This window comes from Kribbella koreensis (genome assembly GCF_039525325.1).
GTDB lineage: Bacteria > Actinomycetota > Actinomycetes > Propionibacteriales > Kribbellaceae > Kribbella > Kribbella koreensis.
In genome coordinates, this window is sequence record NZ_BAAAHK010000003.1 from 924,857 (window position 1) to 981,667 (window position 56,811).

Genomic DNA, 56,811 nt, shown 5'->3' on the forward strand with positions numbered 1-56,811 from the left:
CTCGGCGTTCTCGACGTCCGGCGTCAGGAACGTGCCGAAGACCAGCTCGTGCCCGTAGTCCATCGTCCACCTCTACCCTAAGTAGTTCGTGCCACGTAATATTGACTCGACGAACAAATTACTTCGTGCCACGAACAATCACAAGTGGAGCCGCCGTGAAACAGACGCAGGGCGCCGCCAGCGGCCTGGTCAGGCTGACGTTCCTGGTGCAGAACCTGTACGCCGAGATCGGCCGCGACTGTGATCTCACCGCAGCGCAGGCGCAGATGCTGTGTTCGCTGGCGGACCGTTCGATCGGGATGGCCGAACTGTCCGGCCTGCTCTGCCTCGAGCGCTCCAGCCTGACCGGGCTGGTCGACCGCGCCCAGCAACGCGGCCTGGTCGCCCGGGAGAGCGACCCCCACGACCGCCGCGCCGTCAAGGTCACCCTGACCCCAGAAGGCTCCAAAGCCCTGCACCGCTTCAACGACGAGCTCACCGAGCGGCTGGACAAGCTACTGGCCGACCTGCCCACCGCCGAGCGCGACCGGTTCGCCAAGACACTCAATCGCGTCATTGCCGAAGCACCTGCCGTCCTCGGACACTAACCCGCGACACTGGAAGCATGATCCTCACCAGTGCGCTCCAGGCGATCGGCAACACCCCAGTCGTCCGGCTGCAGCGGATAGTGCCGGCCGGCTCGGCACAGGTGCTGGTAAAGCTGGAGGGCGGCAACCCGACCGGCAGCTACAAGGACCGGATGGCCCTGGCGATGATCGAGGGCGCCGAGCGCAGCGGTCGGCTGCAGCCCGGTCAGCGCGTAGTGGAGTTCACCGGCGGTAGTACCGGCTCTTCGCTCGCCTTCATCTGTGCGGTGAAGGGCTACCCGCTGTCGGTCGTCTCCTCGGACGCCTTCTCGCCCGAGAAGCTCCGGACCATGCAGGCGTTCGGTGCGGATCTAGTAGTCGTCCCTAGTGACCAGGGCCGGATCACACCCGACCTGTTCGTCCGGATGCGCCACGAGGTCGACCGGATCGTTGCAAGCGACAACGCCTTCTGGACGGACCAGTTCAACAACGAGGACGCCCTGGACGGCTACGCGATCCTCGGGCAGGAGATCCTCGACCAGACGGCCGGCACCGAGCTGCACACCTTCTGCGCCGCCGTAGGCACCGGCGGCATGATGGTCGGCGTAGGACGGACCCTCCGCCCACACCTCAACCGCATCGTCGCCCTGGAGCCGGCCAGCTCTCCCATGCTCACCAAGGGCTTCGGCGGTGCACACCGCGTGGAGGGCACTGCGACCGGCACCATCCCACCTCTGCTCGCCGAAGGCGCCTACGACGAGGCAAGAGCAGTAGAGGAGTCCGAGGCCCGCGAACTGGTCAAGTCGCTGTCCAGGCAAGAGGGAGTCTTCGCCGGTACCTCATCCGCACTCAACGTCGTCGGTGCGATCCAGCTGGCGTCCGAGCTCTCCCCGGACCAGACCGTCGTGACAGTAGCCGCCGACACCGGCCTCAAGTACCTAGCCGGCGACCTCTACCTCTGAGAACGCCACTTCCAGCTCCAACTGACTACCTGCCCGGTACTCCGTATCGAACCCCTCTGCACCAAGCACACTCCGAGCAGCGTCAGCAGCACGGTCGACATCAGCCTGCTCAGCCGCTGTACCCCCATAGCCCTCCGCAGCCCGTACTGCGGCCGCAACCCCCAGCAACCGCGCAGCCAACGCCTTGTCGTCGACACACGCCGCAAGACCCTCCAGGCTCCAGCACATCCCCCGCCGAGACTCGTGCTCCAGCGAGATCCGGAACGCCTCCGCATGCAACTCCCGAGCACGCTCCAACGCACCCCGCAGCTCCAGCGCATACCCGAGCTCCACCAGCAGTATCGACAGGTACAGCACCGGCTCATCCTGCTTGCGCACCGCATCGAGCATCGCCTGCAACCGCCGCTCGGCAACCTCCAAGTCACCCGACCGCCGGGCCGAGAATGCCAGCACGAGCTCCGCCAGAACCTGTGTCGACCGATGCCCCTGCTCGGTCGCCAACCGCAACGCCCGCTCGCCATAGGCCGTCGCCTCGGCATACGACCCCTGCCGCACCGCAGTCCACCCGAGCCACCCCAACTCTCCAGCCACCTCCGGCCAGAGATCGAGCGACTCAGCCATCTCGAGCCCCTCCGAGTGCAGCCGCGCAGCGAGCTCGAAGTCGCCATTCAGCTCCGCCAGAGCCCCCAGCCAACCAGTGGCCTGCAGCAACCCCCACTGATCACCCACTAGCCGGAACAGCCGAGCACTCTCGACCGCATCGCTCTCCAACGCACGAAGGTCGGCCCGCACATGCGCATGCTTCGCCCGAGCCACCAATACGGCCGCGACGCCCCACTGGTCCCCCGCAGCCTCAAAGTCGCCCAGCGCATGCTCCAGCATCGCCAGACACGCAGCAAGGTCACCGGAATCGCTTGCAGTAAAGGCGATCCACCACTCCGCCCGCGGATCGGCGCCGCGAACCCGCTCCCGCACAGCAGCCGCACCAACATCACCCTGGGCATACATGAACCCAGCAAGCCAAGCAGTCGCCGTGGCAGACGACGGCAGAGCCTCCAGCGACCGCCGAGCCTCAGCGAACCGCCCCCGCAGGAACCAGTACCAAGCAAGCGCATCAGCCAGCCGCTCAGCCATCAACAACTCCCCAGCGCCCACAGCGCCGTCGAAGGCGCTCCGCAGGTTGCCGGCCTCGTCATCAAGCCGCCGCAGCCACTTACTCTGCGATGGCCCAGTCAAGAACCCACGAGCTGTCTCAGCGAACTCCGTGTAGTACAACCGATGCCGCTGCCGAACCGCCTCCAGCTCACCAGCCGCATGCAGCTTGTCCACGCAGTACGCCGCCACCGACTCCAGCAGCCGGTATCGCGGCCCGTCCGCCCCATGCACCGACACAACCAACGACCGGTCGACCAACCGCATCAGTACGTCCAGTACGTCGATGCCGTCCTCAGTGCACACCTGCTCGGCCGCATCCGCAGTACACCCGTCCGTCTGTACTGCGAGCCGCCGAAGGACCGTTTGCTCCGGCTCGGACAGCAGGTCCCAACTCCAGTCGATCATCGCCATCAACGTCTGCTGCCGAGGCGCGGCACCCCGATGCCCAGTGGCAAGCAACCGGAACCGGTCATCCAGCCGAGCCACCAGCCCCTGCACTCCAAGCGCCCGCACCCGCGTAGCGGCCAGCTCCAACGCCAACGGGATCCCGTCGAGCCGTCGGCAGAGCACGGAGACCGCAGCAGCCGACTCCTCGTCCAAGGAGAACCCACGATCCGCCGCGGCAGCCCTGGCCACGAACAACTGCACAGCAGACGACTCCTGCAGGTCCGGCAACCCAGCACTCAGCGCAGGCACCTCCAAAGGAGGCACACTCCACACAGCCTCGCCCATGAGCCCCAGCGGCTCCCGACTGGTCGCCAGCACCTTCAACCCCGGCGCAGCAGCCAGCAACTCGTCAACTAGCCCCGCAGCCGCCTCCACCACATGCTCACAGTTGTCCAGGACCAACAGCAGTTCCAACGACTCCAGCGCCGCAACCAATCCCCCGGCGCCAGCCGAGTCCCGCAGATCCAGAGCAGCCTGTACTGCATCCGCCAACGACCCACCAACGTCCAGTGCATCGGCAGCGACGGCCGCCAACTCCACGAGCACAACCCCATCAGGGAAAGCGAGCCCATCGGCCGTGGCCAGCGCCAGCCTGGTCTTGCCCACTCCCCCAGGCCCGGTCAGCGTGACGAGCCGATCGGAGTACAGGCGGCTCCGGATGTCGGTGATCGCCTCACCCCGGCCGACCAATGAGGTCATGGCCGCCGGCAGGTTGCTGCGCCGCCGGGCCTGAGGCAGCTCCTGGGTCAGGATCGACTGGTGTAACTCCGCGAGCTCAGGAGTCGGGTCTAGGCCAAGCTCGTCAGCCAGTAGCGTCCGCAGTTGCTCGTAGCTCTCCAGCGCCTCACTCTGCCGCCCAGCCCGATACAGGGCCTTCAGATGAACCGCCCGGAGCCGCTCCCGCAGTGGGTGCTCCGACAGGACATCCGCCACCTCACCGATGAGCGCGTTGTGATCACCACGCACCAGCCGCGCTTCGAAGTAGTCCTCGGTAGCAGTGAGCCGCTGCTCGCTCAGCCGAGCCACAGCGGTCTCCACGAACGCCTCGTCCGCAAAGTCCGCGTACGCCGGTCCCCGCCACAGCGCCAGCGCCTCCTCGAGTCGCCCGTGTTCCAGATGCGCCGCGAAGCCCAGTGAGTCGTACGAGCCGCTGTCGACCTTCAGTGAGTAGCCAGCCGGTCCGGAGACGACCAGTGCTCGGCTCCCCGGCTCAGCGTCGTCGAACGCGCGCCGGAGCTGGGACACCTTCGCCGAGAGCGTCCCTGCCGGGTTGCCGGGCAGGTCCTCGCCCCAGAGGTCGTCGATCAACCTGTCCGCCGGTACCGGCCGCCCCTCGTGCACGAGCAGGTCAGCCAACAGTGCACGCACCTTCAGCCCCGGGACGGTCACCGGCTCACCACTGTCCGTCCAGGCCGTCACCGGTCCGAGCACCCCGAAACGCATGAGCCGCACTCTAGCTTTCCGGCGGTTTCCGGGGGCACCGATAAAGACCGGAAAGAAACCGTAAACCCTCTCGGGCAGAGTCTTCCTCAACAGCAACGGACAGCACGGAGGAGGTGAGCAGGGATGAACCTACGACTCGCGGTGATCATCGGCAGCACCCGCCGCGGGCGGTTCGGCCCGACAGTGGCCGGCTGGTTCGCCCAGCAAGCGGCCAAGCGCGCCGACCTCGACGTAGACGTCGTAGACCTGGCCACTGCGAACCTCCCCCAGACACTGCCCGACACCGACGAGCCCACGCCCGCCACGGTCGCAGTACTGGCTCCCCGGCTCGCAGCTGCGGATGCGTTCGCAGTGGTGACGCCGGAGTACAACAGCAGCTTCCCGGCACCGCTGAAGACCGCACTCGACTGGTACTACGAGGAGTGGCACGCCAAGCCGGTGGCCATCGTGGCGTACGGCCGCGAGACCGGGGGCCTGTACGCCGCTGCGCAACTGCGGCAGGTCTTCACCGAGCTGCAGGCGGTAGCGATCCGCAACACCATCACCCTGCCCTGCTACTGGGAACAGTTCGCCGCAGACGGCAGCTGGCCCCGCCCCGGCTCCGGCTATGACGCCACCGCCAAGAACACACTCGACCAGCTCGTCTGGTGGGCACACGCACTCCGGGCCGCCCGCATCCGGCAGCCCTACCAACCCTGAAACCAAGCAACAGCAAAGAAAGGCAAGACCATGAGGAAGCTGATCGAGTCCACCTTCGTGACCCTGAACGGTTCCATCGACAACCCGCAGCACTGGAGCCCGCCGTACTGGGACGACGAGCACTCCGGCTACTCCCTGAAGCTGATGGAGAACACCGAGGCGCTGCTGCTCGGCCGGGCCACCTACGAGAGCTTCGCCGAGGCCTGGTCGCAGCGCAGTGGCGACCCGTACACGGACAACTTCAACGCGATGCCGAAGTACGTCGCCTCCCGCACGCTGACCGAGACCAAGTGGAACGCGAAGCTGCTGGAGGGGGATGCCGCGGAGGCGGTACGCAAGCTGAAGAAGGAGGACGGCGGCGACCTGCTCAAGTTCGGCACCGGCTCGTTCTCCCAGACGCTGCTGGAGCACAAGCTCGTCGACGAATACCACTTCTGGATCTTTCCGGTACTGGCCGACGGCGAGCAGCTCTTCGCGGAGTCGAAAATCGGCATCAACCACCTCGAACTGCTCGGTACGACCACCTTCAAGTCCGGCATCGTCGTCCACAAGCTGGCGCCGAAAGCCTGACGTACCGCCGGACGCCCGGACCCCGCTCGGGGGTCCGGGCGTTTCGTCGTCCAGGGATCGGGCACCGAAGTGGCTGACTCAGAAGGGACTGAGAACCGATGGGAACCGTCATCACCATCATCGTGATCGTCCTGGTCGTACTCGTCGCTGCGGCGGCCCTGTACACGTACCAGCGACGACGCACCGAGCAGCTCCAAGAACGCTTCGGTCCGGAGTACGAACGCACGCTTGAGCAGTCGGGCGACCGCAAGGAGGCGCTGCGCGATCTGCGGGGCCGGGAGCAGCGGCGGGCCAAGCTCGACGTGCACCCGCTCAGCGGCGAGTCCGCCGAGCAGTACCGCGCAGAGTGGAGTGGACTCCAGCAGGGCTTCGTTGACGCGCCTGGGGACGCTGTAGCGCAAGCAGACCGGCTGGTACTGCGCATGATGCGCGAGGCCGGCTACCCGGTCGACGACTTCGACCAGCGTGCGGACGACATCTCCGTGGACCACCCGGAGGTCGCGCAGAACTACCGCCAGGCCCACAGCGTCGCTGTCGCCCAGACCCAGGGTCCGGTCGACACGGAAGACCTGCGCCAGGCAGTAACCGCCTACCGCCGCCTAGTAGTCGTTCTGCTCGAGAACCCCGCCGACCTGAACGGCCACACCAATACCAAGGAGCAGCACTCATGACCAACGATCCCCTGGACCCCGCAGCCACTCCGTACCCGAGCGCCGGCGCCCGTACTACGGACACCGCCCCGCCCGTCGACGTAGACCCCCGCAGCACGGCAGCAGACCGGCAGGACGACTACGACTCCGGTACTACGGACGCCGAGCGCCCGGACTACTCCGTAGACCAGATCGGCGACGACCAAGCGCCCGTGGACACCACTCGTGCCGCTGACGAGGCCGCCTACCCCACGGATGCAGACGCGACGCCGACCACCAGGAACGTCGCCGCCCACGCCACACCCACCGCCGACGGTGTTGCCGCCGACGAGCCCTTGGTCCCGACCACGGAAGGCGTGGACTTCAAGGCCCGCTGGGATGTCATCCAGCAAGGCTTCGTCGACGACCCGCGGACAGCGGTGACGGATGCCGACAAGCTGGTCGGCGACGTCCTCGACCGGCTCTCCAAGACCTTCGACGAGCAGCACCGCACACTCGAAGGCCAGTGGTCGAACGGCGAGCCCGACACCGAGGCCCTGCGCTCCGCCCTCCAGCGCTACCGCGCCTTCTTCGAGCGCCTGCTGACCATCTGACCCGCTTGCAGGTTGATGCAAAAGTAGAACCCTCTGCCCTGCTCACGTCGTCCAATAGACGTGTCAGGGCGGAGGCAGCAGATGATGTCGTGGGAAGAGGCGCAGTCGTTCGATCGACTGGCTGCCGAGTACGACCGGCTGGGTGAGCTCGACGACGGGGCAGTCGGCGAATGGCTTCCATCTATTCTCCCGGCCGACCCGTCCGACCAGCGGGCCGGCCGGGCGCTCGACCTGGGCCGCGGCGCCGGCACGCTCGCAGTACTGCTAGCTGATCACTTCGAGCAGGTCGATGCCGTGGACCTGGCCGGTGTCCTCGACATAGAAGGCAGCTACGACTTCATCGTCAGCTCGGCCGCTATGCACCACGTACGCGACCTACCTGCAGCACTGGCCCACATCAAGAGCCTGCTGACCCCCAGCGGGCAGGCAGTGCTGATAGACGTCGTCTCCCCGCGAGCAGCCAACCCAGGCGGGTGGCTGCTCGGCGGCGACCTCCGCCGGCTAGCCCGCGACCTGGTACGCGGTGATCGGTACTTGAGTCGCCAGCATTTCGAGGAGGTCTACTCACCCGTCTTCCCCGGCGCGGCCTTCACCCAGATCGGCCATGCCCACGCCATGTGCTGGCGCAGCGCGGCACCCATCTCAACCGACCAGGGCGCCGCGCAACGTAGTACAGGCTAGGGAGCGATGTTCTGGTTGAGGTGGAACAGGTTGTTCGGGTCGTACTTGCGCTTCACCTCCACCAGCCGGTCGTAGTTGCCCTTGTAGTTGTCAGCGATCCGGGCCTGGTCGTCATCGGCCATGAAGTTGATGTAGCCGCCGGACTCGGAGTGTGGCGAGACAGCGTCGTAGTAGTTGCGCACCCACTCGACACCTGCGTCGTTCTGCGTCGGGTCTGGCCACATGCCCGCGATCACTGTCGCGAAGTTGGCCTCCCTGTAGGCAAAGGCCGTCGCATCCGCCGGCACCCGATGGCAGGCACCATCGATCGGGTAGATGTGCACAGTGGAGTTCACTGCCGGTAGACCGGGCGCGTGCTGCAGGTGAGCCTGGATAGCGTCGTCTGTGAGCTCAGTGACGAAGTTGGCCTTCCAGTAGTGCTGCAGACCCGGCGGTACGAGCGCATCGAACGCACTGTTCAGCGCTGGGTATGGCATCGGTCCAACGTGCTCCGCCACGACAGGGGCGAACTGGCGGAACTTGTTGACCTCCTGCTCCCCCTGAGCCGGATCGCCTGCCCAGCAAGCCACTATGAGCGTGAACGCGTCACCGTGGCGGTCCTCCGGGATAAAGGGCAGCGGTGGCGCCAACTGGAACGCGGGGAAGCCGCCCAGTTGCTCCGGAGCGTCCTTGATGAGGTCCCTGAACCCTGCGAGCACTGCTGCTCCGTCGGACATCTCGAACAGCATCGGACCGCCGTAGATGGTGTCCACCCGCGCCAGCCGGAACTCCAGCGCGGTCACGACGCCGAAGTTGCCTCCACCACCGCGCAGCGCCCAGAAGAGGTCCTCATGCTCCTTCTCACTGGCCGTCAGGAACCGGCCGTCCGCAGTGACCACGTCCGCGGAGATCAGGTTGTCGCAGGACAGCCCGAGACCGCGCGCCAGGTACCCGATCCCGCCACCCAGCGTCAGCCCTCCGACGCCGGTGGTCGAGATGATGCCGCCCGTGGTGGCCAGCCCGAAGGCGTGGGTCGCCGCGTTGAAGTCACCCCAGGTCGCGCCGCCGCCGGCGCGCGCAGTACGGGTGACCGGGTCGACCCGGACGTTACGCATGGGACTCAGGTCGGCCACTACGCCGTCATCGACGGTACCGAAGCCAGGCACGCTGTGTGAGCCGCCGCGAACCGCCAGGTCCAACTCGTTGGCCGCCGCAAAGCCGACGGCCGCCATCACGTCACCCGCGTTCTCGCACCGGACGATCACCCGCGGGTGTTTGTCGATCATCCAGTTGTGGACCTTGCGCGCCTCGTCGTACCCCTCGTCCGCGTCGGTGATGACGGGTCCCCTGGTGCGCTCCTTCAAGTCTTCGATCGTGTACTCGCCCATGACTCCTCCACAGTCCGGCGGGCTTTCCCACGTTTCGGCCGGCGCGCGTCACCGCAACGCCGACCAGACCGGCGAGCCACCTGCGAACGCAGCGCGAGAAAGTTCCACCCCAGAGAGCAGCTGGTCCACGGACGGCTGCCGGACCTCCCCTGACAACCCCGTTCCCCCCGACGCTCCCCCTCGCGTCACTCTTAGTCAACCCCCGCCGAACCTTCGCGCTGATTTCCTTCGTCCGCCGATGTCAAAGGCCGCGGGCCGGCTCCGACCAAAGGCCGTCAGCAGGCCAAGTCCCCGGGGAGCGGATCATGCGCAAGATCATGTACTACGTCCACCAGTCGCTCGACGGCTTCATCGAGGGCCCGAACGGCGAGTTCGACTGGCCGGTACTCGGACCGGAGCTGGGCGCCTACTCGATGAGCCTCGCGCACCGCGCCGACACCTTCCTGTACGGCCGCACGGTCTGGGAAATGATGGCGTCGTACTGGCCGCACGCCCTGTCGATCACCCCGGACGAGCAGCATGCGATCGAGTTCGCTCCGGTCTGGGCGAAGACGCCGAAGCTCGTCCTGTCGAGGACCCTGAAGAGCGCTCCCTACGACGCCGAGGTGATCCACGACGTCGAGCAGCTGCGCGCGATCAAGGACCTGCCCGGCAAGGACATCCTGCTGACCGGCAGCGCGAGCGTCGCGGCGGCGTTGACCGAACGTGGACTGCTGGACGAGTACCACGTGATCGTCCACCCGGTCGTCCTAGGCGGCGGCAAACCCGTCTACCACCCGGTCGCCGAGCGCCTGAACCTCCAACTCACCGACACCCGCACCTTCGACAACCGCACAGTCCTCCTCCGCCACGACCTCACCTGACACCGCTCTCCGGACTAGCGCCGACGGCGTACCGCGTGCTCAGCTGGCGGTGAGCGCTCTCCTGGCGAAGAGTTCCTGAGCCGCGGTGTGCACTCCATCGGCTGCGAGGGCCTCGTCCGGACGGTTGCCGTAGGCGAGAAGCTCGCCGCCCCAGCGCATACCGAGGTAGTCGGCGCACAGGCGAAGTGTGCCCAGCAACGGCTCGACCTGCCTCGGGTCATCCGAGGTGTGCGCCGTGACCGCCCACAGCGTCTTCCCCCGCATCCGCTCGCGGAAGTCCACCCCCGGCACCCGCAGCCACGCAGTCCAGTAGTCGAGGTAGAGCTTCACGCTGGTAGACACCGTGTACCAGTACAGCGGACTCGCGATCACCAGATCCGTCGCCGCCAGAGTCGCGTACAGCAACTCACGCTCGGTCCCGGTCGGCTCCGGATAGACCCCGGCGCCCTCATGCCGCAGATCCTGGAACGGCGCCAGCGGCAGCTCCGCCAGCCGCACCCACCTCTGCTCGACCTCAGGCGCCAGCCCACCCGCGGCCAGTCGCGCCAGCGCCTCGGTGTTCCCACCCGGCCGAGTACTCCCCAGCAGGAACAGAAAACTCTCCGCCATCATCAACTCCATGCTCGTGCATTTATTGCATGAGCCTACAACCTGCGAGCGCACTACGTCGAGCATCTTGGGGAGGGCTGCACTATGGGGAACATGAAGCTGCCGTGGCTGGGTGTCGTCGCTCTGGGGCTAGTTGCGGCGGCGGGGTGCTCGTCGACGACTAACGCAGACCCCACGCCGCCCACCAACTCCACACCGAGCACGCCCACGTCCGGACCGAGCAAGCCCAGCTCAAGCGTGCCGACGAGTAGCACACCGTCCACTGCCCCGGACCCCGTCTCGCTCCAGGCACTGATGGCCAAGAAGTACGACGGCCGGGACCTCCGCCTCGGCCGGGTCATCGCCCGCACAGACGCCTACACCCGGTACTTCGTCACGTACGCGAGCAGCAAGCTCAGGATCTCCGGCATCCTCAACGTGCCGACTGCTCCCGGCCGCCACCCCGCACTGGTCCTCAACCACGGCTACATCGACCCCGCCGTCTACACCAACGGCCGCGGGCTCATGCGCGAGCAGGACTACCTGGCCCGCCGCGGGTACGTCGTACTGCACACCGACTACCGCAACCACGCGCAGTCGTCCAAGAACCCGCAGTCCGAGGTCAACCTCCGCATCGGCTACACCGAGGACGTCATCAACGCAGTACTCGCTCTGAAGGCTTCCCCGTACGTCGACCCGCAGCGCGTTGCGTTGTTCGGCCGGTCGATGGGCGGCGGCATCACGTACAACGTACTGGTCGCCCAACCCGGCCTGGTCAAGGCAGCCGTCGTCTACGCCGCAGTCAGCTCCAACGCCGTCGAGAACTTCGACCGCTGGACCCGCCCGGAGGCCGCGACCGCTGCCGCGATCATCCGCGCGCACGGTGACCCCGCGAAGAACCCGACCTTCTGGCGCAACCTGTCAGCCGTCAACTTCTTCAACCGCATCACGGAGCCGCTCCTGCTCCAGCAAGGCCTCGCCGACTCCACCTGCCCACCCGTCTGGGCCCAGCAAACCCTTACTGCGCTGAAGAAAGCCGGCAAGCAAGCCACCCTCTACACCTACCCCGGCGAGGAACACGCCTTCGCCGCCGCCTGGCCGACCTCGATGGCCCGCTCCGTCGCCTTCCTCAAGCAACAAGGGGTGTAGGCCCCGTGACCCGAGTACTAGGCGTCGACGCCTGCAAAGCCGGCTGGGTCGGCGTACTACGTACCGACGGCCAGACCACCGCCCTGGTCGCCTCCACCATCGCAGAACTCGTCAAACAGGCCGAGCAACCCCAGCCACCTGCACCCAACGCCACTCAACCGCTCGCCACCGCCGCTGGCCGCCAGCCGCCGGAGCCGATTGCTGTCATCGCCATCGACATGCCGATCGGGCTGCCCGACACCGCACCGCGCCAAGCGGATCTGCTCGCGCGGGCCGCGATCGGCCGGCTCTCCTCCTCCGTCTTCACCACACCGGTCCGAGCCGCCCTCCAAGCCCCGACCCACGGCGAAGCGGTCCTGATCAACCGCGAACTCACCGGCCAAGGCTTGTCGATCCAGGCGTACGGCCTGCGAGCCAAACTGTTCGAGGTCGACGAATGGATCCGCCGAGCCACCACCCGAGTCGTCGAGGTCCACCCCGAGGTTAGTTTCGCTTACCTAGCAGGCGCCCCGCTGACCGTCCGCAAATCCACCTGGTCCGGCGCCGAACGCCGCCGCGCCCTCCTCGCCGACGCCGGCATCCAACTATCCGGCGACCTCGGGCTGGCCGGCCATGCAGTAGGCGTAGACGACGTACTGGACGCAGGCGCCGCCGCCTGGTCCGCCCTCCGAGTAGCCGAGGGCAACGCCATCTCCCTCCCCAACCCACCACAGACCTTCACCGACGGCTGGCCGGCCGCAATCTGGGTCTAGGGCCCGGACGCCCACGCCACCAATCGGCCAATCTGGAGCCCTCAGCCGGCGGAGCGCCCGCCCAGCACTGACTCGATTGATGGCGTGACGATCCGGGGTGCCAGAAACCCTTCAGTACAAGGCAACTGGGGAGGGAAATGTCCCATATCAGGAGTACAACCCTCCCCAGTCCCAACGAGTGCTGGAGGGTGGGCTAGGCCGACTTCGTGGCCGCGACGGCGTACATCGTGAGGGACATGTGGAAAGCGCCCCGATCCGCCGCCTCCTCGAGCCCGCGATGAAACGCCTCCGCCTCCGCAGCGGTGATCACCCCAGCGGCCACCGACGTCTTCCCCATCATCGACAGAAACCCTTGTTTCGCGCCGCTCTGCGGCTCGATCCACGTCGCAGCGGTCTCACCGGCGACCGTCAGCCCCGCATCGGCGAGCAGCCCGCGGAGCGTGCGACCGGAGTACGGGTTGGCGGACTCGGTGTGGAAGAAGTCGATCATCCGGCCGAGCACCTCAGGATCGGCGGGATGCACGATCGCCGTCGCCCAGTCCGTGTCGATCAGGCAGATCCGCCCGCCAGGGCGTAGTACGCGCGCCATCTCCCTAGCCGCGGCCGGCGCGTCATCGACATGCTGCAGAACGCGTTCGCACCGAACCACGTCGAACGACGCACCATCGAAGGGCAGCGCCGAGGCAATGCCATCGACGAGCTCGAGCGAAGGATGCCGTTCCCGCGCGACCGTACGAAGACCACGATTCGGCTCCACCCCCACCGCCCGGCCGCTCGGCCCGACCCGGTCCAGAAGCTCGGCAAGGTCCTCACCAGTCCCCGACCCGACGTCCAGCGCCGCCTCGCCGACCGCCGGCGCCAACGCGTCGAGCGCCCAAGCCTTCAAGGTCCGTACCGACGGCTTGGCGGCCATCAGGTCGAGAACCATCGCCAGCAGCCCACCGTCCTCGCGATCGGCGTCCCGCAACTTGAATCCGACGCGGGACTCGTCCAGCTCCTGCTCGCTCATCTCACTCCCCCTGTAGTGGATGATCAAGCCTAGCGCTGGACGAGTCCAATCCGTTTGCCCTTCAGGGCAAGGCAGGAAGGTCCCATTCGTCGTTGCGCAGTTGGAGAATCGCCCACCCCACCGCGGCGAACCCGACTGCCTGCAACCCCCAGCCGACCAGGTCGAGCGGGTGGTTCGGAATGATGACCGCGGCAACGAAGTGGATCGGCTGCGACACGATCACCGCGACCGCCGCCCACCGCGCCACCACCTGCGACCGCCACAGCGCGACACCGAGCAGGATGGTGCCGAGCACGTGCCCGAGTACGAAGAACACCCCGGCGATCGCGCTCGTCGGATGCGCTGCCTCCGCGATCCGGGTGATCGTGCCGGCATCCAGACCGGCATGCGCGCCCGACCAGAGCAGCTGGTCCTCGCCGACCAGCCAGCCAAGCGCCAGGTAGCCGGGGATCAGCAGCGCCAGCGCCACCAGGGTCAGCCTGGGCGCCCGCCGCCGCGTCAACCGGCCCGCGGCGTACGCGGCCGGCACCAGCGTCAGTACGGCGAGGAACCCGAACCACAGCACCGCCGACCCACGTCCCGGCTCCGCGATGACCTTCGCTGCCATCGCCTTGGTGTCGTCGGTCGTGTAGTAGGGCAGTACGAACCGCAGTACTGCGACCGCGGCCGGCCCGAGCGGCAGTACGATCGCCGCCGCCCACCGGCTGACGCCACGGGTGTCCGCGGCCGTCGTAGTACGGGCTGCCGTGGTAGTCATCGCACGCCCGCCAGCTCCTTGGAGGGCACCAGCAGGAGCGCGATGCCGGCCACTGTCAGTACAACGATGATCCCTGCAGCAGCCACTGCCGCCGCGGGGACGTCACCGGCGAAGAACGCCGGTACTGCGCTCAGTGCCGACAGCACCCGCAGAACGATCAGCGGCACCACCGCCCGCCGTGCCCCACGCCAGGCGAACACCACCAGCACCAGGCTGACCAGCCCCAACGCAGACCCGATCAACGCGATCGACATCGGCGGGTGCTCCCCATCCGTCAGCAACGGCCCCGCGAGGTCCCCTACCGACAGCAGCCCGAGCAGTACCAGCCCAGTCCGAAACATCCGAGACATCTCCAACCTCCCCTGTACGCCGACCCCAGTGGGCCGCTCCCCACCACAGTCGGGCTGGAGCTACTCCCGACGCCCGGGCCCGGCGTCACCACCCCGCAGGAGATCGCCCGACCACCCCAGGACCCCATTCCCGAGACACCGGGACACCCCAACGCGCACACTGATCCCCATGACGGGAGTTGTTGCCCCTACCGCGCCGCAGACCGGCGATGCCCGCGTACCCGAGCGTCGGCGGGCGCTGGCGGCCGTACTGGGCGGCCTGGGCGTCAGCGAAGTACTGGCTGGGGTCGTGCTGGCGGTAGTGGTCCGCTGGTCCTTCGATACCGCGCTGGACAGCTTCCTGGTGACCAACGGGCTGATGGGGCTCACCTTCGCGACCTGTGGTGCCGTGATCGCCTGGCACCGCCCGGCGAACCCGATCGGCTGGCTCTTCATCGCCGACGGCATCGGTCACGCGACCACGGCTGTCGGCGCACCCCTGTCGCAGCTCCTGCACGACAGGGCGACCCCCATTGAGGTACAGCGCGTAGTAGCGACCATCATCTCCTGGTCCTGGCCATGGTCGATCGCCCTGTTCCTCCCACTGGCCCTGCTCCTGTTCCCCAACGGCCACCTACTCTCACCCCGCTGGCGTCCAGTTGCTATCGGCATCGTCGTCACCGCGCCCTTCTTCGCCGTCGAGATGGGCACCGGCCCCGGCGCCCTCTTCGAAGGCGGCCCCAACAGCTACCTCCAGCTGCCCTCGTACGACGCCCTGCAACCGCTCTGGACAGCCACCGAGATTCGTGGCCTGATCGCGTACGCCCTGGCGATCGCCAGCCTCGTCATCCGCTACCGCCGCGCCGACGACACCGGCCGCCGGCAACTGCTCTGGTTGCTGCTGGCAACCGTCGTCATGCTCCTCGTGATGGCCCCCTGGGCTCTCATCACCGGTACGCCGGTCTTCGTCCTACTAGCCATCCCCCTCATCCCGGTCGCCGTAGCCGTCGCCATCGTGCGCCACCAGCTACTAGACATCCGCCTAGTCGTCTCCCGCGCCCTCACCTGGGCCCTGCTCTCCGTACTCGCCGTCGGCGCATATGCCGCCCTGGTGGCCATCACCGACTCCTTCGTCTCCACCCGCTTCGGCCGCTCAGCGGTCGTCACGGTCCTCATCGCCCTCCTGATCGCCCCTGTCCTCCCCCGCCTGCAACGCCTGGTCGACCGTGCCATGTACGGCGACCGCCGCGACCCGGCCCGCGTCGCATCGCTCGTAGGCGAGGAGTTGTCCTCCGGTGTAGCCGGCGGTATGCCGGGCGTCGTCGAGGCCGTCCGCTCCGCGTTAAGGCTCCCGTACGTCGCAGTCTCGGCCAACGGCTCGCTACTCGCCTCCGCCGGAGTCGCGGGAACCGTAGTACCGGTGGACCTCTCCTACGGCGGTACTACGGTCGGCTCGCTCCTAGTCGGCCTCCGGTCAGGCGAATCCGGCCTGTCCCAGACCGACCGCAACGTGCTGACCCTGGTCGCCGTACCGCTCGCAGTCGCCGTCCACGCGACCCGCCTGTCCACAGAGCTGCAGACCTCACGCGAGCGACTAGTGGCAGCCCGCGAGGAGGAACGCCGACGGCTCAGACGAGACCTGCATGACGGACTCGGCCCAACCCTGACCGGCGTGGCCTTCACCGCAGATGCAGCCGCCAACCTCGTCTCCACCGACGCAGAGCGCGCATCGGAGCTATTGAGTACGTTGCGGACGGATACGCGAGCCGCGATCGCCGACGTACGCCGCCTGGTCGACGACCTCCGCCCACCCGCACTGGACGAACTCGGATTGGTAGGAGCCTTGCGACAGCGAGCAGACGCCCTGTCTTGGCGCGCAGACGGCGCATCGGTCTCAGTACAGGTATCGGCCGACGGCCTGCCCCCATTGCCGGCAGCGCTCGAGGTAGCGGCGTACCGCATCGCCACCGAAGCCCTGACCAACGTGGTACGCCACTCGCGCGCGACAACCGCAGTACTAACCCTGCGCTGCGACTCGGCCCTAGAAGTCCTGGTGACCGACGACGGCCCACCCAACGGCGCCTGGCGCCCAGGCGTAGGCCTCCAGGCCATGCGGGAACGAGCAGCCGAACTAGGCGGCGCCTTCGAAGCCGGCCCCTCCCCCAGCGGCGGCCGAGTCCACGCCACCTTCCCCATGGCCACGCCATGACCGATGTCCGCGTGGTACTCGCAGATGACCACCCAGTAGTACGTGCAGGCCTGGCGGCACTCCTGTCATCCCTACCTGGCATTGAAGTAGTCGGCGTAGCTGCCACCGGCCGCGAAGCCATCCGCGAGGTAGTGACCACGCACCCCGACGTAGCCGTCCTAGACCTGCAAATGCCCGACCTGGACGGCTTCGCCGCAACCCGCGAACTGGCCCGCACCGCCCCCGACGTAGCTGTACTAGTCCTCACCATGTTCGAAGACGATGACTCAGTCTTCGCCGCCATGCGCGCCGGCGCCCGCGGCTACCTGGTCAAAGGCGCCGAACAAGAAGAAATAGCCCGAGCCATCCGCGCAGTAGCAGCCGGCGAAGCCATCTTCGGCCCCGGCGTAGCCCGCCGAGTCCTCTCCTTCTTCTCCGCCCCACCCGCCCCCGCCGCCGACCCCTTCCCCGACCTGACCACCCGAGAACGAGAAATCCTCAACCTCCTGGCCTCCGGCCTCTCCAACTCCGCCATCGGCACCCACCTCGGCCTAGCATCCAAAACGGTCGCCAACAACGTCTCCACCATCTTCACCAAACTCTCAGTAGCCGACCGAGCCACCGCCATAATCCAAGCCCGCAACGCCGGCCTCGGCGACCTCTAACTACTCGATGGCGCGGAGATAGCGCTCTCCGATGAGTTTGAGGTGCTCTACAAGGGCTTGTGGAGCGGTGACCTGGAAGTCCAGACCCAGCATTCCGATGTACACGGCAACGACTTCCAGGCTCTCCGCCCCGGTGATCAGGACGCACGTGTTGTCGTCCACCGGCTCGACGATTCCGACCGCGGCGTGGATGCGTGACAGCACTTCGTCGGCGGAGGCGAAGACGGTGATCCGGGCGTGTACCTTCCAGCCGGTGGACGCGACGTCACGTAGTACGAAATCCATATAGTCGTCTTCTGGCATCGGGCGGGCCTTGTACTTCCGTCCCGTCGCCATCCGCAGGTCCATCCAGTCGACGCGATAGGTGTGCCACTCGCCGGTCTCGTCGCGCGCGACCAAATACCAGTACCGCTGCCAACTCACCAACCGATACGGCTCCACCAGAATCGGCAGCGAAGGAGCGCCCTCCGGTACCAGGTAGTCGAACCGCAAGTAGTGCTCATCGCGAATCGCCGCCGCGATCGTCGTCACCACCACCGGATCGACCTCCGGATCCGGCACGTTGGACCCGGTGTTGTCCGGCCCCTTCGACAGCGTCGTATGGATCGCGTTCACCTGCCGCCGCAGCCGATGCGGCAACACCTGCTCGAGCTTCGCCAGCGCCCGCGCCGAGCTCTCCTCCATCCCCGCCACCCCAGCGCCCGTCCGCAACCCGACGGCGACGGCGACCGCTTCCTCGTCGTCCAGCAGCAACGGCGGCAACTTCGCCCCGACGCCGAGCTGGTAGTACCCAGCAGCGCCCCGCGTCGCATCCACCGGATACCCGAGCTCGCGCAACCGATCGATGTCGTTCCGGATGGTCCGCGTACTGACCCCCAACCGCTCCGCCAGCTCCGACCCGGGCCAGGCCGGCCGCGACTGCATCAGGGCCAGCAACGACAGCAATCTCGAAGAGGTTTCCCGCATGCCTCAAAATGATAGTTCAATTGGGAATCTGACGTTCCTATATGGCTTCTACGGTAAAGCCATGAACAACAACGGCAGCACCTCCGCAGACATCCGCTCCTTCCGCGTCGAGATCGCCCAGGCCGACCTGGACGACCTGAACACCCGCCTCGCCAACACCCGCCTCCCCGAGCCGGCCCCCGGTGACGACTGGGAGCTCGGTACTCCGAATAGCTACCTCCGCGAGATGGTCGACCACTGGCAGACCGGGTTCGACTGGCGGGCGCAGGAGGCCCGGATGAACGAGTACCCGCACTACCTGACCGACATCGACGGCCAGACGGTCCACTTCATCCACGTACCGTCCGCCGAGGCCGACGCCACCCCGCTGCTGCTGATCCACTCGTACCCGGGTTCCTTCATCGACTTCCTCGACATGATCGGCCCGCTCACCGACCCGGTGGCCCACGGCGGCCAGGCCTCCGACGCCTTCTCGGTCGTCATCCCGTCGATCCCCGGCTTCGGATTCAGTACTCCCCTGGTCGACCGCGGCTGGACGATGGCCCGCGTCGCCCGCACCTTCGACACCCTGATGCGCCGCCTCGGCTACTCGGAGTACGGCTCCCACGGCAGCGACGCCGGCGCCATGATCTCCCGCGAACTAGGCCTCCTGAACCCCGACGGCTTCCTGGGCCTGCACGTCCTCCAACTCTTCTCCTTCCCCTCCGGCGACCCCGCCGAGTTCGAGAAGTTCACCCCCGAGGACTACGCCGCCCTCGAACACCTCCAGTGGTTCCAGTCCGTCGGCGGCTACAACGCCATCAACTCCACCCGCCCCCAAACCGTTGCCGTAGGCATCTCCGACTCCCCCGTCGGCCAACTCGCCTGGAACGAGCTCTTCAACTCCTTCGGCAACGGCACCAGCCTCGTCACCCAGGACCAGATCCTCACCGAGGTCTCCCTCTACTGGTTCACCAACACCAGCGCCACCGCCGGCCGCTACCACTACGAAGAAGCCCACTCAGGCGCCGAGCCCACCATCAACACCGCCCCCACCGGGGTCGCCGTCTTCGCCGACGACTTCAAAACAATCCGCCCCCTGGCAGACCGCGACAACTCCAACATCATCCACTGGACCAACTTCAAAGAAGGCGGCCACTACGCCTCCCTAGAACGCCCCACCGACCTAACCACCGACCTCCGCACCTTCTTCGCATCCCTCCGCACCAACTAGCCACCCCAAACCGGCCGGCCCCGCATCCCGCGGAGGTCCGGCCGGTTGGCATGTCCACGAACCCCACCGCCGAGGCTCGACCAACACGAAGTGCTCCGCGAGAGCATGGCTGACAACTGGTACGCCTGTGGATAACTCCATCGCCCTCGGCCGGCCGCCGCCTATTCTGTTGGGACGCTCGCCCCGGAAGGACGACCATGAACGCCGAAACGCCATACCTGCTACCCGACGGCGAGTCCGCCTGGGTGATCGAGACCTCCGTTGCCGCAACCCACCTCGGCGACATGCTGAGCCGCTTCCGCGCAGGCGAGAGTGAGCCGATGATCTTCGGCGACGCCGGCCAGCCGGAAGGCGTCGTCATCTCGTGGGACGACTGGCGACGGCTGATGGCCCTGGCCGCCGATGAGGAAGGCTTCGACCATATCTATCAGACAGCCCGAGAGCGACTCGCCGACAAGAACGCAGGTCCGTCCATTCCCTTCGAAGACGTCGCTGCCGAACTCGGCATTGATCTCAACGAGGACGCGGACCAGGCGGACAAGCCGAAGTCGTGAGTACGCAGTACCGGCTGATCATCCGGCCGGAACTCAGACAGCATCTCTTCGCCCTGCAGCAGGCCGCGAGGAGCCAGCCGGGCGGCCTGCGCGACCGTGAGTTCCGCGCCGCCATCGACGGCCTCAAAGCATTGGCCGACGGACGCGAAGAAGACTTCAACGGCCGTCGCCTCGGCTACTCACCTCAGCACCACGACCTCCGCGACTGCGCAGAACTCAAGGTGCCAGTCATCTCCGAGTCCCGTGGCGACCGCGAACTGGGCCCGTCCCACCGCCTGATCTACCGCGAATTCGAAGCCGAGGACGGGGGTCTCCCCTACCGTGAAGCAGTTTGCTTCGCCCCACGTCGAGACGACCGCCCCTTCACCACCGCCGCGGCGATCCTCAACCGCAAACTGGGCGTCCGAGTCCAAGAGTTCAGCTCCATCCCCGACCGCCGCCCAACCACTGGCCCGCATACCCGACAAGAGCCGGCAGGTCCTGTCCGCCAACCGCTTCCGCCGGACCTCCGCAAAGCCCTGGCGGCAGCCTCCGACGTGGCTCCCGCCCGAGGCGCCGCCACCGCGCAACCCCTGACGCCGCGCCCACCGACTACCCACCGCCGCGACGACCCGCCCACTCGCGAGCGCTAGCCGGACCTCGCGGAATTCAAGCTCACGCCTTCTCAGGCGCCTCGCCTCGGAAGTCCGCAGCCGGGAATCGCTCCGCCGAGTTCTCGAGCTTCTTCATGGCGGCCTCCGCCAGGTCTATGTCCAGAACATCAGCCAGGCGAACGAGGTAAGCCAGTACATCAGCCATCTCCTCGCCAGCTCGCCGCCGCAGCGGGTCGGTCCCGGCAAGCTGCACAGCCTCGTCCGCCGGCAGCCACTGGAACAGCTCGGCGAGCTCACCCACCTCACCGACCAAGGCCAGGATCAGCGACTTCGGGTCGTGGAACTTCGCCCAGTCGCGTTCGTCGGTGAAGGCCCGCATCCGGTCGCGCAACTCAATCAAATCTGACACGCCGCGAGCATGACACGCCTCCCGCCGTGTACTCCCACTGGATAGAGTCGGTGGCGCGGCCCGACAGGCTTCCGCCGAGCGTCAGCGTTCACAGGACACGCCTCCACCCGCACGACATCGCTTCGTGCTGCCTGGAGACCTTCACCCGTGACGCTGTTTCGCCACTCTGCCCTCGGTATCGCCGACCTGACGACGGACGGAACCCTGGCCACGAGGATCGCCGAACAGATGAAGTTCCACACCGGCCGACGCGCCGCTCCGGCAGAACTCCGATCCTGGGAGCGCAGTCTCCCGGTCCTCGCGCAAGACCTCATCGACGCAGGGCTGGGCAATATCGAGGTACTCGTCGAGCACCACCTCCCGCTGACCTCGAAGCGAGCAGACGTCGTACTCGCGGGACGCCACCCGACGACCGGCAACTCGTCGTACGTGGTCATCGAGTTGAAGCAATGGAGCAAGGCCGCCGCCTGGCAAGACGACCGCGAGCTGGTCCTCATCGATGGCTACCCCAACTCGCCTCGGCTCCACCCCGTCGCACAGGTTCGCGGGTACTGCGATTACCTCGCCGACTTCACCAGATCCCTCGACGGCCAGACAGATGCCGTCGCCGGCGCGGCCTACCTCCACAACGCGACCGCCGAATCCGCGGTACACGATCTGTACGAATATCCCCAGGACCAACGCGGCCGACTCTTCATCGGCGCGCGCCGCTCCGAGTTCACCGACTTCCTCCGCGATCGCCTCGACCCCTCCGTCCCCGGCAGCCCGTACGCCGACCAGCTGATCGGCTCAGCCGTCGCTCCATCGAAGCAACTGCTCGCGGTCGCCGCCGACGAAGTACAGCGTCGCGAGCAGTTCGTACTCCTGGCAGAGCAGAAGCTCGCCCACTCGATGGTCCTCCACGAGGTCGAACGCATTCGGCGAGCCGACCAGAAGTCGATCATCATCGTCACCGGCGGACCCGGCAGCGGCAAGAGCGTGATCGCGCTGTCGCTGTTCGGCGAACTCTCCCGCCGCGGCCGAACCGTCCTGCACGCCACCGGCTCGCGCTCGTTCACCCAGACCCTTCGCAAGGTCGCCGGCGCACGGCAGCCACGTGTACAGAAGATGTTCAAGTACTTCAACCAGTTCATGGATGCCGAAGCCAACGAACTCGACGTCCTCATCCTCGACGAAGCCCATCGCATCCGCGAGACCTCGGTCGACAGATACACGCCCGCCCAGTTCCGCACCGGACGCCCCCAGATCGAAGAACTCGTGGCGGCTGCCCGCGTGCCCGTCTTCTTCCTGGACGAGAACCAGGTCGTCAAGCCCGGCGAACTCGGAACGGTCGCAGACATCCAGCGGTACGCCGCCTCGGTCGGCCTCCCGCCTCCGATGCATATCAGCCTCGACGGCCAGTTCCGCTGCGGCGGCAGCGAGGAGTACGTCCAGTGGGTCATGCATCTTCTCGAACTCACCGACGGCGGCCCGATCCCATGGACGGGAGACCCATCATTCGAGGTACAGGTTGCTGACACTCCAGAAGCGCTGGAAGCAACCCTCAAAGCCAAGGCGGCCGAGGGCTATGGCGCCCGCATCGCAGCCGGCTATTGCTGGCCGTGGAGCGATCCAAGACCCGACAAAACCCTCGTCTCCGACGTCCAGATCGGTGACTGGTCGCGCCCCTGGAACGTCAAGGGCGACCGCAAAGTAGGCGAAGCGCCGCCCGCCGCCCTCTGGGCCTCCGAGCCGAACGGTTTCGGCCAGGTCGGCTGCGTCTACACCGCGCAAGGCTTCGAGTACGACTGGAGCGGCGTCATCCTCGGCCCCGACCTCGTCTGGCGCAACGGCCGCTTCACGACAATCCGTGACGCCAACAAAGACCCGGCCTTCCGGAACCGCAAAACCACCGACGACCCCACCTTCGACCGCCTGGTCCGCAACACCTACAAGGTCCTCCTCACCCGAGGAATGGTCGGCACCATCCTCTACTCCCCCGACCCAGAAACCCGAGACGCCCTCCACCAACTAACAACCGGCGATCTTCACTCCGCCTGACCACACCAAGAAGCAGCGGCCCGACAGGCTTCCACCCAGGACATGCCTCCACCCGCAGCGATCTCATCGCTGAAGGGGCATGTCCAATGTCTGGCTGGATCATCAACGTCGAAGGCACGCGACCCCACAACTGGGACATCGCCAAAGAACACTCCGTCTGGGCGACCACCAGGAACCACGCCATCGCGGCCGGCGACGACGTCTTCTTCTGGAAGACCGGAGGTGGAGGTCTGATCGCTCACGCGATCGCCGCAGAGGACGCGAGGCCCGTCACGGAACCAGAAGGTGTCCCATGGCCCGACCATGCCGATCGGCACTACGTCAGCCGCTTCGACCTCGAGCGAATCTCCGAACCGCCGACGGCGGCCACACAGTCGTGGTCGGAAATGCAGGTTGTTGCTGAGTTCACCGGTCTGGCCAATCGCGGCGTCACCCGCCTCGACAATACCCAAGGCATCGACCGCCTACGCAACCTCGTCCTCGGGGTCGGAATGTCACACATCCCACCCGCTTTGGCGACCCAGGTCGAGGCTGAGCGCGAAGCCCTCGCTTCGGACGTCGACGCACGCCGCTTCATGCAACGATCAGTCGCCGTACGCCGTGGCCAACCGCAGTTCCGCGCAGAGCTGATCAGGCTCTACGACGGCCGCTGCTGCATCAGCGGCTGCGAGGCCACGCCAGCTCTCGAGGCCGCCCACATCACGCCGTACAGGGGCGACCACACCAACACCCCAGGCAACGGCCTCCTCCTACGCGCCGACCTACACACCCTCTTCGACCTCTTCGAACTAACCGTCGACGCCTCGTCCCACCGCGTCCAGCTCTCAACCGCCCTCAAGAACAGCCAGTACCGCGAGTTCGACCAGGTCCGAATCACCCCACCGAACAAACGAACCGCCGCACCCGCCCCCGACGCCCTCAAATCCCACAACACCAACTTCAACCGAGCCCACGGATCCACCCGCTAGCTCACCTTCCAGCCAAGTAAAGCCTGACCACATGACGGCACTCCCAATCCTGCGGTGGTAGCCGTGCTACTCAGGTGGTTCTTTCCACCAACGATCTTGAAGGACTGAGCGCTTACCATTCCGTTCCAACCTCATATGGCGCGCCTCCGGCATAGACGTTCATCGATGCGGCTGACACTCCGAACCGCTCGAGCAGTTTGCCTATCTCCGTACGGATATCGCGGTAGCTGTCCAGCCCAAAGACGCCAGAGCTCAATGCTCGACGTCGACCTTGTGGAATCGTAGGTCGGCGTTGAGCTGGCGCCGAAGATTCCCGTTCGGCCAGGAACCAACTCGACCCGCGCGCCCGATCCCTGGGCGAAATCCACACCTTCAGATATCTTGCCGACAGGGCGCCACCTTCAGATCGGGAGCCGTCAGCAGCACTGACCTCGACGCCGTAGGTGGGCTCATCTGGTCGAACGGAGTACGTTGACCGCAATCATGGGCAGGTCCGCTGCGAACTGCTGCTGTGGGGAGCAGATGCTGTCGGCCATCTGCCACGCTGTTAGATCGCAACGCCAGGAGGCACACATGGCACGTCTTCGCTCACTCGAGCCCGGAACGCAGGCGGTTAGGGTTCATCCGACGGAGGTCGATTGCTTCTACCAAGCACTCACCGACCAGTCCGGCCAGAAATATCTACATCTCACTACGTTCGGTTCCGATGAGAGACAATCGACTCCGAAGAGCAGCCAGTCGCTGCAACTAGATGAGGCGGCCGCCCGGCAACTGATCCAGATCATGCGAGACACTTTCGGCCTCTAGACAATCCACAAGCCGCCGCACCCCACAAGCCGTTGTGGGTCGTACCAGCCTGTAAGGCGCTTGTGGGCTGCATCGTCTGATTCGGCTACGAAGATGGGTCGTCTATGTGGATGTGGTGGCCGGCGTGCTGGGCGTGTTTGTGGATGGCGGATAGGTCGGTTGCTAGGGAGTGTTGGTGGTGTTGCCAGTGGGTGTCTAGGGACGCTGGAGTGGCGGTGCCAGGGGCGGCGAGCGAGGTTAGGGATCACCAGGTGCCGGGACGGCAGGCGATGACAGCGGCGGGGCTGTTGAGGGGCGGTGTATTTCGTCTGTGGCTTCGCCTATTGAGCGGAGTTTTGTGTTGGGTGGGGTTTCGCTTTCTCCTATGCCCGCGTGGACGTAGGTCAGGCAAGCCGTTGGAGTGTGCAGGGCAGTGATGACTGCTTGGTGGTTGCTATGGAGGTCAGGTATGAGGTCGGCGGCGTTGGCTGGCGGCTGCGCGGTAGCGCCTGGCGAGCACGAGTGGGCGGGCGGTTCTGGCCTGGGTTTGGGATAGCGTCCGGGGCGTGGAACTCAATCGGTTTTTGCGTTATGAGGAACTCGCGGAGGCACTCGCTGAGCTGGCTCGGCAGTATCCCGAACTGGTGACTGTGGAGTCGTACGGGACTTCGTTCGAGGGGCGGGCGTTGCTGTTGGCAACGGTTACTGATGTGAGTACGGGGGCGCATGACAGTAAGCCTGCGCATTGGGTGGATGCGAATATTCATGCCACGGAGGTGACCTCTGGGGTGGCGGCGCTGAGTTTGTTGCAGCATCTTGTGACGGCGGGTGAGCGGGCGGATGAGGTTGCGGTTGAGGCGTTGAGGACTCGGACGTTTTATGTGGCGCCGCGGGTTAATCCTGATGGGGTCGAGGCTGCGTTGGCGGACTCCCCCACTTATCGGCGTAGCAGTATGCGGCCTTGGCCTTATCGGGATGCGCATCAGTGGCCGGGGCTGGTTGAGCATGATGTTGATGGGGATGGGCGTGTTCTGACGATGCGCATCGCCGATGCCAATGGTGGGTGGGTCGCGCATGAGGATGATGCGCGGGTGATGGTGCCGGTGCCGGCGGATGGCGTCGTACCGGCTGGGGTTCAGCGCTACAGGTTGCTTGCTGAGGGCACCATTCGGGACTTTGATGGGTTTACTGTTCCCACGCCGCGGCCGCCGCAGGGGCTGGATATGAATCGCAACTTTCCGGCGGGATGGGGCACCGGGGTGTTGGGGTCCGGGGATCATCCGTTGAGTGAGCCGGAGATTGACTCGCTGATCCGGGCGATCGTCGCGCGGCCTAATATCTGTGGGTACAACGCGTATCACACGTCGGGTGGGGTGTTGCTCCGGCCGTCCAGTACCCAGGCTGATTCGGCACTCCCGTCGACGGATGTGTGGACGTGGAAGGAGTTGGGGCGCCGAGGTACGGAGCTCACTGGATATCCGGTGCACTCGGTGTTCGAGGACTTCACTTGGGACAAGACCGAGACTATGAGCGGTGCGTCTGATGACTGGGCGTACGAGCATCTTGGCGTGTTCTCTTGGACGACCGAGTTCTGGGATGCTGTGCACGCGGCTACTGGGAAGCGCAGCTCGACTGATATTTGGTACGTCGGGTTGTCGCCTGCTGAGGAGTTGGCGATCGCTAAGTGGAGTGATGCGCACGGCGAGTACTACCTGCCTTGGCGGCCTTTCGAACATCCGCAGCTCGGGCCGGTTGAGATCGGTGGTGCGGACTGGTTCCGGCTGCTGTCCAATCCGCCAAGGGCGTTGTTGGCGGCTGAGGTTGCTCCGCATGCGGACTTTGCCGTGCACCAGGCGTTGGCTGCGCCTTGCATCGAGATCTTGCGCGCCGAGGCGACCTCGCTTGGCGACGATCTGTGGCGCGTAGACGTCGGCATCGCTAACACTGGTTGGCTGCCTACACAGATCAGTGCGCGTGCTGCTCGGGAGAAGCTGGTACTTCCGTTGACGGCTGAGTTGAGGCTGCCCGACGGCGCGTCGATCGAACGCGGTCCGAACCGGGTCACGTTGGGACAGCTCAGCGGGCGCAGCGCGTTGCGGCTCGACGGCGGGGCGCGAAACGACGGCACGGCCGATCGCGTGCTGACGTCGTGGATCGTCCGTGCCGCTTCGATCGAGGGTCTGGTCGCGATCGCGAGTCATCCACGGGCGGGAACCAAGCAACGCGCCGTGATCACCGCGCAGTGAACGGGAGGGCGGCGCTCTAATCGCCGGGGTGCTAGCGGGAGCAGCGTGCTCTGATCGCCGCGCAGTGCGGACGAGCTGGCGGGTCCAGCGGTTGCGGTACTAGGCCTCGAGTACGGCGAGGTCGCGTACTGCGTAGCGGTGGTGTTCGGCTTCTTCTTTCAGTACCACCTTCAGGCAGCGGCGTACGACGTACTCGGTGTCGGGGTACGGGTCGGCCGGCTTGCGGGTGCAGACTCGGTCGAGCTCTGAGTCGGTGAGGGCGTCGACGGCCTGGCGCATCTTGGCCATGCGGGCTCGGCGTGGGGCTAGTACCTCGTCGAGGGTTGGGGTGGCGTCGAGGGTTAGGCCGAGCTTGGCCGATTCGTCGGCGGGCATTCCGCCGGCGGGGAAGCCAAGGGGGTGGTACGGGGAGGCTTCCTCTAGTACGCAGTTGCCTAGCCAGGCGTCTGCAGCGAAGAGTAGGTGGCGGTGGGTTTCTACGAAGGACCATTCGCCGGCTACCTGCTCGTGGAGCTTTTCCTCCGGTAGGAGTTTGGCTCGGGTGAGGGTTGCCTCCCACATGGTCTCGATGGCGTCCCAGGCGGTTCTGTAGTCGTCGGGGGTTTGGGCCTCGCGGGCTAGAGCGCGGGTTGGGTGTAGGCGGTCGAGTTCGGATTCGACGTAGGCGGTGACGTCGACGTCGTTGACGAGTAGGCGCTTGAAGTCGCCGCCTAGGGAGATGTCGGCGCCGTAGCAGTCGACGATCTTCAGGTTGGTGACCTCGCAGTCGCGGATTTCGAGGCCCGCCAGGTCGCTCAGGTGGATGCGGGCGCCACGGAACTGGTCGGTCTCGACATACTCAGCAGCCATCGCAGCAGTCTGTCGCAAGCGTCCGGTCGGCGCCAGGTTGGCCGGCGTCAGCGGTACGGCGTACCGGGGACTCAGAAGATCGAGTGATCGAACTGAGTGGATTCTTCTGTTGGAAATCTGGGGCTGGGCGAGGGAGGTTGGGGAGATGGAATTCACTCAGCTTGGGCGTACGGGGTTGTCGGTCAGTCGGATCGTGTTGGGGACGATGAACTTTGGGCCCCATACGAGCGTGGAGGACTCGCACGCGATCATGAGTGCGGCTCATGAGGCCGGGATCAACTTCTTCGACACTGCCAACGGGTATGGGCGGGCGATCTACCCGGGGCGGACGGAGGAGATTGTTGGTGAATGGTTCGCTAAGGATCCCGCCAACAGGCACAAGACGGTGCTGGCCACGAAGGTCTATGGGGACATGGGCGATGGGTGGCCTAACGAGGGGAAGCTGTCTGCGCTGAACATTCGGCGGGCGCTGGATGCTTCGCTGAAGCGGTTGCAGACGGACTACATCGATCTGTACCAGTTCCACCACGTCGACCGGGCCACTCCGTGGGAGGAGATTTGGCAGGCGATGGAGGTGGCGGTGCAGCAGGGGAAGATCCTGTACGCCGGTAGCAGCAACTTCGCCGGATGGCATATCGCTCAGGCACAGGCTGAGGCTGCTAAGCGCAACTACACCGGGCTGGTCAGCGAGCAGTCGATCTACAACCTGATCGTGCGGGATGTGGAGCGCGAGGTGCTGCCGGCGGCGCAGGAGTTCGGGCTGGGCGTGATTCCGTGGTCGCCGTTGCAGGGTGGGTTGCTGGGCGGCGTACTGAAGAAGGACGTCGACGGCGTACGCCGACTTGAAGGGCGCGCGAAGGAGGCCGTGGAGAAGATGCGGCCGCAGATCGAACAGTACGAGGCGTTCGCGGACGAACTCGGCCATGCCCCAGGCGACATCGCCTTGGCCTGGCTCCTCCACCAGCCCGCTGTAACCGGCCCGATCGTCGGCCCGCGCACGATGGACCAGCTCGAGTCGGCCATCCGCGCCGTAGACCTCAAACTCGACGACAAGGCCCTAGCCCAACTCGACGAAATCTTCCCGGGCTACAAGACCGCCCCCGAGGACTACGCCTGGTAGACAGCCGCTTCATAGACCAGCACGCAGCCAGAGTCATTCATCTCCCGTACGGCGCCAAGCGTCGTACGGGAGATGTGGTTCTGGGCGTATGGTCGATCGCCTAGACAATGCGGCGTGTGAGCGATCCGGGGTGATGTCTCGATGAGGATTCGCGACGAGGTTCTTCAGGTTCTTGGCGGGCATCCTGATGGCATGACCGATGCGCAGCTCGCGGAAGCACTCGGCAAGCTGCACCAGCAGATCAACAGTCGTTGCCGCCAACTGGCAGCCGGGGGCGTGATTGTGAGGGACTCGGCCAGCGGCACGATCGTCAACCGACTTGTTCAACCTGAAGGAAATGCGCAGAGCCCGACGAATCCACCTGCTCCGGTGGTACGGGAGGTTGTCGTCTCAACCGGTCGTACGTGGCCCGACGAGGCTGCGGTCCAAGGCGCATTGGTCGGCTGGCTCGCCCGGGAGGGCTGGCGCATCACGCGAGTCGCCGACACCGAGACCATGGAGCGGGGTACGGACGTCATCGCGGATCGCGACGGCGTACGCCTGCAGGTCGAGGTGAAGGGGTATCCCGGTACGACGTACGCCCGTGGCCCCAAGGCCGGGCAGCCCAAGCCGACGCCCCCGACGCTGCAGGCCTCGCATTGGCTCGCAAATGCATTGCTCAAGGCGATGCGGATGAGAGGCGCTGATGATGGTGCACGCGTCGTCATCGCATTGCCCGACTACCCCCGCTACCGCTCCATTCTGACGGAGATCGATCGGATCCTCGCGGGTGCTGGAATCGAAGCCTGGCTGCTGGATGAGCGCGGCGAACCCGTCAGCCAATACGGGCCGCTGGCCTAGGGAACGAACACTCAGATGTTGCTGGTGGGGAGCATGCCGATTAGGGCGTCTGCGGCTAGGGAGGCTGCTGAGCCGGTGGGGATGGCTACTGAGACTTGCCAGGAGTCGGCTGAGTTGGGGGTTAGGGGGACGGTGATGTGGTCGCCTCGTTTGGCGGCTATGCGTTCTGGGACCAGGGCTACGCCTAGGTTGTGGCTGACTAGGGCTAGCAGGGTGTGGACGTCGTTTACTTCGATGGTTACGGGGTGGCTTACGCCGGCTGCGGAGAAGGCGTGGTCGGCGATGGCTCGGGCGCCCCAGCTGGGGTCGAAGTCTACGAAGGATTCGCCGGCTAGGTCTTGGAGGCTGACCGTGGGGGCGGAGGCTAGGCGGTGTTCGGCTGAGCAGACCATGACCATGTCTTCGGTGGAGAGGGGGCGGAGGTCCAGGCCGTCGATGGGGTGTCCGGCGGTGGCTACGAAGGCTACGTCCAGGCGGCCTGAGGCTAGTTCTTCGAGCATGGGGGTGGAGCCGCCTTGGCGGACTTCGATTTCGACTGCTGGGTAGGCGGAGCGGAACTTGGCCAGGAGGGCGGGGACGTCTACTACGCCCAGGCATTGCTCTAGTCCGACAGTTAGGTGGCCGCGGAGTAGACCCTGTACTGCGGCTACCGCGTCCTTTGCTGCCTCGGCGGCTGCCAGGGTGCGGCGGCCTTCGCAGAGGAGGGCCCGGCCGGCCTCGGTGAGTTCGACGCTGCGGGTGTTGCGGACGAAGAGGGAGGCGTGGAGTTCCCGTTCGAGGGCGCGGATCGAGGCGGACAGGCCGGACTGCGAGATCGACATCGCCTCCGCGGCCCGCGTGAAGTGCTTCTGCTCGGCGACGGCGACGAAGTGCTCGAGATGCCTCAGCTCCATGACTCAGAAGTATAGGTGATTGGTTCCGGTGGATTCTTCGGCGGCAGATGTCACTGTGCGCGATGAGAGTGGGTTGTCCACAGGTTTCAGATCGTTCCGGGGCAGCGGGCAAACGTCCATATCTTCCCTGGCATGAACGACTTGACAGCAGACCAGCTCCGTACTTCGGAGGCCGACCGACTCACGAATCTTCTGGACTCCGCGCAGGGGCATCTGCTGGGCGGAACTCCGGACAAGGCGATCGCGATCTGGAAGGAGATGATCGCCGAAGGGGGCAATTTCGCCGACTGGGGTCGTCTTGAGTACGCCGACTACTTGTTCCGGCGAGATGAGGACGAAAAGGCTCAAGCCGAACTGGTTGGACTCACCGGAGGGCGGAGGGTGCTCGGAGCCCCTTGGTCTCTCGCCGGGGAGCTGCTGGAAGAGCGGGGTGAGCTGCAAGCCGCATTGTTCTTCTTCTCCACTGCGGTCAGTGCTCTCACAGCTGAGCAACGGAGCGCAGGCGCGCCGCTTTGGGCTCGCCAGCTCACGGCCAGCCTGCGCCGGGTGAAGTGGGCGTTGGAGATCCGCCTTGATGACCAGGATCTGGTGGCTGAGGCCGGTCCGGTGGAGCTGGAGGACAAATCGATCGACCTGCCGTACCTTCTGGGCAATCCACGGGTGATTAGCGGCCGCCTCCATTTCTGGGCGCGCGACCAGCTCGGGCACGCGGACTGTCTCTGGCCGCATAGCATCCCGGCGGACAGTGCCGACGAGTACTACCAGGACGTTGAGCGGGTACTTCGTGCGCATCCGAGCGGCCGGGTGCTTACTGTGCCGCGTTCGATCAGCACGGTCGACGACGAGCCGGACCCGGGAGTTCGCGACGCCAGATCGATGGCAGAGGTACTGGCGCTCGTGAACCAGATCGACGAGGGCACGGTGATCGAGTGGCCACCGGGGCGCAATCAGGTCTGCTGGTGTGGGTCGGGGAAGAAGTACAAGGTGTGTTGCGGCGGGCCATATGCCACCGCTGGTTTATGAGCCCAGACGACGGTGTGCCGAGCGGTCGGAGCGATGTCGCAGGACTTCGTTGCGGTAGACGAGCCTTGCGTGGCGGCTGTGACCAGCGGGCAACCGATGAGCCCGCATTGGGGGTTGGCGGGAGCTGGCGTTGGGGGTAGCAGGAGCTGGCCTTGCGGGTGGCGGGAGCTGGCGTTGCGAGTTGGCGGGAGCTGAGGTTGCGGGGCGCCAGGAGCTGGCGTTGTGAACGAGCGGGCGGGAGCGTGGCGCGAACGCAGGGTTTGCACGCAAGACGAAGCCAAGAGGGTTGTCCGGCTTAGCAGTCGGTCGGCCGAATAGGCGCGCACGGCAACCAGATGCCGTCACCAAGTGGGCGACGAAGGAGGCCACACTCGGAGAGGTGGGTGGGGGCTAGGGCCGTGTGAGCACGGACGGCTTGGCGCATGTTGGCCATGCGCGGCGTAGGTGTGGGCGTAGGCCCGGGCGTGGGCCTGCGGCGTGGGCGTGGGCGAGTTGCTAGGAATCTCCTGTTGAGGACGGTAGTTGGGTTGGTGCGCGAGGGCGGCCGATCTGGTCGGTAGGGTGGGGGTATGGCTGATGAGTACCGCGTTGAGGTTGAGTTGGATGACGCTGAGCATGGGTTGTCGCTCTTGGAGCGGTTGCGGGCGGTGGATCTTGATCATGCGGCGGAGAAGCGGCTGGGTGGGCAGGTGACTGTTACCCGGGATGGGTCTCGGTTGCTGATTTATGCGAACACCGAGGCGGATGCTCGTGAGGCTGAGAAGACTGTGCGGGAGCTTGTTGCCGACGATCGGTTGAGTGCGGACTACACGTTGACCCGCTGGAGTCACGCGAAGCAGGAGTGGGTGGACCCGAGTACGCCGGCCGATGACGCGGATGCGCCTGAGCCGAGTTATGAGGGTGTTGAGACGCCTGATCCTCGGTATGTGGTGATGCAGGCCTACAAGCCGGAGTTCTTGCGGGATCTTGGGCTCTGAGAAGCCGGAGTTCTAACCAGCCGTCGGTCTCTGAGCGACGGCTGAGCAGTCTGCTGAGAGGTTAGGGCAGGTTGGGCGGGACGCAGGCCGTTTGATCAGGAGTTGCTGGGCGGCGGTGGTGTGGGGGCTGCCTTGGTTGGGGTGGCTAAGGCTCCCGGGAACTGCGTCGAACGAGTTGCCTAGGCGGTAGGTGTTTCGGCTAGGCCGTAGCGGGCTTCGGCTACGACTGTGGGTAGCGCAGCCGCTGAGGCTGAGGTGAGGACTTGGGAAGACCGCGCTTTGGCGGTGTCGTCTCCGCGGCGGACCCGGCGGAATTCAAGGCCAGCGCGGGTCGCGGGGGCGATCGTCGCGGCGGCCTCGACGGTTCAGTAGGCGGAAGCACGCCAGGTCCGTCGGTTCCTCGTTGAGGAGATAGCCGCGATCGCGGGCGGAATACCTGGGAGCCGACGAGCCAGCGTACGCAGGTATGAATCATGCCACTGGGGTTGGCTGGATACTGCACGTCCTCCCAGAGGCGCTCGACCAACTCGTCGATCGAGACCAGCGCGCGGGCGGACCTGTCGAAGGGCAAGTTTTGCCGGTCGGAGCAGGTCCTTCGCGGTTCGATGGGTGTCCTGTTGACCGCAGGTGCGCCGGCTGCCGAGCGCAACGGTTCGGTGACGGGTTGGAACAGATGGGGGTCGAGGAGCCTGCGGTGGTACTAGCCTCGGCGGGCGGTGGTGGCGTGCGGCGGGTCTTCGGCTGATGGCGCTGTCGCTCTGCGACTCTGGGAAAGCCGACGGAAAGGGGAATCGTGTCTCGACGGCGTGGTCTCGTTGCTGGTGTCGTCCTGCTCGCCGTTACGGTGACCGGATGCGCGGATGTGGCGGCTGATTCGGGTTCCTCCGGTACGCCGAGCGCTACCGCCACGTCCCCGAGCCCGTCGAGCAGTACGAGCGCCTCGAGTACGCCCAGCACCTCAAGCACACCTGGTACTTCGAGCACGCCCGGAGCATCGAACACGCCCGGTACGCCGACCACGCCAAGCACCCCACCGACCGTCAAACCCACGACGAAGCCGACGGTGAAGCCGAAGCCGCGCCCCATTTCGGCGTACGCGAAACAGGTTGAGGCCAAGCTCGACGCGCTCGGATACCCCGTCGGCGATGTCGACGGCGACATCACGAAGCGGGCCAAGCAGGCGTTGTGCGCCTGGCGCGAGACCAACGGCATGCCGGTCAGCCGTGGCGGGCTGACGGGAGCGGACGTCCGGTCGGTGCTGACGGCAACGAAGCGGCCGGCGGCGACCAAGGAGCCCGGGATCTACGTCAACAAGACGTGCCTGGTGCTGTACCAGATCGTCGGCAAGGAGATCCGCCGGATCGTCTGGGTGTCGACCGGCGGACCGGGGTACGAGACGCCGAACCGGACCGGCAAGGTGTGGCGCAAGTGGGCGGGCGCCCACGAGAGCAGCCTGTACGACGACGCGTTCATGTACGACTCGCTGTACTTCCTCAAGGACCGGCCGGGGATCGCGCTGCACGGGAGCCGGGTCAACACGCTGATCAAGACGTACCCGGCGAGCCACCGCTGCGTCCGGGTGATGCGGCCGCAGATCCACCACATCTTCGAGGAGACCCCGATCGGGACCAAGGTCCAAGTCTACGGGGAGTACTGACCGCGACACCCACTTGATTTCCCGGCAATTGTCCGGGGGTTCCGCTATAACTTGTCGCATGCATGAAGACCTGCTCGACGAGGTGACATCGGACTGGAAGGCCAGTGGTGTCCTGCCGGAGTTGATCGGCTTGCTCCGTGACGTGTGGCGGACCAATCTCGATCGGCACGAACCGGCGCTGGGCGATGACGCGGTCACGCTTGGGATGGGGTCGGCGCGGAACTTCGCGAATCGGACCGTGCAGGAGTTCGCGCAACGGGTTGATGTGCGGGCGGATCTTCAGGGGAACTCGTTGCGGGTTGTGCATCTGGGGCGGATTCTGCGGGCGTCGAAGTTGCCGGGGAAGTCTGTGCGGGCGGATCCGTACTCGATCGATTGGGACTCGTCCGCGACCAGGCATGAGGGGCCGGCGGCCAACAGTCAACAGCTGGAGCTGTTCGAGGGCTTCGAGCTGCCGGAGGAGGAGTTGGCGGCGAACTCGGCTGCTGGGTCGCCGCGGTATTTGCATCTGGCGTGGGCTGGTGATGCCGAGACGGGCGATGTTGCTGTGCATGTGGGGTTTCCGCGGGACACGAAGGATGGCGCGGGGCCTTGGTTCGCGGTGAAGCTCGTGTACCGGGATCTGCCTGGTGACCAGCTGCCGATCGTGCCGGTGACAGGGTACGACGCGGATCGGTTCGATCAACGGCCGGTACCTCCGATTGCTGTCCGTCTCCGCGGTACTGACCAGCAGGCGGCCGCCAACGATGGCGCGTGAGCAAGACACGGACCCGCAGAACAGCCGGTCCGCAAACGCTGCCGCACGCCTCGATGCGGGTGTTGAGGAGTCCGCGGGGGTGGTGGTTGACGTCGGCTCGGGCACAAAGGGGGCCGCCGGAGATCTTGTGCGGCTTGATGTCGGGGCTCGGGAGCGCCGGGCGGCGGGAGTCGCGGTGCGGTTTGATCCGTTGCGGTTGGCGTTGGCGCGGCGGCTTCGGGGGGTGCGGCGGGGTGAGTTGGCGGATTTGATTCGGGTGACGCCGGCGGCGGTTAGTCAGTTCGAGCGGGGGCAGACTCGGCCGACCTTGCCGTTGGTGGCTGCTATGGCGTTGGCGCTGGGTGTGCCGGGTGAGTTTTTTACGCTGGGGAGGTCGTTGCAGCCAGGGTCGGCTTCGAGTCCGCACTTCAGGAGTTTGCGGACTACGAGTCAGTTGCAGCGGGATCAGGCGTTGGCGTTTGCTGAGTTGGCTGCGGACGTACTGACTGCGCTTGAGCAACATGTCGAGTTGCCGCATCTGCTCTTGCCTGATCTGCGGGCGCCGGAGGCTCCGGATCTTGCGGACATCGCCAAGCTGGCGGCTGAGGCGCGGGCGCATTTCAACCTCGCGGCTGGGCCGGTTCCGCATGTGGTGAGGATGCTTGAGGCGGCCGGGGTTCTGGTGTTGCGGTTGCCGGAGATTTCGCAGTCGGTTGATGCGTTCTCGGCTCATCTGCCTACTCGGCCGGTGGTGTTGCTGAACCCGGCCAAGGGGGATGCGGCGCGGGCGCGGTTCGATTCGGCGCATGAGTTGGCTCATCTGGTGATGCATTTCGATGCGGCGCCGGGGTCGCGGATTGTGGAGAAGGAGGCCGACTCGTTTGCGGCGGAGTTCCTGATGCCTGCGGACGAGATCGTTGAGGAACTCCCCCGTCGGCTTGACTGGGAGAGGTTGCATCACCTCAAGCAACGGTGGGGCGTTTCGCTGAAGGCACTCGTCTATCGGGCGCACCACCTCGAAGTACTGACTCCGAATGCCTATCGGCGTGGCATGCAGCAGCTCAACGAGTGGGGGTATCCGGAGCCAGGTCAGTTGACTGCGATCGAGGCGCCGACGCTCCTTCAGCTCACCTTTGAGTTGCTGGAGAAGTCCGGGTATGGGTCGGATGAGCTGGCCGATGAGTTGCATCTGCCCGCGCCGGTGCTGATGGAGATTCTGAAGGCTGGGAGTGATCCTCGACCACAGTTGAGGCTTGCTCAGGCCGGCCAAGGGCGGTGATCGGGGACCAGGGAGTCGACGGAGGCGGCCAGGCGGAGGGCGGCCAGGTCGTTGAAGCGGGGGGCGGCGATTTGCAGGCCGATCGGCAGGCCGGTGCTTGAGAAGCCGCAGTTGACGGTGGCGGCGGGGTGGGTGGACATGTTGTACGGGACGGTGAAGGCGATGTGTTCGAAGGGCTTCAGGGGGTCGTCTGTCGGGTAGGCGAGCTCGGCTGGGAAGGCCGTGATCGGCGCGACCGGCGAGAGGATGAAGTCGTACGTGGCGAAGGCGGCGTCGACGGCGACGGCCATGGCGTGCATCTGGGAGTAGCCGTGGAAGACGTCGAAGGCGGTCAGTTCGGTGGCGGTCGAGACCCAGCGACGGATCTCCGGCAGTACCTTGGTGCGGCGGTCTTCGGGGAGAGCGTTGATGTCGTACGCCGAACGCACCCGCCAAAAGTGGTCGAGGCCGTCGAGCATGGCGCGGGTGATGATCGGTGGGATCGGTTCGACGATAGCGCCGGCCTTCTCGAGCAGGGTTGCTGCGGCGGAGACGGCTGCCGTGATCTCGGGGTCTACTGACAGGCCGAGGCCAGCGTCGAGCAGCAGGCCGATGCGGAGGCCTTGCGGGTCCAGGGCCGGGTTGTCGCTGTTGCCGTGGCTGGTGCTGTCGGGCAAGGGTGGGAGGGAGGTGTAGTCGCGGCGGTCGGGGCCGGAGATGACGGTGAGGGCTAGCGCGGCGTCGGCAGCAGTACGGGCTAGTGGGCCGATTGCTCTGCCTGGGTAGGGGTTGCCGACCGCTACTCGGCCGTGGGTGGGCTTGAGGCCTACTACTCCACACCAGCCGGCGGGGAGGCGGATGGAGCCTCCGATGTCGGTACCTAGGTGGATCGGGCCGTACCCGGCGGCCGCTGCTGCGCCTGCTCCGGCGCTGGAGCCTCCCGGCGTACGGGCGGGGTCCCAGGGGTTGCGGGACAGGTGGTGGAAGGTGGAGACGCCGGAGGAGAGCATGCCGTACTCCGGCATGGTGGTCTTGCTGAAGATAACGGCGCCCGACGCGCGCAGGCGGGCGGCGGCTGGGGCATCATCGGTTGCTGGGGTCAGGTCTGCGGCGGCTGTTCCTTGCGGGACTGGGGTGCCGCGGGTGGCGATGTTTTCCTTGACTGTCACCGGTACGCCGTCCAGGGGGCCGGCTGGTTCGCCGGTCCGCCACCTGTACTCCGAATCGCGGGCTGCCGCGCGGGCCGCCGTCGGGTCTGGCGCATAGAGGGCGCAGAGCCTGGGTTCCAGGGAGTCGACTCGGGCGAGTACGTCCTCCAACACCTCGACGGGTGACAGAGAGCCTTCCTGGTAACGGGAAACGAGCTCGACGGCGGTCAGATCGGCGAGGCGCTCAGTCATCTTTGCTCCAGTCGAGGTCGGGGCTGGCGGTGGGGGCCGGGGCGGCGGCACGTCAGTTCGGTGGGTCGAAGCGGCCGTCTACTGCGGTCCAGCCGCCGTCTACGTGGAGGACGCTGCCTGTGACGAAAGTCGAGGCGTCGGAGGCCAGGTAGACGACGGCGCCGGCTAGCTCGTCGGGGGTGGCCCAGCGGGCTAGGGCTGACTTCTGGGCGTAGGCGTCGTACCAGGCTGGGTTGGCTTTGATCTGGGCGGTGAGAGGGGTTTCGACCACGCCGGGGGCGATGGCGTTGACGCGGACACCGTTGGGGCCGAGTTCGGCGGCTGCGGTGCGGAGGAGTTGGACCAGGCCGGCTTTGGTTGCTGCATAGACCGATTGGCCTGGTTCGACTGTGGTCGCGCGGATGGAGCTGAAGCCGATGATGCTGCCGCGGCCACGCGTCGACATCGGGCCGCCGAAGGCGCGGATCAGGTCGAAGGAGGCGCGCAGGTTGAGTGCGACCACGCGGTCGAATTCCTCGCCGGTGTAGTCGAGGATGCGCTTGCGGACGTTCGTCGCGGCAGTGAAGACCAGCACGTCGACGTCGCCGAGCTCCTGAGCAGCTCGCACGACTGCTTGCTCGTCAAGAACATCCAGCCGGTACGCCGTAAGCGTGCCCGCGCCGACATCGGTGCCGGTGCCGGTGCCGAGAGACGCTGTCTCCGTGGCGGCGGCCAGGTCGCGGTCGGCGGCGGTGACGCGGGCTCCTTGGGCGGCGAGGGCCAGGGCGGATTCGCGGCCGATTCCGCTGCCGGCGCCGACGACGACCGCGTGCCTACCGTCCAGCCGGAACAAGTTCGCGTAGTCGGTCATCGGGGAACCTCCTCGGAGTTCGCGATCAGGGCTTCGGGGGCAGGGGTTTCGGGCGGATGATCGCCATTCGGGTGGTGGTCAGTTCCTCGATGGCGAAGCGGGGGCCTTCGCGGCCGGTACCGGAGTCCTTGACACCGCCGTACGGCATCACGTCGGAACGGAAGCCGGGAACCTCGTTGACCACCACTCCCCCGACGTCGAGCTGATCGATCGCAGCGAAGGCGGTCTCGAGAGAGCTGGTGAAGACGCTGGCGTGCAGCCCGTAGCGCGACGCGTTGACGGTGGCGAAGGCAGTGGCGAGATCAGGTACGGAACGGATCGCGATCACCGGACCGAAGATCTCCTCATCCCAGGCCGGTTGCCCATCCGGTACGTCGATCAGCATCACCGGACCCAGTACGCCGTCAACCTGCGACCCGGCTGTCGCGACACCGGCGCCTGCGCGCGAGGCTTGCAGCAACCAGTCCTGGACGCGGGCGGTCGCGCGTTCGTCGATGAGCTTGGAGATCTGGGTGTCGGGCGATCGCGGGTCGCCGACGACGACCTTCTGGATCCGCTCGTTGAGCGCTGCTTCGAAGTCTTTGCGGACTGATTCGAGAACTATTACCCGCTGGATGCTGATGCAGGCTTGGCCGGAGGCGTAGTAGCCGCCTCTTACGACGGCGTCGGCGGCTGCCGGGAGGTTGGCATCGGCGGCTACCACCAGGGCTGAGTTGGAGCCGAGCTCCAGCAACACCTTGGTGGGGGCGGCGTCCCGGGCTATTTGGTGGCCGACGGTGGCTGAGCCCGTGAAGGAGACTGCGCCGATTCGGCGGTCGGTGGTGAGGGTGGCACCGACCTCTGGGCCACCAGTTACTAGTTGGACCGCGGCAGGTGGGGCGCCTGCGGCGACGAGAGCTTCGCGCACTAGGTGGACTAGCCAGAGAGTGGCGAGTGGGGTTTGGGGAGCGGGCTTGATGATGACCGGGCAGCCGGCGGCTAGGGCGGGGGCGAGTTTGTGGGAGGCGAGCAGGAGCGGGTAGTTGAAGCCGGTGATGCCGACGACTACGCCGATCGGCTTGCGGATCCAGAAGCCTTGCAGGCCGTCGCCGCTGGGGAGGAGGTCGAGGGGAACGGTTTCGCCGTGGAGGCGGGCTACTTCTTCGGCTGAGGTCTCCAGGGTGAGGAGGGTGCGCTCTACCTCGACGCGGCAGTCGACGAGTGGCTTACCTGTCTCTAGTACCAGGAGGTCGACGAAGGCGTCGCGCTGTGCGGCGAGGGCGGAGAGCGCTCCCTGGAGGGCGCGGCGCCTCACGTGGGAGGGCAGGCGGCCGACTTCGGCCCGGACAGAGAGCGCGTTCTCGAGGGCTTGGCGAGCCAGGTCGACGGTACCGATGGGAGCTTGGGCCACCACGCTTCCGTCGTACGGGAAATGGACGGGGGCTGTGGACGGCGCGGGGATCCAGCCGGAGCCGATCGGTAGACCTTCGGGGAAGTTCATTCGGCGGCTCCTTTCAGGAGGTCTGACGTGGTGGCGCCGGCCAGGGCTCGCGGGAGGGTGGGGATCGCGGAGACGAGGCGGCGGGTGTACGGGTGGGTGGGGGTTGCGTAGACCTGGCCGGTAGGGCCGGTTTCGACCACCGAACCGGCGTGCATGACGGCTACCCGGTCGCAGACGTGCTTGATCACCGAGAGGTCGTGGGAGACGAAGACGAGGGTGAGGTTGAGTTCGTCGACGAGATCGGAGATGAGGTTGAGGACCTGGGCGCGGACGGAGACGTCGAGAGCGCTCACCGGTTCGTCGGCGATGAGGATGCGCGGGCGCGGCGCCAGGGCGCGGGCGATCGAGATGCGTTGACGCTGCCCGCCGGAGAATTGGTGCGGATAGCGGTCGCCTGCGTCGGCAGACAGGCCGACTGCTTCCAGGAGTTCGCGAACCCGGGCGCCGGAGGCTGGATGGCCTTGTACTACGAGCGGCTCGGCGATGATGTCGCGCACTCGCATGCGGGGGTCGAGGGAACTCATCGGGTCCTGGAAGACCAGCTGCAGGTTCGAGCGGAGGAACTTGAGGCGGCGTTCAGGGAGGCGGGTGATGTCGGTGCCTTCGACAACTACCTGGCCGGAGGTCGGGCGGTCGAGGGCGGCGATGATGCGGAGAAGGGTCGACTTGCCGCAGCCGGACTCGCCGACTATGCCGAACCGTTCGCCGGGTTGTACTTCGAGGCTGACTCCGCGCAGGGCGTGGACGGGCGGGGTCGCCTTGAGCAACGAGGTGCGGGCGCGGGGATAGTCGCGGCGGACGTCGATCACGCGGATCACGGGCTCGCTGACGCCGGGTTCGCCGGGGCCGGGGTCGGCGGGAGGTGGGTTAAGCATGGGCGGGCTCCAACGACGGAGCTGGGTGATGGCAGGCGAAGCCGTGGTCGGCCGTGCCTTCCCAAGGAGGAGACGATGCGCAGGTGTCGGTGGCGAAGGAACAGCGGGTGCGGAAGACGCAGCCGGACGGGAACTGGCCGGCCGCGGGGACGTTGCCGGGGATCGTCGGCAAGCGGCCTTCGGCGGACTCCAGGTCGGAGGCGGCGAGCAGGCCTTGGGTGTAGCGGTGGCGCGGGTTGGTGAAGATCTCGGCGACTGGGCCGGATTCGACTACCCGGCCGCCGTACATGACGAGGACTCGCTGGCAGACGGTGGCGACTACGGCGAGGTCATGGGTGATGAACAGCAACGCGGAGGAACGGGCAGCAACACCCTTCATGATCAGGTCGAGGATCATCGCCTGGACCGTCACGTCCAGGGCGGTGGTCGGTTCGTCGCAGATCAGCAGGGCGGGATCGTTGGCGAGGGCAAGAGCGACGACTACTCGTTGCCGTTGGCCACCAGACAGTTGATGCGGGTACGAGCGAGAGGTGCCGGGCAGGCCGACACGGTCCAGGAGTTCGGCGGCGGCCACACGGCCGGCGCGACGTCCGGCGACGGTGTGGTGGATGAGCATCGCCTCGGCGACCTGATCGCCCACGCGCATGGTCGGGTTGAGTGCGGTCATCGGCTCCTGGAAGACCATCGCCAGCGAGCTACCTCGCACGCGAGACATCTGGCGCTCGTCGGCGCCCAGCAGTTCGTGTGAGACGCCCGCCAACCGTACCGATCCGGCAGCGTGTACGTCTTCGGGCAGCAATCCGATGATGCTCAAGGCCGTCAGCGATTTCCCGGATCCCGACTCGCCGATCAAACCGACCCGCTCCCCCGGCCCGACGGTCAGATCCACATCGGCAACGAGTGTCTTGTCCCGCACCGTCACCGTCAGCCCCTGCACCGAGAGCACATCAGCCCGCGCCTCGTCGCGCAGTACGTCGGTCATCGCCGGTCCTCCAACTTCGGATCGAACCGGTCGCGCAACCCGTCCCCGAGCAGGTTGAACCCCAGTACTGCGACAGCGATCGCCACGCCCGGGAACACCGCCAGCCGCGGCGCGCTGAACAAGAACTCCTGGCTCTCCTGCAACATCCGCCCCCACGAAGGAGTCGGCGGCGGCGTCCCATACCCGAGAAACGACAACGCCGCCTCGGCCAGTACCGCGATCGCGAACGACACCGAAGCCTGCACAGTGATCAGGCTCGTCACATTGGGCAACACATGCCGCAAAGCCACCGGAAACGGCCGCCGCCCGGCTGCCCGAGCCGCCAGCACGTACTCCGTCCGCATCACCTGCAACGCCCCACTCCGGATGACGCGAGCGAACGAAGGCACCGTAGCGATGCCGATGGCAACCATCGCCGTCAACGTACTCGCCCCGAAAACAGCCCCGAACATGATCGCCAGCAGCAACGCCGGAAACGCCAGCAACAAATCGTTGCCCCGCATCACCACTTCCGACACCCACCGCGGACTCATCGCAGCGAAAACACCGACCGGTACGCCGATGACGGCCGCGACCCCCACCGCCACCAACCCGACGAAGAGCGTCGTCCGCGACCCGACCATCAGCTGGCTCAGCACATCCCGCCCGAACTTGTCCGTCCCGAACCAATGCGCCCACGACGGCGAGGCCAGCCGCACAGCAGGGTCCACCAGCGTCGCGTCGTACGGAGTCCAGACGAAGGACAGCAAGGCGACGACCACGATCAGCCCGACGATCGCCAAGCCGACAACGAGACTCGGATTCCACCGCCTCATCGCGCCACCCGCAACCGGGGATCCAGCGCGACGTACAGGAGATCGACGAGGAAGTTGACCACCAGCACGGCGACGACAAGCACCATCACCACGTCCTGCACCAGCAGCAGATCGCGATTGGACACCCCATCGAGCAACAGACTGCCGAGCCCCGGAATGACGAACACCCGCTCAACCACAACCGCCCCGATCAGCAACGTCGCCAACTGCAATCCGAGCACGGTCACCACCGGCACGGCCGCATTGCGCAACCCATGCCGCCACAACGCAGGAAACGGCCGCAGCCCCTTCGCCCGCGCCGTCCGCAGATAGTCCTCACGCAGCACATCGAGCACAGCGCTCCGCACATACCGAGTCAGCACAGCACCCTGTACGAGACCAAGCGACAGCGCCGGCAAGATCAACTGCTTGAGAAACATCCCCGGATCCGAAGCCGGCGGCGTCCACCCATTCGCGGGCAGCCAGCCGAGCTTCACCGCGAAGACCATGATCAGCAAGATCCCCGCGAGAAACGCCGGGATCGCGACTCCCAGTTGAGAAAGCGCAGAGAGCGCCAGCCCAGAGAGCCGGCGATGGCGCGCGGCCATCACCGTTCCCGCCGGAGCGGCGAGCACCAGCGCGACGACCATGCCGACCACGACCAGCCAGAGCGTGACCTGAAAGCGGTCGGCGACCTGTGGGCCGATCGCGACCTTCGACACGTACGACGTACCGAAGTCGCCGTGCAACAGTCCGCCGAGCCAATCGAAGTACTGCGTGGTCAGCGGCCGATCCAGCCCGAACTGCTGACGCAATGCGGCGACAGCCTCGTCCGACGCGTTGACGCCGAGGGCGACCCGGGCCGGGTCGCCCGGGAGTACGGCCATGAATCCGAAGACGAGCACCGAGGCGACCGCGAGGCTGATCACCAGCACCGCGGCGCGCTCGACCAATCGAAGGATCATCAGGAACGGGCGAGCCGGGACAGATCGAAGGACTCGGTGATCGCGTTGGTGGGCAGGCCGGTCAGGTTCTTGTCGGCGACGACGAGGTTCGGCAGCAGGAACAGCCAGTCGGCGGCCGCCTGCTCGGAGATCCGGCGCGCGGCCTTCTTCATGTTGTCGACCTGCGCCGCCTCGTCGCCGGAGTCCGCCGCGGCGAGCAGCGAGACCAGCGTCGGGTCGTCGTACCGGGTGTAGTACTTCACGTTGAAGACGGCGCCCAGGTCGCGCGGCTCGACGTGCGCGATGATCGACATGTCGTAGTCGGCGTTCTTGAACACCGTGGTCAGCCACGCCGCCGGGAACTCGAGCTGGTCGATCGTCACCTTCAGCCCGACCTGCTCCAGCTGGCTCTTCACCACCTGACCGCAAGAGGTTGCATAGGGCAACGTCGGGAGCCGGAGCCGCAGCGTCGCACCAGCAGCACCCGCTGCCTTCAAGGCGGCCGTCGCCTTCGCCTTGTCGTAGGGCGCGACGCCGGTCAGGTCCTCGTACCACGGGTCGGTCGGCGGGACCATACTGCCGATCAGCTTGCCGCGACCCGCGAAACACGTGTCCAGCAAGGCCTTGTGATCGATCGCCTGCCGGATCGCCTGCCGCACCCGGATGTCCTTGAACACCGGCCGCGAGTTGTTGAACGACAGCACGACCTCGCCGTTGGTCGTCCCCTCGATCACCTGGTACTTGCTGTTGCTGGTGAACTGAGTGAGAGCCTCCGGCGCCTGCACCGTGCCGATGACGTTGATCGTCCCGGTCAGCAGCGCGTTGTTGAGCGCCGTCGGATCCTTGAAGTACTTGAGCGTGACCTGGTTGAAGAACGGCTTCGTGCCCCAGTACCCGTCGTTGCGCTGCAGCACGATCGAGTCGCCGCGCTTCCAGCTGCCGAACTTGTACGGTCCGGTGCCGACCGGGTCGGTGGCCAGCTTGTCGATGCCGGTCTGGGAGAACATCGCGCCGACCCGGGTCGTCATCCGGAACAGCCAGCCGTTGCTCGGCGCGCTCAGCGTCACCTGCAACTCGGTCGGCGAGACGGCCTTGGCGGCGGACACGACGTCCATGGCCGACTTCAGCGAGGTGGTCCACGCCGTCTTCACCCGGTTGATGCTGAACACCGCGTCGGCCGCGGTGAAGGCGGCTCCGTTGGTGAACTTGGCATTGTCGACCAAGGTGAAGGTGTAGGTCTTGCGGTCGGGCGAGACGGTCCACGACTTGGCCAGGTCCGGCACGATCTTGCCGGTCTCGTCCTGCTTGACGAGCCCGTTGTAGACGTTGCCGAGCAGCACTTGCGGGATCGCGGCGCCGTCGGTCGTGGTGAAGTCCAGGCTGGCCGGCTCGGCGACCAGGCCGACGGTCAGCGACTGGTCGCCGCCGGGAGACGAGCCTGACGTCGTACCGGAGCCCGCGGAGCAGGCCGCGGCCGATGCGGCCAGTAGAGCGGCGCCGAGCAGCGCGATCGCCCGGGTGGAATACGACTTCACGCGAACTCCTCTGACCGTCATGCGCGCATTTTGCCTGGCCACGGGGTGACGGGCGTCGGCGGATCGCCGGTGGGCACCGGACCCGTAACTGGTCAGACCAGTGGACTAGGTATGAATAGGCCACTAGGTTTGTCGCTACCGAACGGACTGTCAAGCGATCGAGGTGACCGATGCCGAATTTCCAGCCGGTGCAGACGGTCCGCGCGTACCAGCGGATCGTCGAGCAGATCGAGGACGCGCTGGCCGACGGCTCACTGGTTCCCGGTCAGCGGCTGCCCAGCGAGCGCGAACTCGTCAGCCAGTTCGCCGTCAGCCGGTCGACCGTGCGCGAGGCGCTCAGGGTGCTGGAGAGCAACGGCGTCGTCCGCTCCCGGCCGGGCGACCCGAACGGCCCGGAGATCCTGCCGTTCTCCCAGGCCCCGCTGCGCAAGCAGATGACCCGGCTGGCCCGCGTCGACGAGCTGACACTGAGCGAGCTGATCGCCTTCCGGATGATCATGGACGGCGCGGCGATCCAGCTCGCCTCCCGGCTGCGCACCGACGAGCAACTCGTCGAGGTGGAGCAGACCCTGGTCGCCATGCGGGCGGCGATCGACGTCGACTTCGCCGCGTTCAGCGAGGCCGACGTCGCCTTCCACGAGGCAGTCGCGCGAGTCAGCCGCAACTCCCTGCTCCAGACCTGCAACGAGGTCGTGCGCGGCGTAGTACTGAGCCTGATCTCGGACAAGATCGCCCACGCGACCAACAGCCGCGCCCTCATGCTCGAGTCCCTACGCCACCACACCGAGGTAGTCGAGGCCATCCGAGCCGGCAACGGCCACGCCGCCGCCCGCCTGACGCGCCAAAACCTCTACGACTACTACGCCACCTACGTCCCAGCCCCCGAACGTGACCCCCTCCGAGCGCTGATCGACGACTGACTAGCGACTTGTTCGGCGGCTGACGCCCTGCAGGTTGCCAGCGGCCGAAAGAACTGCGTTCGACCGCCTTCGGGACCGGTCGCGCGCCTGGGCCACGCGGACAGTGAAGGCGGCGGGGGCGGAGAGATCCGGCCAAGTGGCTCGGACGACCTCGTAGCCGAGATCGCGGAGGGCATCTTCGCGGGCCTTCTCCAGTACCAACGGAGCCGAACCCTTGCCGGCGTACTTCAGCGCACCGTCGAACTCCACGATGACGCCCCACTCCTCGAACAGAAAGTCGACTCGTCCCACCAGGCGACCTGACAGGTCTCGGATTTCGGCCTGCAGGCGGGGCTTGGGCAATCCCAGGTCTGCCATCAACACCCGAAGGCGTGACTCACCCGCGGATTCGGAGCGTCCGTCGCCGAACTGCACCGCTCGGGTCGCGGTGCCGATGCCCGTCCGACCACCGAAGAGGCCCAGCGCCTCCGACAACTGCGCGATTGTCGCGAGTTCTCGCCGCAGCGCTTCGTCAACGACCGAGACAGCCACCGGGTACGACGTACCGCGGATCGCCTCGACGACCGATCGCGGTGCCGGTGTCAGGCAGACCCCCTCGACCTCGACCGGATCCAGGACCGGCGGCCGCGGCGCGTGCTGACACATCCATCTGGTCGAGCGGCCGAGCCTCGCGAGATTGGTGAGGTGTACGCGGCTCAGGTCGAGATCGCCGATCTGGACACCGTGCAATAAGAGAGCCGACTGATGACTCAGAACTGCCCCGCCGCCGGCCTGATGGTAAGCGGCTTTCGCAGTACGAACATGTCGCCAGATCCTTTGATCCCAGGACGCCAGCAAGTCGTAGTCGACACCGACCTCCGCGTACACCCCGCGGAACAGCCTGACCCAGCTGCCGTCCTTGATCCGCAGGTGGATGTCGTCGTCCGAGTACCCGGCCGCCAGCACGTCCGCGCGATCGAACCAGCCACCACGCCTCGCCGCAACCGTCGAAAGTTTCAAGTTCATGCCCCACAACATGCACCCGAACCCCGCGCCCTCCACCCCCAAACCTCCACCCCTGTGGACAACCGGGCCCGCTGCCGCACACTACCCGCAGGGCGAACGCTGTTTCTTCGGCGGCTGGCGGCCTGTAGGGCGTCAGCGGCCGAAGAACGCGTCAGTGGCTGCCGGATCGGCTAGTCCGCGTGTTCCAGGACCCGGATTCGGGGGACTTTCAGTTCCTTGCGGGCGTTGGTGGGCCAGTTGGAGCAGAGGAAGCGGGCTACCGTTTCGGGCCAGGCGACGACCACTACTTCTTGGCTCTTGGTGCTGTTGACCAGGGTTTTCAGGGCTAGGAGGATCTCGCCGTGGGTGATGGAGACGTTGACCCGGCAGTTGTTGTGGGCGCGGAGTCTTCTGGAGCTGTGTTCGATCACCGAGGCCAGGTCGAACTGGGGGTCGGCCAGGGCGGTCGCGGTTGTGGTGCGGCCGGGACTGGTACCGGCGGACAGGCCGGCGACGTCCGCGAAGCTGGAGCCCAGCAACGCCATCGGGCCGCCGATGCCCTCAGTGGGGTGACTGGAGACGAGGACGTGATAGTCGACCGTCTCCTCGAGCCTTGCATGCAGGGCGGCGACCCTTCTTGCGTCGCCCTCGCTCATCTCACGTTCGATGAGCACCACCACGTCGTACGTCATTCGTGGCTCCCTTCGCCACTTCCTTTGTAACCCCGCGCGCCAGCTTGTGCAGGCATGATCGCCGGGTTCGCGACAGAAAAGTCACAGAACTCTCATACCGACCGGTCCTGGCCGAGCCGCTTGCGGGTGCTCCCGACGAGCCGCATGAAGTCCGGATCCAGCGCGGCCAGCGCGGGTCCGAAGCCGTCCTGCTCCAGCATCCGGACGATGTTGCGGTCGATCGTCTCCCAGCGCCAGTCACCGTCCGCCTCACGCACGAGCTGCCCGAGCACACCCAGGCAGCGTCGTACGACCCCCTCCGACCCAGGCAGGGAGCGCCGGAGCAGGTCCAGATAGAGCGCGTCGGCCACCTCGGCGTACCCCGGCGGCATCAGCTCCCGGCTGTACCGGATGGCGTCCTCCACTTCCTTCGCCAGCAAGCCGGCAAGGAGCGGACGCGCCTCCGGTACAGCCATCCAGAGCCGATCAGCGAGGTCCGAGCCGAGGCTCAGCGCCATCCGGGCGTCGGTCAAGCCACCCCTCCGACCTGCGGATTCAGGTACTGGTCACAGATGCCGGCCATGTCGAACACACAGAACCCTTCCATCATCTGCTGCTTCGGGCTCGCTCCGGGCGTCGGGCCCCGGAAGATGTCGATGGCTATCGGTACCACGGACAGGAAGCCCATTCCCCGCAGGAACCCACGGGTCGTCGCGCCCTTGTTCTTGTAGACCGGACTCCGGCCGACCGGATTCTCCGGCTTGTAGTACTGCGCGTCGGTGACCTTGGTGTAGGCCATCTTCTCGGACGCCTTCTTCAACGGCTGCTCGAACTGGTCCTTGCGCCCCGGCTGCGAGTTCGTCGTCCGGGTCACGACGCCACGGCTGTCGGGCTGGTTGAGCGCACCCCACAACTCCTTGGCCTCGTTGATCGCGATGTTGCGTTCCTCCCCGCTCAGTAGCGAGCCACCCTTGCCGCGGGCGATGTCGTCCTCGTCGATCAGGTCCACCAGGCCGGCGAAGTCCTGCGCGACCGACACGTCGTGGTAGATGCCGTGCGTCGCCCGGCCGGTCAGCAACTCGTTGCGCAACGCGTCAGCGCTCTTGCCGCTGCCGATCCAGTTCTTGTCGCTCACCTCGGCGTAGATGTGGTTGAGATGGTTCTGCAGCTTCTGGTTGGTGACAGTGGGCTTCGGCGCCTTCGGCTTCTGCTGGATGTCCGGGATCTCGATGACCGTGGCAGGGGTCGGCGGAGGCGGCGGTGGTCCCGCGTGACCGCAGATGCAGAAGCTGCGACCACTGGGATCCGAGTACGTGACCGGGTTGTTGTTGGAGTACGAGTACCCCTGCAGTTGCTGCGGGTCGGCCAGATCCATCACCGGGTCGACCGTGATGAACCGCCCCGTCGACGCCTCGTACTCCCGGGCGCCCAGATGGGTCAGGGCAGTGCTGTCGTCCTCTGTACCGCCGACGAAGCCCTTGCTCCCCGGGAAGTCGACCTCACTCCCCCGGGTCTCACCGAACGGTGTCTGCCACCGCCGGACCACTGCCTGCGAGTCGGCGCCGATCGCGATCGTCCCGGTGCCCTGGTGGTCGGAAGCGGTCCAGGTCAGGCCGGCCCCCGTACGGACGGCGATCGATTCGCCGGCGTGGCTGTAGTACCTGGTTGCGCGCAGTTGTCCGGTGGCCTCGTCGAGCCGCAGCTCCTCGCCGTTCAGGTAGAGCGTGCGCGCGCCCGGGTCGCGGCGGACCAGCCGGTTGCCGTCCGGGTCGTAGAGGAAGGTACTGCTCTTCCCCGCCTGGGTTGCCTTGGCCAGGTGGCCCTCGACGTCCCACTCCAGCGTCTGGCTGGTACCGGCCACCTTCCGCGAGGTGGTGTTCCCGGCGACGTCATACCCATAGTCGTCAACACGATCCGCGCCAGTGCCGGTCGTAGTGACCGAGTTCAGTCCATGCGGCCGATCGGCGCCCGCAGCCGGGTAGGCGTAGGTCTGGGTCGTGTTGCCGCCAGCAGCGTGCACGGTCTTGGTCTTGCGATTGCCGGTCGCGTCATAGCTGAACGATTGCCAGTACGGCGCCGGCCCGGCGAGCGCGGCCGTCGAGGGGTCATCACTGCAGCCACCACCCGGCGTCCAGGCTTCAGTGAGTCTCCGGAGGTAGTCGTACCGGAAGCACTGCACGTCGGCCGGCTTGTCCATCGCGGTATCCGAGATGGAGGTGATGTTGCCCGCCGGGTCGCGCTGGTAGTTGAGGTCAGCCTGCATCGGCTGGGTGACCTCGGCGTCGACGATCGTCCGGTTGAGCCGGCGGCTGCTGTCGTCGTAGTAGTTCGACAGCCAGGCCCGCTTGTCCCCTTCACCGAGCTGCATCCGCTGGAGCTCGCCGTACCGGGTGTACTCCGTGTTCTGCGCGTACTCCACAGTCGACCCGCCCATGCCGCCGTACGTGCGCAGCGGATGGCCGAGGTCGTCATACGTGTGGTTGAGCGTCTCCGCCGCCAGGTCACCGGCAGCCGGGTACGTCGTACTCGCCAGCGACCCATCAGCGTTGTACTTGCTCGTGCTGGCGTAGGACCCGGCCAGCTGCCCCTCTGCCTCGGGGATCGTGATCGTGGTCGTCGAGGGCTGATCCAGAGCGGTATAGGCATCGACGGAGACGGAGTATGCCTGCCCGTTGTCGTACCGGGTGGCAGTCGCCAGCTGTCCCTTGCCGTACAGCGCCGTGTCGTATGTCCACTTCGACAGCACCGTGCCGTCCGCGCTCCCCGACCGGACCGCCAGCCGCCGGCCGAGCGGGTCGTAGCTGGTGAACAACTTGTTGCCCCTGGCATCGGTCAGCTGGGTGAGCTGCCCGGCCGCGTCGTAGACCATCGTCGACGCGCCCTTGTCCGGGTCGTCCGTCCGGACCTGGTTGCCAGCCAGGTCGTACTTGTACCGCCACGTGTTGCCGGCCGGGTCCTGGACCGTGCTGAGCTTGCCCGTCCGCGTGTAGGCGAACTTCGTCGTGTCGAAGCTGGTCGCCGTCTTGTGCTGCCGGTACTCGACCGTCTGCCCACGAGCGTCGAAGATCGAGGTGGTCGGGGTGTCCCCCTGCGGCGGTGTCACGCTGACCCCGTCACCCTCGTACTTCGTCGTCGTCCGCCACTTCTCCTGCACCCCGGCCTGGTAGATCCGGGCGACCGTGCGACCGGCGCCGTCGTACTCCGTGACCGAGAGCCCCGGCACATCGGCGTCACTCGACGTCCACAGCTCCGCGTCGACCGCGCCGTCGTTGTAGTACGGCTGGGTCTGCTTCCAGATCCGCCCCTGCGAGTCGTACCGGGTGTCCGTGATCAGGCGCCCGCCACCCACCGCCGGCGCCTGGGTCTGCCGCAGTCGCAGCAGCCCGTCGTAGAGCTGGTTGGTCGTGACGAAGCGATTGTTCGGGCCGAGCGTCGTCTCGGTGACGACGGTCGGCGCGTCGTTGCGGTACTGGTAGCTGAAGGTCTGGCTGGCCGGGAAGTTCGACCGCGGCCGGTTGGCAGGCCAGATGGCGATGACCCGGCCGAGTGCATCCACACTTGTCTCGGTCTTGCGCTGGTTCGCGTTCACCGTGAGCACGCCCAGGCCCCAGGCGGGGTCCAGCGTGGTCGTCGTGGCGAATCCGGCGGGGTCGGTGATCACCGTCTTGGTCGCCGGGCCGCCGGTCGCCGGGGTGTAGACGGTCGTGGTCACCCGATCGAGGGCGTCGGACTTCGCCGTCTCCCGGCCGTACACGTCGTACGTGGTCGTCGAGGTCGAGTACGACGCCGGTCCCGTGGCCGGCCGGTCCACGAGCCGCTCGACCTTGGTCGCGTTCCCGACCGTCGGTACTACGCCACGTGCGTGGCCGTCATAGCTGGTGTAGACGTCGGAGACCGCGTCGTCCGGGAACACCGGCGTCTTGTCGCAGGCGACCGAGACCGTCTCGGCCCGCGACGGAAGGTCCATCAGCCAGAGGTCGCGGTTGCGGACGTACGTCGTACGGACGCATTTGTCGTCGTCGGCCTTGGTGACATCGCCCAGGTCGTTGACCTCGATCGGGACACCGAGCTCGTCGTACTTCGTCTCCGTCTTCGTCGTCAGCCAGCCGCGATCGTTGTCGAGCGCGGTCATCGTGCGCGACGACGCGGAGTCGACGATGTAGGACTTGAAGTCGCCCCGGATCGCCGTCGGACCCTGCCACACCGGTTCGTTGATCGTCTTGCTGACCACCTGGCCGGTGTCGCCGAGGTAGCTGATCGTCTCCAGCAGGAAGCCCTGCAGCCAGTCCTCGTCGTGATGCGTGCCGTTCTCGGAGTCCTTGACGTCCACGGTGCGCGTGCCGTTGGCGAGGTGGTCGCCGTTCATCCCGCGGTAGAACCGCTGCTCGGTGACGACCTGCGGCCCGGACGGGTCGTCGGCCGTGCCCTTGCGGATCTTGACCCGCCCGAAACCACGGAACTCGTTCCAGGTCTTCTTGTCGGCCGGCACGAACTCCGAGTCGTCGTAGTGCCAGGCGGCGCCGTCGAGGTACTCGTAGCTGGTGATCTGCATCGGGTTGGAGCTGATCCGGTCCGACTCGGTCACCGACGCCACGACGTACTTGTTGAAGTAGTCCGTCCGCTCGGCGTGGTTCTTCTTCGTCCACCGGACCGGGAAGCACCGCAGGGTGTTCGTCTCGGCGTTGGTGGGCGGCGCCAGGCAGTCCGGCGCCGCGTAGTTGATCGAGGTCACGCCGCCGGTCTCGGAGACGATGCCGGTGATCCGGTAGCGGATGATCGGCGCGAGGTCGTCGGCCTGGTAGACGCGGTTGGCCAGCTTCGCGCCCTCGAAGGTGACCGGCGGCAGCTCGACCGGGGTCGCCCCGGCGAGGCCGGTGTGCTTGATCGACTTCAGCCAGAGCGCTGCCTTGCCGCCGTCACCGGGGTCGGGGAACTGCTGGTCGAGGGTCCACCGATCCACCTCACCCCACGACGATCCACGCCAGATCGAGGTGGTGATCGTCGACAGCCGCTGGGTGCTCCAGAAGGTCGGCCAGTAGTGGTCCTTGCAGGTGGCAGCGTCGCAGCGGTCCTCGAGGGCGACGTCCGGGAAGTTCTCCGGCTTGTCCAGCGTGCACGTGCTACCGGGGACACACCGGTACGCCGTTGCGAAGTCGACCCGCCCGGTCGGCTGGCTCGACGCGCTGGTGTGCAGGCCGTACTCGATGTTCTTCAGCCAGCCGCCGCGGACGTACTCGACGCCGGGGTCCTTCAGGTTCTGGCCGTACTTGTTGGTCTCGGTCTCGTAGTTGTAGAGCATCACGTTGCCGTGCGGGTCGACGACCTTGTCGAGGTTCCATCGCCAGGCCTGCTTGCAGGACGACTTGTCGAAGGTGTCCCCGTGACAGGGCTCGCCGGTGTCGTCGCCGTACACGGGAACGGTCCAGGTCGACTTGGAATCGGACCGGGAGCCGAAGTAGTACTGCGTCCCGTCGGTCCCGGTGATCCGCCAGTACTCGCCGTCGGCGTCGGTGTTCGAAGCGCCGGTCAGCCGCTCGATCCGGGCGCCGTCGTCGCGCTTGTTGCGCCAGCCGTCCTTGCCCAGGATCAGGGTGCCGCCACCGCCGCCGTACGACGCGGTCGCGTTGTCCGATCGCCAGCACAGGTCGGGGGTGTTCTGCCCCTTGGTGCTGCCCTCCTTGTCGTCGGCGCAGCCGCCGTAGGAGCGCTCGACGAAGCCGGGGTCGAGCGACCAGCCGTCGCCGACCCAGGAGGCCTGGTTGTTGGTCGCGCTCGTCCGTCCGTCGACGGCCGACGAGGCGTAGCTCAGGGCGAGGTTCGGCTCCAGACCGCCCGGCGCGGGCGGTACCCGCAACGGGTAGTTCCAGGTGAAGTCACCGGTCTGCGCGGCGACGTCCCAGGTCGCCGAGGGAGCCAGCGGCGTCGCACCCGACGTGCTGCCACCCTCCTTGGCGCTCCCCGCCGCGGGCTGATCGCCGTGCAGCTGGCGGCTGGTGGCTTCGTCCACCGGCCGCGGTGCCATCGACTGCTTGCCGGCCGGTACGGACGGGACGTTCGTCAACGGGACGGTCGGTCCGGTGGCCGCCGCGGCGATCGACGGACCGGCCGCCTGGGTCACCCCGACCGCCACCATGATCGAGGCCATCGTCAGCGCGACCGATTTCTGGGCGCGCGACAGTCTGATACGGCGCATGTTCTTCCTTCCGGCGAGACGCTGGTCAGGCGAAGATCGGGGCAGTGGCGGGCAGCGTGGTGAGGACGAAACCGAGCTGCTTGTCGAGCGTGAAGCCCTCACAGTTCTGCTGGAGGGAGACGAACTTCTCCCCGTTGATCGCACACCGGTAGATCGGCTGGCTGGTCAGCCCGGCCGGTGCCGCCGGCCAGATGTTGCCGGTGGCACCCAGTACGGTCTTGCCCTCGCAGTCGGCCTGGTCGGACAGGAAGTTGTCGACCCCGTCCCGGCAGGCCATCAGCGGTTGCGTTCCAGCAGTGGCTGCCTTGGCCAACCAGCCTTGCGGGCCCTCGAAGCGGTAGCCCGGATTGACGTCGAACGTAGTACTGAGGTGGTCGACAGCGGTCGGACTGTTGTACCTGGCCAGCCGCCCGTAGGCAAGCGTGTAGCCAAGTACCTCGGTCTGCGTCCCGAGCCCCTCGCAGTCGGACTGGAGCGAGTCGATGCCCGAACTGCAGTGGTACAGCGGCAGCGTCGACAGGTTGGTCGGCTTCACGGTGTACACCCGGCCGAAGTCCAGCACCTTGGTGTTCTCCCCCGCCGCCACCGGCGCTCCGAGCGACCGCTCGAAGTGGTAGCCGGCCCGGACCGGAGCATCGGTGCTCCCGGTGTAGCGATCCCCGGCCGCGTTCAGGAACCGGGCGATCTGACCACCGGGCGGCTGCGGATACACCGCCCGCAAGGCGATCTCGTCATCGGTGACGATCCCCTGCTCGGTCCGTACCTCGTCGATCAGGCCGGTGAAGTAGTCGGCCGGTGCTCCGTTGACCTTGGCCCGGCCGATCGTCAGACCGCCCCAGGCGTTCAGCACGGTCACGTCGTCCTTCGTACCGGCCAGCTCGCCGTTGACGTACAACCGCAACTGGTGCGCCGCGTAGTCGTTCACCGCGACGAGATGCGTCCACTGGTTCAGCACCGCCGGCTTCGCGGCCACCGCGTACTTCGAGGCCGCCCCGTCCGCATCCTGATCCGGCGTACCGAAGACCCAGCGCGCCTGTCCCGGCCGGTACTGCAGGACGAACCCGCTCATCCGGTCGCCGTCCTGGGCCATCACCGTGGCGACCTTGTCGGCACGCGTCAGCTTGGCCCAGGCCGAGACGGTGTAGCTGTCCCGGGGCGGAGCGTTCCAGTACTGCGCGGTCGCAGCACTCGCGCCGTCGAGTTGAAGCGCCTGCCCACCGACCTGGCCGACCGGGTACGCCGGCGTGCCGCTGGTCGTCGTGGGGTTGTTGCGGAACGACCAGTCCCGGGCGGTGCCGTCGTCGAAGCGCCAGAAGCCCATCATCGCGGCCGCCGGGGCGTCATGCACCTTGCGCATCTCCCCGTCGGACAGTGCCCGGTTGTACAACTGGACCTCGTCGATGCCCCGCGGGAAGTAGTCGACCGGCCCACCGTTCCACTTGCCCCGGCCGATCGTCGTCGCACCCGTGGAAGCCAGCGGGGTGACCCCGACCTGGGCCGCGGACAGCGCTCCGTTGACATACAACTTGAGTTGCTTGAGCCCCGCGTCGTACACGAGACCGACGTGGGTCCACAGCCCGTTGGAGACTTCCTGTGCCGACGTCAGCAGCACGTTGGCGGGGTTGTCCTGGTCAGCCGAGGGGACGATGACCGCCCAGCGGTTGAACTGGCTGTTGTACTGCATGAGGAAGCTGCTGACCCGGTTGCCGTCCTGGGCGACGATCGTCCGGTTGCCCTGGCCGGGAAGGGTCAGGTAGACCCACGCGGAGACGGAGAAGCTCTGCGCGGTGTTGAGCACCGGCGCTGCCGTCTCGGCGTACCCGCTGGTGCCGTCGAGCCAGCCGCTCGCCCCGGTCCGGCCGCCGGTCCAGCCGGTGCCGCCCTTCATGGTCGCCGTCTTCCCGTTGCCCGAGGCATCGGCGATGGTCGTGCCGGTGCCCTCGTCGAACTTCCAGTACGCCGCCGGGTCCTTCGGCGCGACCGGCGTACCGCCACCAACCAGCGGGTACGACGCGTACAGCGCCTCGATCCGCGACTTGTCCAGCCCACCGGTGTAGACCCGGACGTCGTCGATCTGCCCCGGCCAGTACTCCGCGGCTGCGCCGTCCACCCGGCCCCGGCCGAGCTGCAGCCCGCCCGTCGCCTTCCACGGCTGATTCAGTGTGCCGTCGCCCTGCCGGGTCGCGTTGACGTACAGCCAGATCTGCTGCGCCTTCGCGTCGTAGACGCCGACCAGATGCACCCAGTTGTCGAGGTCGGACTGCACCGCCGAGACGGCCGCCTTCGTCACCGTGCCGTCGGCCTCCGGCATCTCGAACGTCCAGGCGCCGAACAGGTTGTTGTCGACGTCGGTCACATGGCCGAGCCGGAACTTGCTGGTCGCACCGCCGTCGAGGCTGACCGCGGTGAGCCGGCACTGGAACTCGGCACCGGGGTCGCAGATCTTGCGGAGCTTGACGAACGCCGAGACGGTGAAGCTCTTCGAGGTGTCCACGTCCACACCGGTCGTGGTGGCCGAGTCGTCCACTCCGTCGAAGTCGAGTGCGTTGCCCAGGTGCCCGGCCACGTGGCTCGCTCCGGTCAGTGTACCGGCGCGGGCGCCGACCGAGTCTGCCGCGGCGG

The 56,811-nt window shown here is 66.6% G+C and carries 50 protein-coding genes and 1 pseudogene (2 of these 51 only partly in view); 27 read left to right on the forward strand and 24 right to left on the reverse strand.

The window, feature by feature from the left end:
- Positions 1–63, reverse strand: the 5' end (the start) of a protein-coding gene (locus ABD116_RS07870; RefSeq protein ID WP_343966412.1) for an LLM class flavin-dependent oxidoreductase. It extends 1,548 nt beyond the left edge of the window; the window shows 63 of its 1,611 coding nt (coding positions 1–63); it begins with the start codon at positions 61–63; the stop codon falls past the left edge of the window.
- A 92-nt stretch (positions 64–155) separates the two neighbouring features.
- Here ABD116_RS07870 and ABD116_RS07875 point away from each other — a divergent pair, with 92 nt between their 5' ends.
- Both ABD116_RS07875 and ABD116_RS07880 read left to right on the forward strand, forming a co-directional pair.
- Entirely contained in the window at positions 156–587 is a 432-nt protein-coding gene (locus ABD116_RS07875; protein ID WP_343966414.1) for a MarR family winged helix-turn-helix transcriptional regulator, read from the forward strand.
- A 17-nt stretch (positions 588–604) separates the two neighbouring features.
- On the forward strand, positions 605–1,528 hold the full coding sequence (locus tag ABD116_RS07880) for a PLP-dependent cysteine synthase family protein (RefSeq protein WP_343966416.1): 924 nt from the start codon (positions 605–607) through the stop codon (positions 1,526–1,528).
- Here the strand turns inward: ABD116_RS07880 and ABD116_RS07885 are convergent.
- Positions 1,505–4,573 carry an AfsR/SARP family transcriptional regulator gene (locus ABD116_RS07885; protein WP_343966419.1) on the reverse strand — a complete coding sequence of 1,023 codons (3,069 nt, stop codon included), beginning with the start codon at positions 4,571–4,573 and terminating at the stop codon, positions 1,505–1,507. The two genes, ABD116_RS07880 and ABD116_RS07885, sit on opposite strands and share 24 nt — an antisense overlap.
- Before the next feature lie 123 nt (positions 4,574–4,696).
- Between ABD116_RS07885 and ABD116_RS07890 the strand changes: the two genes are divergently transcribed.
- The 5 genes from ABD116_RS07890 to ABD116_RS07910 all read left to right on the forward strand — a co-directional run bounded on the left by ABD116_RS07890 (position 4,697) and on the right by ABD116_RS07910 (position 7,766).
- Positions 4,697–5,272 carry an NADPH-dependent FMN reductase gene (locus tag ABD116_RS07890; RefSeq protein WP_343966421.1) on the forward strand — a complete coding sequence of 192 codons (576 nt, stop codon included), beginning with the start codon at positions 4,697–4,699 and terminating at the stop codon, positions 5,270–5,272.
- Between the two features lie 30 nt (positions 5,273–5,302).
- Positions 5,303–5,842 (forward strand): dihydrofolate reductase family protein, encoded by a 540-nt coding sequence (locus tag ABD116_RS07895; protein WP_343966423.1) that lies wholly within the window; start codon positions 5,303–5,305, stop codon positions 5,840–5,842.
- A gap of 98 nt (positions 5,843–5,940) precedes the next feature.
- Entirely contained in the window at positions 5,941–6,513 is a 573-nt protein-coding gene (locus ABD116_RS07900) for a hypothetical protein (protein WP_343966425.1), read from the forward strand.
- Positions 6,510–7,085: a hypothetical protein gene (locus tag ABD116_RS07905; RefSeq protein ID WP_343966427.1), complete on the forward strand. Its 576-nt coding sequence runs from the start codon at positions 6,510–6,512 to the stop codon at positions 7,083–7,085. Before ABD116_RS07900 ends, ABD116_RS07905 begins: the two co-directional genes overlap by 4 nt.
- 84 nt (positions 7,086–7,169) lie before the next feature.
- Complete coding sequence (locus tag ABD116_RS07910; protein ID WP_343966429.1) at positions 7,170–7,766, forward strand: class I SAM-dependent methyltransferase; 597 nt, start codon at positions 7,170–7,172, stop codon at positions 7,764–7,766.
- On the opposite strand, the gene ABD116_RS07915 is transcribed toward ABD116_RS07910, so the two are convergent.
- Complete coding sequence (locus ABD116_RS07915; protein ID WP_343966431.1) at positions 7,763–9,133, reverse strand: FAD-binding oxidoreductase; 1,371 nt, start codon at positions 9,131–9,133, stop codon at positions 7,763–7,765. The genes ABD116_RS07910 and ABD116_RS07915 overlap by 4 nt on opposite strands.
- A 305-nt stretch (positions 9,134–9,438) precedes the next feature.
- Between ABD116_RS07915 and ABD116_RS07920 the strand changes: the two genes are divergently transcribed.
- Entirely contained in the window at positions 9,439–9,996 is a 558-nt protein-coding gene (locus ABD116_RS07920; protein WP_343966433.1) for a dihydrofolate reductase family protein, read from the forward strand.
- 39 nt (positions 9,997–10,035) lie between these two features.
- Here the strand turns inward: ABD116_RS07920 and ABD116_RS07925 are convergent, their stop codons facing one another.
- Positions 10,036–10,605 carry a flavodoxin family protein gene (locus ABD116_RS07925; RefSeq protein ID WP_343966435.1) on the reverse strand — a complete coding sequence of 190 codons (570 nt, stop codon included), beginning with the start codon at positions 10,603–10,605 and terminating at the stop codon, positions 10,036–10,038.
- Between the two features lie 93 nt (positions 10,606–10,698).
- On the opposite strand from ABD116_RS07925, the gene ABD116_RS07930 reads away from it, so the two are divergent.
- Entirely contained in the window at positions 10,699–11,733 is a 1,035-nt protein-coding gene (locus tag ABD116_RS07930; protein ID WP_343966436.1) for an alpha/beta hydrolase family protein, read from the forward strand.
- Positions 11,734–11,738: 5 nt separating this feature from the next.
- Positions 11,739–12,485, forward strand: a complete 747-nt coding sequence (locus ABD116_RS07935) for a DUF429 domain-containing protein (RefSeq protein WP_343966437.1) — start codon at positions 11,739–11,741, stop codon at positions 12,483–12,485.
- Between the two features lie 193 nt (positions 12,486–12,678).
- On the opposite strand, the gene ABD116_RS07940 is transcribed toward ABD116_RS07935, so the two are convergent.
- The 3 genes from ABD116_RS07940 to ABD116_RS07950 all read right to left on the reverse strand — a co-directional run bounded on the left by ABD116_RS07940 (position 12,679) and on the right by ABD116_RS07950 (position 14,601).
- Complete coding sequence (locus ABD116_RS07940) at positions 12,679–13,494, reverse strand: methyltransferase domain-containing protein (protein WP_343966438.1); 816 nt, start codon at positions 13,492–13,494, stop codon at positions 12,679–12,681.
- 61 nt (positions 13,495–13,555) lie between these two features.
- A complete protein-coding gene (locus ABD116_RS07945) occupies positions 13,556–14,251 on the reverse strand; it encodes a hypothetical protein (protein WP_343966441.1) in 696 nt (231 codons plus the stop codon).
- A complete protein-coding gene (locus ABD116_RS07950) occupies positions 14,248–14,601 on the reverse strand; it encodes a hypothetical protein (RefSeq protein ID WP_343966443.1) in 354 nt (117 codons plus the stop codon). The genes ABD116_RS07945 and ABD116_RS07950 overlap by 4 nt, the downstream gene beginning before the upstream one ends.
- Before the next feature lie 169 nt (positions 14,602–14,770).
- On the opposite strand from ABD116_RS07950, the gene ABD116_RS07955 reads away from it, so the two are divergent.
- Both ABD116_RS07955 and ABD116_RS07960 read left to right on the forward strand, forming a co-directional pair.
- Positions 14,771–16,789, forward strand: coding sequence for a sensor histidine kinase (locus ABD116_RS07955; protein WP_343966446.1), 2,019 nt, complete (start codon positions 14,771–14,773; stop codon positions 16,787–16,789).
- Positions 16,786–17,433: a response regulator gene (locus ABD116_RS07960; RefSeq protein WP_343966447.1), complete on the forward strand. Its 648-nt coding sequence runs from the start codon at positions 16,786–16,788 to the stop codon at positions 17,431–17,433. Before ABD116_RS07955 ends, ABD116_RS07960 begins: the two co-directional genes overlap by 4 nt.
- Here the strand turns inward: ABD116_RS07960 and ABD116_RS07965 are convergent, their stop codons facing one another.
- Entirely contained in the window at positions 17,434–18,399 is a 966-nt protein-coding gene (locus ABD116_RS07965) for a helix-turn-helix transcriptional regulator (RefSeq protein WP_343966448.1), read from the reverse strand. It abuts the gene before it with no gap.
- Between the two features lie 61 nt (positions 18,400–18,460).
- On the opposite strand from ABD116_RS07965, the gene ABD116_RS07970 reads away from it, so the two are divergent.
- The 3 genes from ABD116_RS07970 to ABD116_RS07980 all read left to right on the forward strand — a co-directional run bounded on the left by ABD116_RS07970 (position 18,461) and on the right by ABD116_RS07980 (position 20,798).
- Positions 18,461–19,612, forward strand: coding sequence for an epoxide hydrolase family protein (locus tag ABD116_RS07970; RefSeq protein WP_343966450.1), 1,152 nt, complete (start codon positions 18,461–18,463; stop codon positions 19,610–19,612).
- 197 nt (positions 19,613–19,809) lie between these two features.
- Entirely contained in the window at positions 19,810–20,166 is a 357-nt protein-coding gene (locus tag ABD116_RS07975) for a hypothetical protein (protein WP_343966453.1), read from the forward strand.
- Positions 20,163–20,798 carry a hypothetical protein gene (locus ABD116_RS07980; RefSeq protein ID WP_343966455.1) on the forward strand — a complete coding sequence of 212 codons (636 nt, stop codon included), beginning with the start codon at positions 20,163–20,165 and terminating at the stop codon, positions 20,796–20,798. Before ABD116_RS07975 ends, ABD116_RS07980 begins: the two co-directional genes overlap by 4 nt.
- A 22-nt stretch (positions 20,799–20,820) precedes the next feature.
- Here the strand turns inward: ABD116_RS07980 and ABD116_RS07985 are convergent, their stop codons facing one another.
- Positions 20,821–21,168 carry a nucleotide pyrophosphohydrolase gene (locus ABD116_RS07985; RefSeq protein WP_343966457.1) on the reverse strand — a complete coding sequence of 116 codons (348 nt, stop codon included), beginning with the start codon at positions 21,166–21,168 and terminating at the stop codon, positions 20,821–20,823.
- A gap of 147 nt (positions 21,169–21,315) precedes the next feature.
- Here ABD116_RS07985 and ABD116_RS07990 point away from each other — a divergent pair, with 147 nt between their 5' ends.
- The 3 genes from ABD116_RS07990 (at position 21,316) to ABD116_RS08000 (ending at position 27,208) form a co-directional block, all read left to right on the forward strand.
- Positions 21,316–23,208 carry a DNA/RNA helicase domain-containing protein gene (locus tag ABD116_RS07990; protein WP_343966459.1) on the forward strand — a complete coding sequence of 631 codons (1,893 nt, stop codon included), beginning with the start codon at positions 21,316–21,318 and terminating at the stop codon, positions 23,206–23,208.
- 86 nt (positions 23,209–23,294) lie between these two features.
- Positions 23,295–24,176, forward strand: coding sequence for an HNH endonuclease (locus tag ABD116_RS07995; RefSeq protein WP_343966461.1), 882 nt, complete (start codon positions 23,295–23,297; stop codon positions 24,174–24,176).
- Between the two features lie 1,352 nt (positions 24,177–25,528).
- Entirely contained in the window at positions 25,529–27,208 is a 1,680-nt protein-coding gene (locus ABD116_RS08000; protein WP_343966463.1) for a M14 family metallopeptidase, read from the forward strand.
- A 99-nt stretch (positions 27,209–27,307) separates the two neighbouring features.
- Here the strand turns inward: ABD116_RS08000 and ABD116_RS08005 are convergent, their stop codons facing one another.
- The gene (locus tag ABD116_RS08005) at positions 27,308–28,057 is read right to left on the reverse strand and encodes a DinB family protein (RefSeq protein ID WP_343966466.1); all 750 of its coding nucleotides are present in this window, start codon (positions 28,055–28,057) and stop codon (positions 27,308–27,310) included.
- Between the two features lie 145 nt (positions 28,058–28,202).
- On the opposite strand from ABD116_RS08005, the gene ABD116_RS08010 reads away from it, so the two are divergent.
- Positions 28,203–29,177: an aldo/keto reductase gene (locus ABD116_RS08010; RefSeq protein ID WP_343966468.1), complete on the forward strand. Its 975-nt coding sequence runs from the start codon at positions 28,203–28,205 to the stop codon at positions 29,175–29,177.
- A gap of 192 nt (positions 29,178–29,369) precedes the next feature.
- Entirely contained in the window at positions 29,370–30,017 is a 648-nt protein-coding gene (locus tag ABD116_RS08015; protein WP_343966471.1) for a hypothetical protein, read from the forward strand.
- Between the two features lie 11 nt (positions 30,018–30,028).
- Here the strand turns inward: ABD116_RS08015 and ABD116_RS08020 are convergent, their stop codons facing one another.
- Complete coding sequence (locus ABD116_RS08020) at positions 30,029–30,910, reverse strand: LysR family transcriptional regulator (protein WP_343966472.1); 882 nt, start codon at positions 30,908–30,910, stop codon at positions 30,029–30,031.
- A gap of 258 nt (positions 30,911–31,168) precedes the next feature.
- On the opposite strand from ABD116_RS08020, the gene ABD116_RS08025 reads away from it, so the two are divergent.
- From ABD116_RS08025 to ABD116_RS08050, 6 genes and pseudogenes are all read left to right on the forward strand, one after another.
- Positions 31,169–31,933, forward strand: coding sequence for an SEC-C domain-containing protein (locus tag ABD116_RS08025; protein ID WP_343966473.1), 765 nt, complete (start codon positions 31,169–31,171; stop codon positions 31,931–31,933).
- Positions 31,934–32,502: 569 nt separating this feature from the next.
- Positions 32,503–32,910, forward strand: coding sequence for a hypothetical protein (locus ABD116_RS08030; RefSeq protein WP_343966475.1), 408 nt, complete (start codon positions 32,503–32,505; stop codon positions 32,908–32,910).
- Between the two features lie 793 nt (positions 32,911–33,703).
- Complete coding sequence (locus ABD116_RS08035) at positions 33,704–34,567, forward strand: L,D-transpeptidase family protein (RefSeq protein WP_343966478.1); 864 nt, start codon at positions 33,704–33,706, stop codon at positions 34,565–34,567.
- Between the two features lie 58 nt (positions 34,568–34,625).
- Positions 34,626–35,324 carry a hypothetical protein gene (locus tag ABD116_RS08040; protein WP_343966480.1) on the forward strand — a complete coding sequence of 233 codons (699 nt, stop codon included), beginning with the start codon at positions 34,626–34,628 and terminating at the stop codon, positions 35,322–35,324.
- A pseudogene (locus ABD116_RS08045) lies at positions 35,314–35,670 on the forward strand (helix-turn-helix domain-containing protein); the annotation flags it as partial. The gene ABD116_RS08040 and the pseudogene ABD116_RS08045, both read left to right, overlap by 11 nt.
- A gap of 69 nt (positions 35,671–35,739) precedes the next feature.
- Entirely contained in the window at positions 35,740–36,582 is an 843-nt protein-coding gene (locus ABD116_RS08050; RefSeq protein WP_343966610.1) for an ImmA/IrrE family metallo-endopeptidase, read from the forward strand.
- On the opposite strand, the gene ABD116_RS08055 is transcribed toward ABD116_RS08050, so the two are convergent.
- From ABD116_RS08055 to ABD116_RS08090, 8 genes are read right to left on the reverse strand one after another with little or no spacing between them, the layout of a single operon-like run.
- Positions 36,561–37,961, reverse strand: coding sequence for an amidase (locus tag ABD116_RS08055; RefSeq protein ID WP_343966483.1), 1,401 nt, complete (start codon positions 37,959–37,961; stop codon positions 36,561–36,563). The genes ABD116_RS08050 and ABD116_RS08055 overlap by 22 nt on opposite strands.
- A 52-nt stretch (positions 37,962–38,013) precedes the next feature.
- Positions 38,014–38,811 (reverse strand): SDR family NAD(P)-dependent oxidoreductase, encoded by a 798-nt coding sequence (locus ABD116_RS08060; RefSeq protein ID WP_343966485.1) that lies wholly within the window; start codon positions 38,809–38,811, stop codon positions 38,014–38,016.
- A gap of 25 nt (positions 38,812–38,836) precedes the next feature.
- Positions 38,837–40,291 carry an aldehyde dehydrogenase family protein gene (locus ABD116_RS08065; RefSeq protein ID WP_343966488.1) on the reverse strand — a complete coding sequence of 485 codons (1,455 nt, stop codon included), beginning with the start codon at positions 40,289–40,291 and terminating at the stop codon, positions 38,837–38,839.
- Positions 40,288–41,166: an ATP-binding cassette domain-containing protein gene (locus ABD116_RS08070; protein ID WP_343966491.1), complete on the reverse strand. Its 879-nt coding sequence runs from the start codon at positions 41,164–41,166 to the stop codon at positions 40,288–40,290. The genes ABD116_RS08065 and ABD116_RS08070 overlap by 4 nt, the downstream gene beginning before the upstream one ends.
- Entirely contained in the window at positions 41,159–42,148 is a 990-nt protein-coding gene (locus ABD116_RS08075; protein ID WP_343966493.1) for an ABC transporter ATP-binding protein, read from the reverse strand. The genes ABD116_RS08070 and ABD116_RS08075 overlap by 8 nt, the downstream gene beginning before the upstream one ends.
- Positions 42,145–42,963, reverse strand: coding sequence for an ABC transporter permease (locus ABD116_RS08080; RefSeq protein WP_343966495.1), 819 nt, complete (start codon positions 42,961–42,963; stop codon positions 42,145–42,147). Before ABD116_RS08080 ends, ABD116_RS08075 begins: the two co-directional genes overlap by 4 nt.
- Positions 42,960–43,907 (reverse strand): ABC transporter permease, encoded by a 948-nt coding sequence (locus tag ABD116_RS08085; RefSeq protein WP_343966497.1) that lies wholly within the window; start codon positions 43,905–43,907, stop codon positions 42,960–42,962. The genes ABD116_RS08080 and ABD116_RS08085 overlap by 4 nt, the downstream gene beginning before the upstream one ends.
- Positions 43,907–45,421, reverse strand: a complete 1,515-nt coding sequence (locus ABD116_RS08090; protein WP_343966499.1) for an ABC transporter substrate-binding protein — start codon at positions 45,419–45,421, stop codon at positions 43,907–43,909. The genes ABD116_RS08085 and ABD116_RS08090 overlap by 1 nt, the downstream gene beginning before the upstream one ends.
- Positions 45,422–45,591: 170 nt before the next feature.
- Here ABD116_RS08090 and ABD116_RS08095 point away from each other — a divergent pair, with 170 nt between their 5' ends.
- On the forward strand, positions 45,592–46,341 hold the full coding sequence (locus ABD116_RS08095) for a FadR/GntR family transcriptional regulator (protein WP_343966502.1): 750 nt from the start codon (positions 45,592–45,594) through the stop codon (positions 46,339–46,341).
- Here ABD116_RS08095 and ABD116_RS08100 read toward each other — a convergent pair whose 3' ends face one another.
- The 5 genes from ABD116_RS08100 to ABD116_RS08120 all read right to left on the reverse strand — a co-directional run.
- Positions 46,342–47,346, reverse strand: coding sequence for a type IV toxin-antitoxin system AbiEi family antitoxin domain-containing protein (locus ABD116_RS08100; protein WP_343966504.1), 1,005 nt, complete (start codon positions 47,344–47,346; stop codon positions 46,342–46,344). It abuts the gene before it with no gap.
- Positions 47,347–47,516: 170 nt separating this feature from the next.
- Positions 47,517–48,017: a hypothetical protein gene (locus ABD116_RS08105; RefSeq protein WP_343966506.1), complete on the reverse strand. Its 501-nt coding sequence runs from the start codon at positions 48,015–48,017 to the stop codon at positions 47,517–47,519.
- A gap of 92 nt (positions 48,018–48,109) precedes the next feature.
- On the reverse strand, positions 48,110–48,529 hold the full coding sequence (locus ABD116_RS08110; protein WP_343966508.1) for a hypothetical protein: 420 nt from the start codon (positions 48,527–48,529) through the stop codon (positions 48,110–48,112).
- Positions 48,526–54,189, reverse strand: a complete 5,664-nt coding sequence (locus ABD116_RS08115) for an RHS repeat-associated core domain-containing protein (RefSeq protein WP_343966510.1) — start codon at positions 54,187–54,189, stop codon at positions 48,526–48,528. The genes ABD116_RS08110 and ABD116_RS08115 overlap by 4 nt, the downstream gene beginning before the upstream one ends.
- A gap of 25 nt (positions 54,190–54,214) precedes the next feature.
- Positions 54,215–56,811: the final stretch of a LamG domain-containing protein gene (locus ABD116_RS08120; protein WP_343966512.1), read on the reverse strand. 4,054 nt of this gene lie beyond the right edge of the window; only the last 2,597 of its 6,651 coding nucleotides appear in the window; its start codon lies off the right edge, out of view; the stop codon is at positions 54,215–54,217.

Excerpts from the sequence above, each read along its gene's own strand:
- ABD116_RS08055 (WP_343966483.1), bottom strand. The coding sequence starts at position 37,961 with ATGACTGAGCGCCTCGCCGATCTGACCGCCGTCGAGCTCGTTTCCCGT.
- ABD116_RS07895 (WP_343966423.1), top strand. The coding sequence starts at position 5,303 with ATGAGGAAGCTGATCGAGTCCACCTTCGTGACCCTGAACGGTTCCATC.
- ABD116_RS08025 (WP_343966473.1), top strand. The coding sequence starts at position 31,169 with ATGATCGCCGAAGGGGGCAATTTCGCCGACTGGGGTCGTCTTGAGTAC.
- ABD116_RS07925 (WP_343966435.1), bottom strand. The coding sequence starts at position 10,605 with ATGGCGGAGAGTTTTCTGTTCCTGCTGGGGAGTACTCGGCCGGGTGGG.
- ABD116_RS08085 (WP_343966497.1), bottom strand. The coding sequence starts at position 43,907 with ATGATCCTTCGATTGGTCGAGCGCGCCGCGGTGCTGGTGATCAGCCTC.
- ABD116_RS07955 (WP_343966446.1), top strand. The coding sequence starts at position 14,771 with ATGACGGGAGTTGTTGCCCCTACCGCGCCGCAGACCGGCGATGCCCGC.
- ABD116_RS07995 (WP_343966461.1), top strand. The coding sequence starts at position 23,295 with ATGTCTGGCTGGATCATCAACGTCGAAGGCACGCGACCCCACAACTGG.
- ABD116_RS08065 (WP_343966488.1), bottom strand. The coding sequence starts at position 40,291 with ATGAACTTCCCCGAAGGTCTACCGATCGGCTCCGGCTGGATCCCCGCG.
- ABD116_RS08005 (WP_343966466.1), bottom strand. The coding sequence starts at position 28,057 with ATGGCTGCTGAGTATGTCGAGACCGACCAGTTCCGTGGCGCCCGCATC.
- ABD116_RS07885 (WP_343966419.1), bottom strand. The coding sequence starts at position 4,573 with ATGCGTTTCGGGGTGCTCGGACCGGTGACGGCCTGGACGGACAGTGGT.
- ABD116_RS08115 (WP_343966510.1), bottom strand. The coding sequence starts at position 54,189 with ATGCGCCGTATCAGACTGTCGCGCGCCCAGAAATCGGTCGCGCTGACG.
- ABD116_RS07945 (WP_343966441.1), bottom strand. The coding sequence starts at position 14,251 with ATGACTACCACGGCAGCCCGTACTACGACGGCCGCGGACACCCGTGGC.
- ABD116_RS08060 (WP_343966485.1), bottom strand. The coding sequence starts at position 38,811 with ATGACCGACTACGCGAACTTGTTCCGGCTGGACGGTAGGCACGCGGTC.
- ABD116_RS07905 (WP_343966427.1), top strand. The coding sequence starts at position 6,510 with ATGACCAACGATCCCCTGGACCCCGCAGCCACTCCGTACCCGAGCGCC.
- ABD116_RS07940 (WP_343966438.1), bottom strand. The coding sequence starts at position 13,494 with ATGAGCGAGCAGGAGCTGGACGAGTCCCGCGTCGGATTCAAGTTGCGG.
- ABD116_RS07970 (WP_343966450.1), top strand. The coding sequence starts at position 18,461 with ATGAACAACAACGGCAGCACCTCCGCAGACATCCGCTCCTTCCGCGTC.
- ABD116_RS07915 (WP_343966431.1), bottom strand. The coding sequence starts at position 9,133 with ATGGGCGAGTACACGATCGAAGACTTGAAGGAGCGCACCAGGGGACCC.
- ABD116_RS08070 (WP_343966491.1), bottom strand. The coding sequence starts at position 41,166 with ATGCTTAACCCACCTCCCGCCGACCCCGGCCCCGGCGAACCCGGCGTC.
- ABD116_RS08105 (WP_343966506.1), bottom strand. The coding sequence starts at position 48,017 with ATGACGTACGACGTGGTGGTGCTCATCGAACGTGAGATGAGCGAGGGC.
- ABD116_RS08100 (WP_343966504.1), bottom strand. The coding sequence starts at position 47,346 with ATGAACTTGAAACTTTCGACGGTTGCGGCGAGGCGTGGTGGCTGGTTC.
- ABD116_RS07930 (WP_343966436.1), top strand. The coding sequence starts at position 10,699 with ATGAAGCTGCCGTGGCTGGGTGTCGTCGCTCTGGGGCTAGTTGCGGCG.
- ABD116_RS07960 (WP_343966447.1), top strand. The coding sequence starts at position 16,786 with ATGACCGATGTCCGCGTGGTACTCGCAGATGACCACCCAGTAGTACGT.
- ABD116_RS08020 (WP_343966472.1), bottom strand. The coding sequence starts at position 30,910 with ATGGAGCTGAGGCATCTCGAGCACTTCGTCGCCGTCGCCGAGCAGAAG.
- ABD116_RS07950 (WP_343966443.1), bottom strand. The coding sequence starts at position 14,601 with ATGTCTCGGATGTTTCGGACTGGGCTGGTACTGCTCGGGCTGCTGTCG.
- ABD116_RS08040 (WP_343966480.1), top strand. The coding sequence starts at position 34,626 with ATGCATGAAGACCTGCTCGACGAGGTGACATCGGACTGGAAGGCCAGT.
- ABD116_RS07975 (WP_343966453.1), top strand. The coding sequence starts at position 19,810 with ATGAACGCCGAAACGCCATACCTGCTACCCGACGGCGAGTCCGCCTGG.
- ABD116_RS08075 (WP_343966493.1), bottom strand. The coding sequence starts at position 42,148 with ATGACCGACGTACTGCGCGACGAGGCGCGGGCTGATGTGCTCTCGGTG.
- ABD116_RS08080 (WP_343966495.1), bottom strand. The coding sequence starts at position 42,963 with ATGAGGCGGTGGAATCCGAGTCTCGTTGTCGGCTTGGCGATCGTCGGG.
- ABD116_RS08015 (WP_343966471.1), top strand. The coding sequence starts at position 29,370 with ATGACCGATGCGCAGCTCGCGGAAGCACTCGGCAAGCTGCACCAGCAG.
- ABD116_RS07890 (WP_343966421.1), top strand. The coding sequence starts at position 4,697 with ATGAACCTACGACTCGCGGTGATCATCGGCAGCACCCGCCGCGGGCGG.
- ABD116_RS08030 (WP_343966475.1), top strand. The coding sequence starts at position 32,503 with ATGGCTGATGAGTACCGCGTTGAGGTTGAGTTGGATGACGCTGAGCAT.
- ABD116_RS08010 (WP_343966468.1), top strand. The coding sequence starts at position 28,203 with ATGGAATTCACTCAGCTTGGGCGTACGGGGTTGTCGGTCAGTCGGATC.
- ABD116_RS07965 (WP_343966448.1), bottom strand. The coding sequence starts at position 18,399 with ATGCGGGAAACCTCTTCGAGATTGCTGTCGTTGCTGGCCCTGATGCAG.
- ABD116_RS08095 (WP_343966502.1), top strand. The coding sequence starts at position 45,592 with ATGCCGAATTTCCAGCCGGTGCAGACGGTCCGCGCGTACCAGCGGATC.
- ABD116_RS07910 (WP_343966429.1), top strand. The coding sequence starts at position 7,170 with ATGTCGTGGGAAGAGGCGCAGTCGTTCGATCGACTGGCTGCCGAGTAC.
- ABD116_RS07880 (WP_343966416.1), top strand. The coding sequence starts at position 605 with ATGATCCTCACCAGTGCGCTCCAGGCGATCGGCAACACCCCAGTCGTC.
- ABD116_RS07900 (WP_343966425.1), top strand. The coding sequence starts at position 5,941 with ATGGGAACCGTCATCACCATCATCGTGATCGTCCTGGTCGTACTCGTC.
- ABD116_RS07920 (WP_343966433.1), top strand. The coding sequence starts at position 9,439 with ATGCGCAAGATCATGTACTACGTCCACCAGTCGCTCGACGGCTTCATC.